The sequence below is a fragment of the Arthrobacter sp. M4 genome, from assembly GCF_020251205.1.
Classification (GTDB): domain Bacteria; phylum Actinomycetota; class Actinomycetes; order Actinomycetales; family Micrococcaceae; genus Arthrobacter.
Genome location: NZ_JAIWYX010000026.1, coordinates 1 through 40,847, shown reverse-complemented (window position 1 = coordinate 40,847; position 40,847 = coordinate 1). Strand labels below are relative to the sequence as shown.

Here is a 40,847-nt window from a genome sequence, read left to right as displayed (position 1 = left end):
ACAGCCCAGCCATTTCAACCAATCAAAAAATCGGTATCAACAAACATGGCACACTATTGAGTTCTCAAACAACAGGCACACCCGACACCACCCAGACAACCGTCCAGGATCGCTCCGGAGCAACTTTTCAAACTTACCAGACCCGCCAACCCCCCGCAAATCGGTCAAAACCAACCCGCGGCGATCAACACAAAAGATCAGGAACCCCAAAACCATCCGCACACCACAAAAGCGAACCACGAAGGCTTCCGTTTGAAAGGGGATTCGTCGCTATTTTTCCGCACCAGCGGCGGCGACTCAGAAAACAATACACGCCCCACCATCCCCGCACAAATCCACCACCAACCACCCCAAAAACCCCCAAAACACACGGAATCCCCGGCCAACCCAGCCCAACCAACAAGAAATACGCCACTATGAACCCCGTCACAGAGCACCAGATCCCAATGCAGGACCAAACGAGCTGCCGAAACAACGGCTGCATCAAGTCCAACTGTCCATCGGGAGGGGCAGCCGCCGTCAACACGAGGGTGGCAAGGACGGCAATGTCGCCTGAATACCCACCGAGGGGCGCCCACTCAAAACGTTCGGTTAAACGCCAAAGGGCCGACAACCATTGCGGTTGCCGGCCCTTTCGAAGGCTTCGGTATTACCAGGAAGACTTGGTGATGCCCGGAAGTTCGCCCTTGTGTGCCATGTCGCGGAAACGGACACGGGAGATGCCGAACTTCTGGAAGGTGCCGCGGGGACGGCCGTCGATCGCGTCGCGGTTACGCAGGCGGATCGGGGAGGCGTCGCGGGGCAGCTTCTGCAGGCCGAGGCGTGCGGCCTCGCGTGCTTCGTCGGTAGCGTTTTCGTCTACCAGGGTCTTCTTGAGCTCAGCACGCTTGGCGGCGTAGCGCTCAACGATGACCTTGCGCTGCTCATTGCGAGCAATCTTGGACTTCTTAGCCATGTTTAGCGCTCCTCGCGGAATTCGACGTGCTGGCGGATCTTGGGGTCGTACTTCTTCAGGACCAGGCGGTCCGGGTCGTTACGACGGTTCTTGCGGGTCACGTAGGTGTAGCCCGTACCAGCGGTGGACTTCAGCTTGATGATCGGACGTACGTCCTTGTCCTTTGCCATTAGAGCTTCACCCCACGAGCCAGAATGTCGGCGACGACTGCGTCGATGCCGCGCACGTCGATGGTCTTGATGCCGCGGGCCGAAACCGTCAGCGTGACGTTACGGCGCAGGGACGGAACCCAGTAGCGCTTCTTCTGGATGTTCGGGTCGAACCGACGCTTGGTGCGGCGGTGCGAGTGCGAAATGCTGTGTCCAAAGCCCGGCTCAGCTCCGGTCACCTGGCAGTGTGCTGCCATGACTCTCCTCCAAAGTGTGAATGAATACAGCGGTCAGATTGCTGACACACCGGCGATAAGCGACGTTCGCCGTCAGCCCCTCATTCAATGGATTGAAGTCGGCATTCCTCGAACAAAAACGGAAAACCGCATGGAGTCCGGGAGACTGGGCGAATACAGGATGCACGCAACTTGAGCCCCTAACTACCGGCCCCCGGGATAAAATTCCCAGCAACCGGAGCAATTGCACACGCTCCGCGCCACCTAGCGCCTAACTATTCTAGGGTCTGGGAGAAATTAAGACCAATTGACCCGGTTTGGCCCCAGGTTCTTGCCGAGCTTCCACCCCGTGGATCCGGCTCAAACTGCCAAGACCCTAGTCACAACCAGCCTCTAGCCCTTTCACAGCAGATCGAAAGGGACGGCTTCCACGCTGGATTCATGCACTCAGTACTGAAGCCCCCGTCACCAAAACTGGCGAACAAACCGGCCTCGACCACATCCTTCGAGGCGCAGGGCCGTCGCCGGATGTTCCGGGCCGATCTGCTGGCCGTCGGGCTATGGTCGTCGCTGGCCATCTCGGTGGCTTTATGGCTGGCCGACGGCGGTGCCTCCTCTATCGGAACGGTCGGCGACGCGGTCACGGCTGCTGGGATCGTGGCCGGGTTGGTGGGCATGGACCTGGTGCTCGTGATGCTGCTGCTCGCCGCGAGGATTCCGTTGATCGACGCCACAGTTGGCCATGACCGGGCCTTGGAGTTCCACCGCCGGCTGGGCAAGCCGTCGCTGTACCTGCTTTTGGCACACGGCGTTCTTGTGGCAATCGGCTACGGCATGGCGGAAGGCCTTGATCCAGTGAGTGAGTCGATCGCACTCTGGACACTGGTGCCGGACATGTGGCTGGCGTTCGTATCGTTGGCGCTGTTCATCGGAATTGTGCTGACGTCGCTGGTGATCGTTCGGCGGCGCTTCCCGTATGAGTTTTGGTACTGCGTCCATCTCTTGACGTACCTTGCCGTGGCAACATCCATTCCGCATCAGTTCAGCGTCGGTGGGCTCTTCGCTGAGGGAACATGGCAGCGCTGGTACTGGATGGCCCTCTGCGTAGCAACCGGCGCCGCGCTCATCTGGTACCGAGTGGTCACGCCACTCCGGGCGACGTTCCGTCATCAGCTCACCGTCCACGGCGTGGTGCCCGAAGCGCCGGGTGTGGTCAGCATCGTGATGGACGGGCTACACGTGGACAGGCTCACGGGACACGGAGGCAGGTTCTTCATCTGGAGGTTCCTGGCTCCCGGCCTATGGTGGCACGCGCACCCTTTCAGTATGTCCGCTGAACCACGGCCCACCAGCCCGCCAGGCGTGGGGCAGATCCGCATCACAGTCCGAAATTTGGGCAAGGGTTCGGCCGCACTGGCCTCGCTCAAACCAGGGACAAAAGTGGCCGTCGAAGGACCGTACGGACTTTTCAGCAGCGCAGCCAGGACTCGTCGACGCCTGGTGCTCATCGGGGCCGGAATCGGGATCACGCCGCTGCGGGCGCTCCTGGAAAGTACGCCGTTCAGCCCCGGCGACGCCACCGTGATCCTTCGCGGCGGCAGCCCAGACGAACTGTATCTGGGGCGCGAAATCATGGCGCTCTGCGAGGCCCGCGGAGCAACCCTCTACCACCTCACCGGTCCTAGAAGCAGGAGACAGCAGGCCACCGCCGCGAAATCCCCGACGGCGGGAGGTCACCCCGGCGCGAACGGCACCGTTGCGCGCGACGCCGCCGGCTGGTTGCCGGCAGAAGCCGCGGATGCTGGCTACCGCCTCGTCGACTATGCCCCAGACCTGGCCGATGCCGACATCTACATTTGCGGTCCCTCGGCGTGGACGCGGCACGTAATTGCAGACGCCAAGTCATCCGGGGCAAAGGACGAACAGATCCACAACGAAAGGTTTGACTGGTGAGATTCCGAGCAGGTGTATCCGCGGCTATCGCCTCAACCGGCATCCTGATCGCGGGTTGGCAGTACGGCCTCCACGTCTCAGACAGCAACGCCTCGATCACCACAACGGCAGCGGGAACCAACGGAAATGCAAGCTCAAACGGAGCGGCCGCCGGCGGTGCGGGCAACGGCGGTGCGGGCAACGGCGGTTCAGGCAACAGCGGTTCGGGCAACAGCGGTGCGGGCAACAGCGGTTCAGGCAGCAGCGGTTCAGGCAGCACGTCCGGTTCCGCTTCCGCAGGAGCCTCCGCGAAGGCTGGCGGCACCTACCAAGGCTCCGTCGTAACTACAAGGTTCGGCTCGGTGCAGGTTCAAGTGACCGTGAAAGCAGGAACGATCACGGATGTCACCGCGCTCAAGCTGACGGACGACGACCGCAAGTCCGTACAGATCAGCAACCGTGCCGCTCCCCTGCTGCGTTCAGAGGTCCTGGCCGCGCAATCTGCCGACGTGCAAACCATCAGTGGCGCCACAGTCACCAGCGAGGCGTACCTCACATCCCTTCAGGCGGCCCTCGATGCAGCAAACTTCTAGCTCCCTGCGTGCCCGCACCTTCACTTCCATGGGCACAGTGGTCAGCCTCACTATCCCCCTGAAAGGCGATGCGCACACAACGGTCGACGAACTCGAAGCGGCCACCGCCGTCGTCGAACGTGTTTTCACCGAACTTGACTCGATCTTCAGCCTGTACCGTCCGGCGTCGGAGGCTAGCGCCATGGCGAGGGGCGAGCTGACGCTGGAGGAGGCGTCGGAGGTGATGCGCGACTGTTACGCGGACGCGGCCCGCTGGCGCATCCTGACCGGTGGGGCGTTTACGCCCGAGCGGCCAGACGGCGTGGTAGACCTCTCCGGCATCGTGAAAGCGCAGGCCATCCGCGAGGCGGGGACATCGCTGCTGGCCTTGGGACTCCGGGACTGGTGCCTCAATGCGGGCGGCGATGTCCTGGTGAACGGTTCCCCGGTCCCAGGAAGTGGCAGACCTTGGCTGGCTGGGGTGCTTGACCCGGCGGATCGCCGGACGCTGCTGACGGCTTTCCCGCTGGGCGGATCGCCGCCGGTTATGAATGCCTTGGCGACGTCGGGGACGTCCGAACGTGGACAGCACATCTGGTCGGCGGGCCTGTCGCCATCAGGTCTGGCAATGCGGCAGTTCCGGCAAGTGTCGGTGGCGGCTCGGGGCATCATTGCCGCGGATGTGCTGGCCACTGCAATTATGGTCGGCGGACAGCGGACGCTGGATCTGGCCGTCGAGGAGTGGGACGTGGCCGTTTTAGTGGTCAAGAACGACGGCGGACTGCTCGCCACGCCGGGGTTCAGGCTGGCCGCGGGGTGACTTGGGAGCCTAAAGCCGGATCGGCTCCGGGTAGCGGGGGTTGAGCCCATCGCCGGAGGACGTGCCGCGGACGCGGCGCATCACCCACGGAGCGGCGAAATCCCGTACCCAGAGGGCGTTGGCGCGAAGGGCCTCGGTGCGAGTCAGAACCTGTAGCGGCTCGAGCGGGGGAACCTCGATCTCGGCGTCGTGCTTCAGGACGGACAGGACCCGCCTCGCCATGTTGATGTGCCCGGCAGTGGACATGTGCATCCTGTCCTGGGCCCACATTCGCCAGTCGTAGTACTCGGAAAAGCGCCAGTAATCCACCAACAATGCTCCGTGGTCTCCGGCAATTCCGCGGACGAGTTCGTTGTAGATGGCCGTGCGGCCGCGCATTCTGCTGAAAACCTTGGACCCACGGGCGTCGAATCCCGTGAACAGGACCACCGTGGCGCCAGTGGCGCTGAGCTTCTCCACCGCGGCCTGGTAGTCCACCATGAGCGCATCGATGTCCACTTTGGGGCGGAGAATATCGTTGGCTCCCGCATAGAGCGTCACCAAAGTGGGTTTAAGCGCGACGGCGGCATCCACCTGTTCGGCGACGATGGACCTGAGCTTGCGGCCCCGGATAGCGAGGTTGGCGTAGCCGAGCCCGTCATCGGCCCTGCACAACTGTTCCGCCACCCGGTCCGCCCATCCGCGAACGCCGTTAGGCCGTGTTGGATCGACGTCCCCGACGCCTTCAGTGAACGAGTCCCCCAGTGCGACATAGACGGCGGAAAAATCCATAGCGTCAGTGTGCCACTGGGTGCCCGGAGCAACAAAAATAGCAGGTGTATTCCGGCTAGTTAGCCGGCCTAGCCCGGCTAGCCTGGCCTTCCCGCAGGATCCAGTGGTCGCCGTCGAGCCTGGCAACGATCTTCTCGCCAATGCGTGCAAGGTTGTTGACGTCGTCGGGGGTCATCGCGTCCATCATGAGGTCCCGAACGCTTTCCACGTGTCCGGGGGCCAGGCTGACGATCGTCTGCCAGCCAACTTCAGTGAGATGGGCCACGGTCACGCGGGCGTCGCGGGGGTGCGCCTGACGCTCCACCCAGCCACGCTTCTGGAGCTTGGTGACCACGTGGGAGAGCCGGGACAACGAGGCTGACGTCCGTGCGGCCAACTCACTCATCGGGAGGAACCGCCCCTCCGCTTCGGACAGCATGGCAAGCACGTTGTAGTCGAAAAGGGAAAGCTTGCCGGCGTTCTGCAACTGCGTATCCAATGCCGCTGGCAGGAGCGTGGTGATGCTCAGGAGCGCGAGCCAGGCTCGGCGTTCCTCGGGGTTTAGCCAGCGCGGTTCGGTCATGGATCCATCTTAGAAGAAAAATTCGATGGTTGATGCTTCAACTATCTAGTTCTAGGGTTGGAATAAAGGGAACAGAGGTAAACATCATGGCTGACATCACGATCGTCGGCACCGGGAACATGGCATCTGGAATCGCCGCCCGTGCCGCGAGGGCAGGAAAATCAATTCAGGTCCTGAGCCGCAGTGCAGACAGGGGAGCCGCACTTGCCGCCAAGGTCAATGGAACGTCCGGAATCACCGGAACCGACGCGGTCGAAAGCGGTCTGGTAGTTCCAGCCACCTTCTTCCCCGTGTCCAAGGAAATCCTCGAAACCTACGGCGAGTCATTAAACGGCAAGACAATCGTGGACATCTCCAATCCGGTGGACACAGGCACCTTCGATTCCCTCACCGTTCCGGCGGGTTCCTCCGCGGCGGAAGAGCTTCAGCGAATTGTGCCGAATGCCTCCGTGGTCAAGGCCTTTAATACTGTCTTTGCCGCCACTCTTGGCGAAGGCTCCGTCGCTGGCCAGGTGATTGACGTCCTGGTGGCGGGCGATTCCACGGAGGCGACTGCCGCCGTCGCGGATTTGGTGAGCGACGCCGGTCTCCGGCCGATCGTCGTCGGACCCCTCCGCCGGGCCCGCGAGCTGGAAGCCTTTATGCTGCTGGTGATGAACCTGCAGATCAGCGACGCCCACCCGGACTACAACTGGGACTCCGCGGTCAAGCTGCTGCCGTAGCCGATAGTCTGGGGCCATGTTCATTGTCTCCCTGACCTACAAGGTCCCGGACGATATTGTCGACTTCCACCGGCCCTCGCACATGCGTTGGGTGAAAGAGTCCTTCGACGCCGGCCTGTTCGTTGCGTCCGGACGCCGCGTTCCGGCGGTGGGTGGCGTACTGCTGTCCACCGCGGACCGCTCCGCCCTGGATGCGGCACTCGCCAAGGACCCCTTCTACATCAACGGTGTGGCCGAATTCGAGATCATAGAATTCACGGTCACCAGCGCTGCGGAGGGCTTCGAGAACCTGCTGGACAAGTAGGAACCGGACATTCACTCCCCCGCGGCCCGGGCCGCGGCCTGGCGTTCGGCCACCTTGCGCAGACCACCTTTGCGCGGCACCCTCACGGGCTCCGGCCAGCGCGGACTCAGCGAGTCTCCCAGGGTGATGCCTTGCAGCTTGCGCTGAAAGAGCGGGAGCACCCACTCGCGGATCCATTGGCGCTGGCGTTGGGCCCATTCGCGCAGTCCCAGCTTGGCCGGAGGTTCCCAGTCCTTGGGGGTGTAGGAGTGTTGGACGCCCAGGTGGTCAAGAACCTGTGCGGCCATGTATTTGTGGCCTGCCTTGGACATGTGCAGCCTGTCTGTGTCCCACATCCGCTTGTCGTGATACGCGTCCAGGCACCAGTAGTCCAGAAGCACTGCACCGTACCATCCAGCCAGTTCCCGAACGCGTGAGTTGTACATTGCGTTGCGTCGGCGAAGCGGCTCCAGCACGGCGGACACCTTCACGTCATATCCAGTGAACAGGACCAGCGTGGCGCCCGTCGCTGCCAATTGCGACACGAGCCACTCATAATCGGCCATGAGTTGTTCCATGTCCGTGCCGAAGTCCAGAATGTCGTTCCCGCCGGCGTAAAGCGTGATCAGCGTCGGTTTCATGGCCAGCGCCGGTTCCAACTGATCCTGGATGATCTGCCGGAGCCTTTTGCTGCGGATGGCGAGGTTGGCGTATTCCCACCCCGGCTCAGCTTTGGCGAGCTTTTCCGCAACGCGGTCCGCCCATCCGCGCACGCCGTTGGGCAGGTGCTTGTTCCGGTCCCCGACTCCTTCGGTGAAAGAGTCACCCATGGCCACAAACACCCGTCGCCCATCCGGTCCAGGACCAAGCAAAGAGCTGCCCACGCGGCCACTGTACTCACGACGCTCAACGTTGGGGGAAAGACACGGTTAATAAGGGCTGACCTCGCCAAGCTCCCTTGTCAAGGCCTCGGAACCGTTCCAAAGCGTAAACGGAGCGTAAATTTCCGGCCCGTGAGCATATTGATGACGTCAAGCAATCTGCCGTACGCGTCCTTGTGGTGGTGAGATTGATACCAGGACATAAGGGACCGGCCCTCATGTCCAAAGCCCAACTGGAGCTGAAGGGCAATGATTATTTCTCCGCAACCACAGCCGGCGACGCCCGGTCCGCAGGATCCCGCAGCCGTCCGCGATTTTGTGGCGGTCGATGATTCCGGCGCATTTTCCTATCATCGCTCCGAGGCAGACCTCATTGCAGCATTCGAATACGTCAATGAAGCTACCTGCATTATCGATCGGGGAGGGATGCAATACCTTCTGGCCCTCGATCCGCGACGGCAGCCAGTCCTTGGCCCCGCTGTACACAAAGTCGACTTCGATTGGCTGGACAAAGCCTGGACTGCGGACCACAAGTCCGGGGCCGGGCAGCACAAACTCCGCCGCTTCCACCCGGAAACCCATGCTGGGCTCCTGGCCGATCTCTTCGAAACCCTGGAACTGGAGGAAGGCGGCACCCCAGGTGGCGGCTGGGAACTCAACGACGGCGGCAACGTAGAGCAACTGGCGAGCCTTGCCGACGTCGACCGCCGGCTGGGCCACGGCTCGAGCCTCAACTACGTCACTGTCCGCGACCCCTACGGACACCTGTACCGGCCGGCAATGCACCACCGGGATTGGTCCAAGCCCTTCACCTCCGGTTACGTCTTCTATGTTGAGGTGCCGCGGAAGGCTTAGCCCCCCTCTCCGGACTCCCGGAGCGAAGTCACAGTTCGGCTTTGCCTTCTCGCCAGTACCCCATGAACGCCACCTGTTTCCGGTCGATGCCGACGTCGCATACCAGGTAGCGGCGCATCTCCTTGACCACGCCAGCCTCGCCCGCGATCCACGCGTAGAACGGCAGCGCTCCCGCAGGCTTGTCCGGGTTCTTCCCTGCCTCGATGGCCGCGGCATCCATGCGTGCGGGCGTCTCCCACAAGATGTCGCGGTCCACGTTGATTTCCTCGGGCTCGGGTCCGGCGGTCCTGTCCGCTTCCCTAATGCCCACCCAGCCGGGAGCGGGCACTGCCTTGCGGACGGCCTCCTTGAGGAGTTCGCCGTGGGGGCGTGAGCGTCCAATCGAGGCTCCCCGCACCAGCCAGGTGATTTCGACGTCGGCCTCGCAGCTGAGGTCCTGGATGTCGCCCGCCTCCGGCACCTCCATAAAGGCGTGTCCCGTCATGTCAGCGGGAAGGCTGGAGAGAATGGCGCTGATGGCCGGCACCGCCGTCTCGTCTCCGGCCAAGAGGATCCGCTGCGCTAACCCCGGGCGCCATTCAATGCCCGAATACACCTCAGCCGTGACGCAGTGGGCAGCGCGGTTGTTCGGTCCGATGATCGTGAGGGTGTCTCCGGGCTGCGCGGTGAGGGCCCAGTTGGCGGCCGGCCCTCCACTTTTGTGCCCTGCCGAGCGATCATCAAAATGCATCACAAAATCAACGTCGATTTCCGGGTACACGGAATCCAGGCGTTCATTCCGCACCGTGTACGTGCGCATTGCGCCACGCACGGCTGGATCCATCGCCAACCATTCCTGGTACCAGCCTGCTTGGTCCGTCCTGAATTCCGGCAGTGGCAACTGCCTGCCATCTGCGTCACGGGATGGAATCATGATCTTGATCCGAAGATCCAGCGTTTCTCCTGCGACTCCGAAATCACGCAGAGAATATCCGCCGAACGTCACCCTGCGGAAATTCGGGCTGAGTTTGTGCACCGCCGTGACGGTGACAGGGAACGCCAGCGTCATGGGCTCAACGGCGGACCCACGCCGCTGCAGTGACGTGGCGGGTGTTGATTCTGCACTCATGAGGCGATCTCCAGTTCCTTGGGTGTGGGCTGCTTGCCATCTGCCTGGCGCCCGCCAATGGGGACGTGCCTGCCGATGGGGACGTGCCTGCCAATGGGGATGATCAACGGTGTTCCGGATACCGGGTCCGGCACCACACGGCATTCCAGGCCAAAGACATCGCGGACCAGGTTCTCGGTCAGGACGTCATTTCCAGGTCCTTCGGCAACGATGCGGCCGGATTTCATGGCGATCATGTGGTCCGCGTACCTGGCCGCAAGGTTGAGGTCGTGCAGGACGATTGCCACCGTGATTCCGCGATTCCGGTTCAAATCCGTCACCACGTCCAGGACCTCTACCTGATGCGCCAGGTCAAGGTAGGTTGTTGGCTCATCGAGGAGCAGGACCTCCGTTTCCTGTGCCAAGGCCATGGCGATCCAGACGCGCTGGCGCTGGCCTCCGGAGAGCTCGTCCACGTTCCGCGCGGCGAGTTCAAGGGTTCCGGTGGTTTCCAACGCCCGGTGGATGGCCGCGTTGTCCTCGGCAGTGTGTCGGCGAAAGAGTCCCTGGTACGGATAACGACCCCGGCCAACCAGGTCCTGGACGCTGATTCCTTCAGGGGCGCTGGGGTGCTGCGGCAGGAGTCCGAGAGTTCGGGCCAGTTCACGGGCAGGCCGGAGGTGGATGTCCTTGCCATCAAGGGCAACTGAGCCACCGGCGGGCTTGAGCAGGCGGGAAAGCCCGCGCAGCAGCGTGGATTTGCCGCAAGCGTTGGCGCCTACAATCATGGTCACCTTGCCCTCCGGAATCCGGGTGGAGAGCCCCTCGATCACCCGTCGCTGCTGGTACTGCAGCGTGAGCTCCCGAGCCATCAGTTGGGCCATGTCAGCTTTCCTTTCGCTTGGACGTGACGAGCAGCCATAAGAGGAAGGGAGCACCCAGGGCTCCCGTAACGACACCGACAGGAAGGACAGTGCCGCCGAGAACGATGGGGGCAATGTTGGCGGCAAAGTAGTCGGCCGCCAGGACAATCGCAGCCCCGGTCAATGCCGCTGCCGGGAGACTCGGTGATCCGACGATTCGTCGACCGATGGGAGCGGCGAGGAAGGCGACGAATGAGACCGGTCCGGCTGCCGCCGTCGCACTTGCCGCAAGGCCAACGGCAACAAGGACTATTCCGAGCCGGACGGCGTTGACGCGGACCCCCAGCCCGGAAGCGGCGTCGTCGCCCAATTCCAGGATCCGCAGGGCCGGCGCCAGGGCTGCCGCGGCGGGGAGCAGGACTGCAAGGCCCGCGAACAGCAGCCCAACACGTTCCCAGGTTGCGGGATTCAGCGAACCGTTGAGCCACACGAGCGTGTCCGCTGCGGTTCGGATGTCCGCCCGGGTCAGGAGGAAATTCACGACGGCGGTGAGGGCCGCCGCGGTGCCGACGCCGGCCAGGATGAGCCTGTTGCCAGCCGCTTGGCCTCGCGGACTGCCAGCCGAACCGCCGCGGGACATCGCGTAGATCAGGGCGGCGACCACGGCTGCCCCGCCCAGGGCCGCGAACGATACTGCCGCGCCGGTGGCACCGAACACCACAATCGCCGTCACGGCCGCGGCGCTCGCTCCATAACTGACACCGATAACGTCGGGACTGGCCAGGGGATTGCGCAGCATGGTTTGGAACAAGCCACCGGCAAGCCCAAAAGCCACACCGACAAACAGGCCAGCAACAGCCCTGGGCAGCTTGTGCTCCATCACAATGAAGCTCGCACTCGGTATTCTTTCTCCGCCTGTGAGATGGGCGATGACAATGGTGAAGAAATCCGGGATGGTGACGGTGTAGCTGCCGAGCAGCACGTACGCACCGAAAAGCAGCACCACGGCTGCTGCAAGGACGACAGTGCGCCCGTTCACCGCGCGAGTTGGCAGAAGATGCCAATGTTTGCGCGGAACATTGGCTTTAAATGCCATCTCGCGTGGGGGTTCGACGGCGGTCTTCACAGTCCTGCTCCCTTCCCGCGCCGGACGAGCCACACAAACACGGGAGCGCCAAGCATCGCAGTCATAATGCCGGCGGGGACTTCGCCCGGTAGCAGCACAACGCGGCCAACCACGTCTGCGGCGATGAGCAGCGCGGGAGCAACCACCAGGGAGAACGGCAGTATCCAGCGATAGTCGGGACCGGTGAAGTACCGCACCGCGTGTGGCACAACCAGTCCCACAAAACCGATGGGTCCGGCCAGTGCCGTGGCCGAGCCGCACAACAAGACCACTCCGACGGCGGTAACCACCCGCGCGAGTGCCACGTTCTGTCCCAGTCCGCGGGCGACGTCGTCGCCCAGTGCCAGCGCGTTGAGGATCCTCCCGGAAGCCAGCACGATCAGCGCCCCCAGCCCCAGGAACGGAATGCCCGGGAGAACCACGGACCATTCCCGGCCGGCAATTCCGCCCACTTGCCAGAACCGGAACCGGTCCAAGGTGTCCTGGCTCGAAACGAGGATGCTGCTCATGAGGGAAAACAGTCCTGCGCTCAGCGCCGCACCTGACAGCGCAAGCTTCACTGGCGTGGCGCCGTCGCGTCCCATCGCGGCGATGGCGTAAACAACGACGGCGGCCGCCGCAGCTCCGATGAAAGCGAACCAGATGTACCCGGTCAGGGCGGTGACGCCGAAAACGTAAATGCCCGTGACCACAGCGAGCGCGGCCCCGGCGTTGACTCCGAGAATGCCCGGGTCGGCCAAGGGGTTGCGGGCGATTCCCTGCATGGCCGCTCCTGCCAGGCCAAGCGCGGCACCGGCGAGGAGACCCAAAGTGGTCCGCGGGATGCGGGCAAGGACCACTGCGTGGTCGCCATTGGCCGGGTCGAATTCGGTCAGTGCCTGGATAACCGTTTGGAAGGATGTGGCCCGGGCGCCAACGGCCAGGGACACCATACAGATGGCAAGGAGCACAACGACGGCGGCCAGCAACGCCGCTGCTTGGATGGAGGGCCGACGGCGTGCCATGGGTGAGCCGCCAGTGGCAGCCGAGTCGCGCGGAACGGTCAGGTCTCCCTGGGGCGCGGCCGCCGTCGTTGTGCTTTTTGTCATGGTTGCTTTGGATTCCCTCTGCGTTCCCGGCTACTTGCCGGCGGCGTCGGCTGCCTTGGCGAGCAGCGGAAGGAACTTGTCCACGGACCAGGGCAGGCTGAGCGGCGAGGACGCTGAGATGGAGAGCGTGAGCGTGTTGTCCGAGTCGGCCACCATGGCGCCCTTCTTGATAGCCGGGATCTGGCCGAGGAGCGGGTCGGCTTTGATGGCGTCGATGGTCTTGGCTTCCGGCACCCACGTCACAAAGATGTCGGACTGCAGTTCATTGGCCTTTTCCGCGGACCACGGGATGAAGAATTCCTTGCTGCCCTTGCTGTTCTGCTCCACGACAGGAGCGAGTTTCATGCCAATCGCGGAGAGGAAGCGCGGCCGGTTGTCGTTGGCTGTGTAGACGTTGACTCCGTCGCTCTTGGCCGGCTCGAGGTTGCCGTAGATGAAGGACTTGTCCGCGATCTGCGGATACTTGGACATCTTCTCCTTGATGGTGGCCTCGGTATCGGAGACAAGCCTGGATGCTTCAGTTTCCTTGCCGAGGGCCTTGCCGATGATCTTGGTGCTGTCCTGCCAGGACGTGCCATAAGCGAGCTCCGGCTGCGCTACCACGGGGGCGATTTCGCTGAGCTTCTTGTACTCGTCTTCCTTGAGTCCGGAGTAGGCGGCCAGGATGACATCAGGGTTGAGCTTGGCGATCTCCGTGAAGTTGACGCCGTCGGCTTCGGAGAATTGGACCGGCGCCTTGCCTGTGCCGAATCCTGCGCCGAGCTTCTCCAGCGCAGCGTCCTTCCACGGCGTTGAGCCCTTGCTGTTTCCGCCCCAATCATTCTTGGGGACGCCCACGGGCACAACACCCAGGGCGATCGCGACGTCGTCGTTGACCCAGGAGATGGTCACCACGCGCTTGGGCTGGGCCTTGATGGTGGTCTCGCCGAACACGTGCTTGATGGTGACGGGGAACTGGGCGCTCACGGATTGCGGCGCCTGCGCTTGGCTGGACTGGGCAGGACCGGTGGAGCAAGCGGTCAGGGACAGCGCGACGGCGGCAAGGGCGGCGGTGGCTGCGCCTGCTGACTTGAGCAGGGCGCGGCGTGGACGAACGGAAGCCACGGGACTCCTTAGGTGGGTGAAGTAAACCTAAGTAAGGCTAGCCTACCCTCACCATAATTAAGAAACGTTTTTGTCCCATAATTGCCCGACGTGACTAATCCTACGTGCCCGACAAAGGTGGTTTTGCTGAGTTCCTAGGACAGGATTCTGTTGGCCTCGTCCGGAGAAACGAACTGGCAGGGTCCGGGATGGCGGGCCGGGAGGGTGCAGATACGGCCCGTAGCGAGGTGGACATTGCCGCAGCGACCGGTGAGCGCCACATCCTCGCGGACGTTGAGATTCTGGAGGTCGTGCCGTGGTTCGCCGTGTTCCTGAACGGGCATGATGATGCCGCTCCCCTTCGAGTTATTGGGCCTCCTCAGGCGGCAGACTACCACCCGTTATGCAAGCCTCCAATGGCTGTGTTAAGGGTGCATTAATGCAGTGTTAGCGGCGGATAAAACACTTCGTCGGATTAAGGGGCCTAACGGGCCGGTACGGCAGGGTTCGGTTCCGCAAGGGAAGGGTTCAGCGCAGCACGATGTCCACGGGGTTGGCCTCCGACCTCCAGTGTCCGGGAACGGCAGAATCAGGCCTGATCACGGGTGCGCTCAGGACGCCGGAGCGGTTGGTTCGCTTGTCGCGGAGGATTTCCGTGACAGATCCCAAATGGCGTGAGAGGTCAATAACGTTCTCAGGAGCGGCCAGCAGGAGCTGGAAGCCGAACTCGTGCAGCGCCTTGATGCCGGCACCTGCAAACTCCTCCGACGCCAGGACGAACGCCTCGTCCATCATCACCGTGCCATATGTTGTGAACCCCTGCTCGGCGATGCCCAACTGGTAGCTCAGTGCGGCGGCCATGATGAAAGCTGTGAAGCGCTGCCGCTCACCACCGGACATCGAACCCGTGTCTGCGTGCATAAACACCTCGGTCTTCGGCTTGCCACCGAGCTTGCCACCGAGTTTGCCGCCCGTGCCGGGCACCTCGCGGTGCTCTTTGCACTGGATAAAGAGGTGACCACGCACGTCCAGCACCTCCGCACGCCAGCGGCGGTCCTCAGGGGTTTGGGAACCAAGGCGCTTGACCAGCGTTTCCAGCGACTTGTAGCGCGAGGTGAGCTCGGCGTCGTCGTCGGCTACAGCGGCGCCGGTGCCCGCCGCGCGCCGGGTGTGCCGCGCCTTCAGGGCGTTTTGGATGGCGTCCTTGAATTGCTTGGCAGTTGCCGGGAGAGTCTGCTTGATGTCCAATTCCAAGTAACTTCCCTCGTGGAAGTTCACTTGGGAGAGGATGCCGTTCAGCGGCAGGATGCGGCTGGTAATCGCCCGGCGTTCCTCATCGAGGAGGTGCAGGAGCGTGCTGAACGATTCGTGGGTGCGCTGGTTGAAGAATTCCCGGAACTCGGCCTCCTGGGCAGGCAGTCCCTCGCTGACGATTTGGTGGTAGCGCGACTCGAATTCGCCCGCTGCGCCGATCGCGGTGCCGTGGTCCGCGGAAATCGCCGCACCCCATTCACGCACGAAGCCGTCGAAGATGCGGGTCAGGCGTTCTGCGGTGGCCTGGCCCCGGGACTCTGCGGCGTGCAGTTCGGCGACCAGTTTTGACCGGACGCTGTTAGCGAGGTTTTCCAGTTCGTGGAACTCCGAAACCTCGCCAAACTCGGCAAAGTAGGGCTCCAGCGCCGTAACGGTGCCGGCCGCAGGGGGTGCCTGCTGCAGTCGGTTGCGGGCTGCTTCGAGCAGCGAGTCAGCCGAAGTGAGTTGCTGGTCCAGCGCCCTGTACTCACTCTGCAGCACGGCCGCGGACCCGGTAGCCGCCTGATGCTTCTCGCGAACTTCCTCGATGTTGGCACGCAACGGCTCCAGGTCCGCTTGCGCGGCCAGGGCATCTTTGAGTCGCTGCTCCATGCGGGCCAGTTCCTCAGCGGCAACATCGGCGGACACCTCTTCCCAGGCGCGCTCATCGTCGGCAACCCTGCGGAGAGCCTCCAATTGCCGCGCCATTCCTTGGTGGGAATCCTCCCGGCTTTGCGCCAGCTCTGCGGCCTTGGCCAGCTCATTCTCCAACTCGCCCACCTTGGCGGCGACGAGTTCCAGTTTTGCCGCATTGTCGAAGCCCAGCACGTAGTCCTGGCGACCCACAAAGCGGTCGTCTTTCTCCACGGTGTGCCGGTTGCGCTTCACCACGCCGCCCAGGCTCAGGCCCCTCTCAAGGCCAGAAAGCTCGTCCGGGTCCTCGACGCACGGATACGCGTAATCCAGGGCGATCCGCTCCCGGACCCATTCGCCGGCGTCGGCGCTGTGCCTAATGGCGAGGATGTCCAACTTGGTGAGCAGATCGCCGTCGGACACGTCCTCCACAGCCAGCGCGCCGCCCGCGAGCGGCTTTGAAATGTCGACGGCGCGCAGCGCGCCACGGACAGAATGGTCGTTCAGGTAGCGGGTCACCGCAGCGAAGTGCTCGCCAGGTACCAGCAACGTCGTCGCCAGGCTCCTCAAGGCGCGCTCCGCCGCGGGACGCCACCGTTCCTCGCCTTCCAACAGGTCGATCAGCTCGCCAGCGAACGGCAGTCGTTCCGTTGGAACACCCGTAGCCGCGGCAATTGCCGCACGGTTTTCAAGGCTCGACGGCGGCATGAGGGACTTGCTCCCCTGGAGCGACATGAGCTCCTGCCGGGCGGCCTCCAATTCACGTTTCAGCGTGGCATGGGTGTCGAAAGCCTCAAAGCGCAGTTCCTTGAGGGCTTCGGAATCGTCCTTGAGTTCCACCGACCTGTCCGCCGCCTGCTCGTGCGCCTGCGCCCAGCCCTCCTCAGACCACTCAATGGCCAGCCCCGCGTCATCAAGGGCTTTCTGTGCGGCGTCCTGGACCTGGCGGCGCAGCCGCAGGCTCTCCCGGGCGTTGTCCACCGATTGCTCAATCGCGGAAATCGCGTTGCCGCCGCGGTTGTTGTAGTCAGACTCCAGCTGCCGCAGCTCCTTCGCCAGCCCGTCGCGGACCTGCCGCTCGGCTGCAAGGTCCTTGGCTTTCGCCTGGGCAAGTTCCTTGATGCGCGCCAGGGTACGCGCGTGGACGGTGACGGCCAGCTGCTGTTGAAACGCGTCGAACTCCCCGCCCAACAATTCCCGCAGCCGGTTGGCTTCCAGCAGGGCATCGGCGTATTCCTTGTTGAGTCCCGGAACCGGGGCGAGCTGGTCACGCTGCTGTCGCACATCCTCCAGCCGCTGCCGGATGGACATCAGATTGGAGAACTCCTCCACCACGTCATCCGCGGCCGCCAGAGTGGCCGGGGCATCCAGCACCTGGTCGCGGAAAAACGTGTTCACGCTGCCGCCCAGGCCTTTGCCCGCCTGGATGACCCGCAGCAGTGGCAGCGCCTGGTCCGAATTGATGCCCAGCAAGCGCCGGAAACGCTCCGCGAACGCCTTGTGCACATCAAAAACCTGCGCCTCCGGGAACGTCGCCTCCAAGGAAGAGCGCGTGAAACGCTTGTCCGCGATACCTTCGATCGCGGCGAGGTCCAGCGGCTTGCTGTCGATCACATAAAAGCGGCCGACGTTGGACTCCGTGCCGTTCTTGGGAAGATCAAACAACGCGGAAACCGTCACCGTGGTGCCAGCCGCGTTGTCGAACGTCAGCCCAACGGCGGACCAGGTGGCCCCAGGCCGCTGATAGGCGCTCGCTGAACCCTCCCCAACGGCCTTGTCGCCCACTTTGCCGCGCATGTACGTGAACGTGGTTCTCTTGTCCTCCACAGCACCGCCCGCACGCTGTGCCGCGGCCTCGTTCGAGCGGGGACGGGCGTCGAACACACGCAGGATCGCATCAAACAACGTCGACTTGCCCACGCCCGAGTTGCCCGTGAGCAGAGTGCCATTACGGTCCACGCGGATAACATGCGCCCCGTGGAAGGTGCCCCAGTTGACCACCTGCACCAAGGCGAGACGCATCTGGCCAGGGTTGATCTGCTCACCCAACGGGAGCATGGTCGCGATGGTCACTTGGCGGCCTCCTTGTGTGTGTCCGTGGTTGCGTCCGCCGCCGCGGTGGATGCCAGCCCTTCGTCTCCGTCTCCCTCATCCTCTGAATTCGTGAGCTCGAGCAGAGGTTCAGTGCCGGATTCATCCGATGCAACCGCTACCAGCGCTTCGATTTGGGCCGGGATATCCCCGATGTTTTCGAAAGGGAGCGCCAGCGGGAGGGCATTGGAGATGGTGTAGACGTCCTCCAGGTCCGTGGGGAGGAGGAGTTGGCGGGCCTGGAGCTTGCTGATGGTGCGGGTGACAACATCGGCGTCCCTGAGGGCGTCTTGCTGCCCTGCCGGTTGGTAGTGCGCAACGAGGTCCGAGATTTCTTCGCGGGTGATCGTCGGATCCGTCTGGGCCGTGATGTGGCGGTCCAACAGGAGGCGGAGGCGCAGGAGGACTATGGTCTCGACCCGGCTCAGGGCGCGCTGCTGGCGGAGGATGCTGGACCGGGCGCCGCCGCCGATCGCTTCAGGGTCCACCGGACGCAGGACCGCGATCTTGCGTTCGTGGTCCAACTGCAGGGACAGGAACAGCTCCGACAGGCGGCTCCGGAGGATCTCCTGGTTATCCAGCAGCGTGGTCCACAGCTTCTCGTCGCGGCCGCCGTCGACGTAAGGGCCCTTGAGCAGCCGGACGAGGGCGGTACGTACCTTCATCGGAAGGACGCCGGTATCACCGGGGAACAGCGCGGCCCCGTCAACAAACGTATCGCGGGGCGTCACGCGGAAAGGATCGGTTCTGGGCTCTGCAGCCGGCGTCACGGGAGCTTCATCCGACTCGGCGGCGCGGACGTCTTCGGAAGCTTCAGTCATCGGAATCCTTTGTGAGCGTGACCAGCGGCAGGTAAGCCGTGCGGGTAGAGCCGTCGATTTGTTCGAAGTCAATACGTTCCCAGGAGGCGTCATCGAACGAGGCCCCGCCGTGCAGGGCCTCGGACAGGAGGCTCCGCACCGAATTAATGTGGCGTTCTTCATCCGGCAGGTTGTTCCACGCCTCGCCCAAAGTGCCGGTTCCCGCCATAGCCGCCCTGACGACGTCGGGCCTTGCTTTTGCGGTGCGCGGCGACCGGACACGGTCCGAGTCGCTGAACGCAATCGGGTCAGCCAGCCGCGGCGGCGCCACAAACTCGTCCGGGTCGAACAACTTGACCATGGAAAGCGACTCGAATGCCGCGTTGTACAGGACAGGCCCCCGGACCAGCGCGGGCCGGTCACGCTCGTATGGCATCGAACGGATAGCCTGCTCGGCCTCCCGCAGCACTTTCCGGAGCCGCACGGACTGGCGGTAGTCATCGCTCTGGACGTAGGTGTTGAGGCTCTCGGACAGCTTGCCGTAAATCCGCTGGATCTGGCTATGCTGCGTCCGGAGCTCCGCCACGAGGTTCTTGAGGGTTTCGCGGTCCTCTTGGCTGAGCTCGTCCGCGAACTGCCTGCTCAGGACCTCGCCGATGGCCGAGCGGAAGCGCAACTGCTGCTGCGGGTCCTCAAGAAACGCCGTGAACGAACGGAAGGTCCTGCCCTCGGGGCTTTGCCGCAGGCGACGGTCGGCGTCGAGCACCTGCGCCATGGTGGCGCCCTTGCTTAGCGACTCCTCGATGATGTGGTTGCGGAGCTCGCCTACCAGTTCCTCGATGCGGTCGCGCATCTTTTTGTAGTCCGCGGGCAGGCTCGCGGCGAGGTCCAGGATGTTGCCTGCGGCTTCCACGGCCTCATCGTCGCCCAGCAAACCATCAAAATCACCAGAGCTGATGTCCTCGATGAGCTGTTGGCGTTCCTGGATCTCGTCTTCCAGGGTTTCGAGCCGGGCGCTTTGGTCCGGGTTGGTTTCATTGGCCAGCTTCTCGACGTCGCTCAGCAGCGTACCCAGCCGCGAGCCGTTGAGCGTGGAGCGATCGCTGGACAGACTGTCCAGGAACGCGAGCACACGCGCCGCAGCTTCGGTCACTTCGTAGACAATCTGGCCGGACTGGACCCGCCTGGTCAGGAACTGCTTCCGGGTCCACTCGTCCGCGTATTTGCGGCCGGTCAGCTGGCCGCCCGGCTGCTGTTCGACATCGGAGCCGTCCTGCCGGCGCAAGTGCGCGGCCTGCTTCCGCAGCTGCTCCAGGAAGGCGTCGACGTCGGCATGGAACTCTTCGAGCGGAAGCTGCGGCCGGGAGCGGGTAAAGGATGCCTGGAGAACCGCGATCACCCACGGCGCCGAGCGGGTAAGCGCCCACGCCGGGCCCTTGGTGAGGGATTCAAGGTCGCGCAACCGCGACAGCATGGCGTCCGCGGAGGACATCGCCGAACGGGACAAGAGCTCTCTCCTTCAGCAACCGCGGATTCTGTGCAAGCAATTCAGGGGATCTCCAGCTCCCCCGACGCGGCGGTCCCATGGAAAACCGCCACCTACAAGGTTAACGCAGAGCCACTCCGCCAACGGGATCCGGTGAATTGGCGGTGAAGCTGCCGCCATGTAGCCGCGACCGTTTCGTGACCGTCGCGATCATTCCGTGATCTACGCTCAGGTAGCGTTTCGATCCCGTATCAACGCCGCGTCGAGCGTGTCCGGATGCTGGCTGCGCGGCCCGGGCAACCATACTCTCATCTCAACAACTTCCACCCGGCGTTCCGGGCCGTCGCAAAGGTGCACAGGGGACAACATGGAACTCGATTTCACGGCGCTTGAAACAGGCACGTACGTCTTTATCGGCACTCTCTTCTTCGCCCTGGTCCTGGCGTTGTTCCTGACCGTGGCGGCGTTTGTGGCCATGGTCCTCATTAGCGCCCTGGGCGGAGCCTGGTACGTGCTCAAGACCGTGGTTGTTGGGCTTGTCCACAGCATCAACGCGGGCTGGGACCGGCTGGTGCACCACGTGGGGCAGGTTGAACTTCCGGTGGATTTTCAGCCCGAACCGGCACCTACCACCGCAAGCTACCCGCGGGTAGCATTGAGAGATAGCTGAAGGGTTCCCAACCCGAGGCGGACCCTGGCTCTCAACCGGCCCAACCGGCCAGAGGAGATTCACCATGAGCTCCGCCACCGACAATCTGGCAGACAGCACCACCCAGGATTCAGCCGCCAAGGGTTCCGTCAACGCCACAGCCGCAGAGGCGCGGGCTGTCGCCGAGGAAGCCAGGGAAACTGCGTGGGAGCGCCCCAGCTTCGCAAAAGGCCTCTACCTGGGCAATTTTGACCTGTCCCTGGTGCATCCCTGGCCGCAGGCCCGCCCCGACGACGTGGAACGCGGGGAAGCGTTTATGGCCCGGCTCCAGGCCTACTGCGAAACGCTTGACGGCCGGGTGATAGAGCGCGAGTCGCGAATTCCCAACGACTACATTGCCGGCTTGGCGAAGCTCGGTGTGTTCGGAATGAAGATTCCCAGCGAGTACGGCGGGCTGGGGTTATCCCTGGTTTACTACGGGCGGGCGTTGGCGCTGTTGGGTTCGGTTCATCCAAGCATCGGCGCCCTCATCTCGGCCCACCAATCCATCGGCGTTCCGGAGCCAGTGAAGGTGTTCGGCACCGAAGAACAAAAACGCGAATATCTCCCCCGCTGCGCTGCAGGAGCCATCACGGCCTTCCTTCTCACCGAGCCGGACGTAGGCAGCGACCCCGCCAGGATGGGCAGCCGGGCCGTCCCCACGGACGACGGCCGGGACTACATCCTGGACGGCGTCAAGCTTTGGACAACCAACGGCGTAATAGCCGAGCTCGTGGTGGTGATGGCCGTTGTCCCGCCGTACACCGACTCCCACGGCATTGCCCACAAGGGCGGCATCACGGCGTTCGTGGTTGAGATGGACTCGCCCGGCATCACGGTGGAGAACCGCAACGCGTTCATGGGCCTGCACGGCATAGAGAACGGGGTAACGCGCTTCCACCAGGTACGCGTGCCCGCCGCCAACCGGTTGGGGCGCGAAGGCCAAGGCCTCAAGATCGCCCTCACCACCCTCAACACCGGGCGTTTGTCCATCCCTGCGCTGTGTGTCGCCGCCGGCCGCTGGTCACTGAAGATCGCCCGTGAGTGGTCCAACGCCCGCACCCAGTGGGGACGTCCCATCGGCAAACATGAGGCCGTTGGCAAGAAGATCGCGTTCATCGCCGCAACGACATTCGCATTGGACGCGGTGTTCGAGCTCTGCGCCGAAATGGCCGACGCAGGGCAAAAGGACGTCCGCATCGAAGCGGCCTTGGCGAAGCTGTGGTCCACCGAACTGAGCTGCCAGATCGCCGACGAACTCGTCCAGATACGGGGTGGCCGTGGCTTCGAGACAGCCGACTCCCTCGAGGCACGCGGCGAACGGGCCGTAGCCGCGGAGCAGCTTCTTCGCGACCTGCGCATCAACAGGATCTTCGAGGGCTCCTCCGAGATCATGAAACTCCTGATCGCACGCGAGGCCGTGGACGCGCACTTGACGGCCGCAGGCGACCTGGCCTCCGCCGAGGCGAGCCTCCAGGACAAGGCCCGCGCCGCCGTCGGGGCCTCAGGCTTCTACGCGCGGTGGCTGCCCAAGCTGGTGGCTGGCGCGGGCATGGACCCGCGGTCCTACGCCGGTTTCGGCAGGCTGGCCAAGCAGCTCAGGTACGTCGAACGCGCGTCCCGGCGGTTGGCGCGGCAGACCTTCTACGGCATGGGCCGCTGGCAGGCCGGGCTGGAGCACAAGCAGGCGTTCCTGGGCAGGATTGTTGACATCGGCGCCGAACTGTTCGCGATGGCGGCATGCTGCTCGCGCGCGGAGATGCTGCTGCGCACCGCCCCGGAGCGCGGTGCTGCGGCCTTCGAGCTGGCTGAGGCGTACTGTGAACAGGCGCGGTTGAGGGTGGACGAATACTTTGGGCAGCTGTGGCGGAACACCGACGACGACGACCGCCACCTGGCTGCCAAAGTTCTGTCCGGTTCCTACCGCTGGCTGGAAGAAGGCGTCCTTGACCAGTCCGAGGGAACCGGGCCGTGGATCGCCAGCACCGACCTTGGACCGTCGATGAAGGAAAGCCTGCACCGGCGGTATCGCTGAACCACCCCTCCGGGAGGGGCGCCTAAGCGAGCGAGAGCGCGTCGACGTAGTACCAGCGGCCGCCCTCACGGACAAACCGGCTGGTTTCGCGCTGAACGCCGCGGTCGCCGTCGTGCCTGAAGTGCGCCGCGAACTTAACCACGCCTTCAGCATCCAGCGGCCCGCCACGCTGGGTGGACACAATGTCCAGGCGCCGCCATTCAATGCCGCCATCCAGGTCCAGCGACGAGGGCTGTGTGGTGTGATGCCACGTGCGCAGGAGGTATTCGGCGTCCAGCACCACGAAAGCGGAGTATCGCGACCGCATTAGCTGCTCCGCCGTTGGAGCGTCCGCATCGCCGCGGTGGAATCGTCCGCAGCAATCGTCGTACTGCTCGCCGGAGAGGCACGGGCAGCGGCCGTCGCGGAGTCTGGAGAGGTCTCGGTTTGAGGAAGGGTTGTGGGGCACGGGTGAGATCGTACCGCCGTGGCCATGAGATGCAGCTAACAGGCCTTGTCACAGGAGATAACAGCTTTGAAACAACCACACTCACGGAGGGGTTTGGCGCCTATGAGTGTGCTCGGGGGCCAGTAGTCTAGTAAGGTGCCGGCGAAGGCTTGGCCAGACATTCGAGGGTCAGCGCCTTTCGACGGCAGCAGCATTCGACTGTCACCGCGGCATGCAGGAGGGGTAAGTGGACGATCCGACAACAATCGCCCTCAACCTGACCTTTCTGGGCACATTGGGACTCGCATTCGTGATGTTTGTTGGCCTTGCCGTTGTTGTCATGATTACCCTGGTTCTTGCCGGAATTGGCCGGCTGATCAGCGTGATACTCCTCGCCTTGGTTGGCATCTTCCCCAGGCGGGAAAGCACCCTGGACATTGTGCAACTGCCGGAACAGCCTCACCACCGTCCGCGCATCACTGAAGGCATCGCGGCCACGTCCGGCACCGGTGTCGACGCTGCCGAACGCCAGCCGATTTCGGCACGCGTCAACGGGGCAATGGTCTTGGTCAGCGCGTGGTTCGAGTCCACATGGTCTTCCCTCCGCGAATTCCAGTGGAACTCCGTTTTTGTTCGGCGGAAGGCTCCGCAGGGTCCAGCCAGCCCAGCCGGAGTACGGGCTGCAGCAGAGGCCGGCAGTGCACAGCACCTGCCGCTGGCGGTGACCACCAAGCACCACACGCAAGCGATGTCCCCCAAGTGGGCCGCCGCTGTCGCCGAAGCCGATGCCCGGGCCGAGGAGAGGGCAAAGGCGGCGGCACCGCCGGAAATCGTGGTCACCGTCCGCGACCTGCCGCCGTCGGAGGCTCCCGCGGAGGCCGTGGAGAAGGTGGCGCCACTGGTTGAGTCGGTGGTGGACCCGCACGGACCACGCAAGAAGCGGCCCGCCTCGTCAACGCCGTCAAACGCCATGGCGGGATCGGCTGAACGTAAGGGAGCCTAGCCCTTCAGTGACTGCAGGTGGTGCCCCTACGCCGCCAGGCTGCGAAATCCCGCGCCGTGGTAGATCAGCGGCTCGGCAGCGCTGTTGATGCCCGTGGACTTCACTTCCAGGACCACTATCGCGTGGTCTCCCGCCGGGATTTCGGATACGACCTCGCACTCAAGCGACAGGACTGCACCGTCGATCAGCACCGCGCCGGAATCGGTCACGGATGTTGACAGGCCGGCGAAGCGGTCGCGGGTCTTTGATGACAACTGCAGGCAGGCTTCTTCCTGGCCGCGGGCGAGCACCGACACTCCGATGCGGCTGGCCTGCCTCAGCTTGGGCCAGGTGGTGGACGAGTTCTGCACAGCGAAAGTCACCAGGGGCGGCTCCAGCGACACACCGACGGTGAAAGACGAAGCCACCAATACCTCCGGCGCAAAGTCGACCATCGCGCTGAACGCCGCCACCCCCGTGGGGAATTGTGCGAATGCGGCCTTGATGGATGACTGTCCTTCGACGGCTGTCTGTGACATTGCTGGTTCCTGCCTTCCCTACCCTGATGATGCGTGGCTCATTCAGTGATTGCTCTAGGTCACTAAATCCACTAAGTCACGGGCAACGTCGGCAAGCAATATTTATGTATTCGCAAGTCGATTGTGTACGTGCGTGTCAACTTTTGGGCAATTAACAATTCGTTATGAGCCGCCAACATGACCGGGTAATACGAAAAAAGACGAATTCCTACGTTGTCCGTACGGTAGCCAGCCGCTGATGTGTAGCCTCGACTCATTCCCATAAACACACCTAGGTCAGCGTCGGGAGGCGTGAGATGAGCCTGAGCGAACTACGCACCCTGGGACGCACGGGTGTTCCCATCAGCCCGCTGACCCTGGGCACGCTCAACTTCGGGACTGGGACGGCGGCGGCCAGTTCCGAGGAAAGTATTCGGATAATTCATGCCGCTCTGGACGCGGGGATTACCAGCATTGATACTGCGGATATTTATTCGCAGGGTGAGGCGGAAACCATTGTGGGCCAGGCGTTACTTGGCCGCCGCGACGAGGTGTTCCTGGCCACAAAATTCCACGGACAAATGGGTTCGAATCCCGCCCACTCCGGGAATTCCCGCCGCTGGATCACTAAGGCCGTGGAGGGCAGCCTCCGCAGGCTCCAGACTGACCACATCGACCTGTACCAAGCCCATCGTCCGGATTACAACACGGACCTGTTGGAAACCATCACGGCCCTCAATGACCTGATCCGGCAAGGCAAGATCCTTTATTACGGAACGTCAGTCTTCGCCCCCGCCCAGCTCGTGGAAGCGCAATGGCTGGCCACGACCAACCATTTGATTGCGCCGGTGGTTGACCAGGTGCCTTACTCGCTCCTGGTGAGGGCAAACGAACGCGACGTCTTCGCGATCACCCAGCAGTACGGCGTCGGGGTTTTGAGTTATGGGCCGCTCGACGGCGGCTGGCTCTCCGGCGCGTACCGTTTAGGCTGGCCGCAGCCACTTAGCTCGAGGGCGGCAGCCGTGCCCGGCCGCTTCGATGTCACTGCCCACTTCAACCAGCAGAAGCTGCATGCCGCGGATGCCCTGGCTCGTTTGGCGGAAGCGAACGGACTTTCCCTGGTCCAGCTTTCCGTGGCCTTCGCCCTCAACCACCCCGCCGTGAGCAGCGTGATCATCGGTCCCCGCACGGAAGAGCACCTCAAGGACTACCTCAAGGCTGCGGATGTTGTCCTGGGCGACACTGTGCTGGATGCCATCGACCAAATTGTGCAGCCCGGAACAAACTTCCTGGAACGCGACGCGGGCACAGTAGTCCCGCACCTGGAATTCGCGGAACTTCGGCGCCGCTCGTAGTTGCGTGGCAGAAATCCACAGTTTGAAATACACGGCTCCGGGTACGTATGGGACTAAGGTGTCAGGACGACACCACCAATCCTCAAGGAGTACCCATGGGATTTGACGCGGCGATGAAGCAGTCAGCCACCGCTTCGGCGGCCACTTCCACAGAGGACAACAGCCCTGGATCCGCGGAAGCGCCGTTCGACGAGGAGATCGTCGATGCGGAACTGGGCTGGATGAACGACGTTCGATACCTCGACGCCTACTGAGGGTGGAACCGCTAGCAACCCTCGTATTCGTTGAGGACCTTGACCTTGGCAGCTGATGCCGAGGAAGGGTCGAACACATAGCCAAGCCATTCCTTCGCGAGCCGCCGTGCCAACTCCAGCCCGACGACACGCTGCCCCATGGTCAGGACCTGGCAGTCGTTGGACAGGATGGACCGTTCGACGGAGAACGAGTCGTGCGCCGTGGCCGCCCTGATTCCCTCCACCTTGTTGGCGGCGATCGCCACGCCGATGCCCGTGCCGCAGAACAGCAACGCCCGGTCCGCCTTGCCCTCGCGGATCAATTGGCCCGCTGCAAGGCCCACGTACGGGTACGGCTTGGTGAATTCCTCGGCTGAGTCCGTGCGGTTCACTCCGATGTCAATGACCTCGGTGACTCTGGCGTCGGCCCGGAGGTCGGCCAGGATCTGGTTCTTGTAGTCAACGCCTGCTTCGTCGGCGCCCACGATGATGCGCATGGAAATCCTTTCTTGTTGGCCCGGGACCAGGCCCGGGACCAGGCCCGGGACCAGTAGCTGGCGGTTTCAGGAGTCGGCGGAGTCCGCTGTGGCCAGTTGCTTGGAGGGTTCTGCGGTGAGGTAAGGCCCGACGACGGCAAAGACCATAGCCAGGGACGTCGCCCCGGGATCGGGCGTACCGACGCTCTTCTCGGCGAGAGGACGGGCCCGCCCCTTCTGCGGCCTTAGCGACGCTGTGGCCTTGGCAGCAGCTGCCGCGTCGGCGGCCGCGGTGGACCAGGCTTCGGGAGCATCCACACCGGAGGCGATAGCCGAAGTGAGGGAGGAGGTAAACGGGAGCAGCGAGTCAACCATGGTCTTGTCTCCCAACTCGGCCTTGCCGAGCCCGGTGATCCGCCCGGTAAAGGCACGGACCGCGTCCGCCAGCACGTCCGACGTCGGGAATTCAGCGTCATCGATCCGCTCGCCAAAGGAGCGCAAACCGGCTCCCCACAGGACGCCCGAGGTGCCGCCGGCTTTGTCCGCCCAGGCATCTCCGGCGGCCATCAGGACTGAGCCGGCCCCCGCACCGCTTTCAAATGCCTGGACTGCTGCAGCGACTGCAGCCGACGACCCGCGGACCATGCCGCGCCCATGGTCACCGTCCCCGGCAATGGCGTCCATGGCACCGAGTTCCGCCTCCGCTTCCTGGAGTTCGCGGGCTGCGGTGCTGAGCGCTTCGACAGCTAGCCGGGCATAGTCGCGGGAGGCCTCGGTGGCTTCGTAGCCCGCTTGGGTGACGGCATCGTGGTCGACGGCGGTGTCCCCGCCATCCGCAATGACGAATCCTGCGACTGAACCGCGACGGTAGGCCGGCGTGAGCGCCGGAGCTGTCCAGTACTCCTCGAGCTCCTCATCCAACCACGTCAGTGTCAAAGACACACCAGCCATGTCCAGGCTGGTGACCAGCTCGCCAACCTCGGGCATTACCAGCGTGTAGCCCGCTTCGCGCAACAAGGGGGCCACGGTCCGCCACAGGACGAACAGCTCCTCGAGCTTGGTGGAACCGAGGCCATTGAGAATCACCGCGATTCGCCCTCCCGCGGTCCCGGACGGCGCCTCCTCAAGGACGCGCCGCACCAGTTCCGTGCCGAGTTCGACGGCGGAGGGCAGCTCGGTGTCGAACAGCCCCGGTTCTCCGTGGATACCCAGCCCCAGGCCCATCTGGCCGTCCGACAGGGTGAACAGCGGCTTGTCCGCGCCGGGGAAAGTGCACCCGCCGAAAGCAGTACCGATGGTCCGGGTCAGCGCGTTCGCTTTGCGGCCCACCCGGACCACCTCGGACAACTCCAAGCCAGCCTCAGCGGCGGCGCCCATAACCTTGAACACCACAAAGTCCCCCGCGATGCCGCGCCGCTTGTCGATTTCGTGCGGCGGCGCGCTGGCCACGTCGTCAGTGACCAGGACGTTCTCCACCGCGATGCCCTCGGCGGCCAACCTCTCGCTGGCCATGCCAAAGTTCAGCACGTCACCGGCATAGTTGCCGTAGGTGAAGACGACGCCGGCACCGCAGTGTGCGGCCTTGGCCACGGAGTAGGCCTGCTGCGTGGACGGCGAGGTGAAGATATTGCCCACCACGGCACCGTCGGCGAAACCCGGGCCGATGATGCCCGCGAAGGCCGGGTAGTGTCCCGAACCACCGCCGGTGATAACGGCAACCTTGGGCGCGGCGGGGCGCGTGCGGCGAACGGCACCGCCGTCGACCTGGCGGACCAGGTCGGAGTGGGCGTCGCAGAAGCCGGCCAGCGCTTCGTCGGCGAAGTCGGCGGGATCGTTGAAGATTCTGGTCATGCTGGATTCCTAAGGTGCCGGAGGCGGAGTGGGAAGTGTCGGAGCCCGTTTAGTGCATGTGGCTTCCGCCGTTGATGTCCAGGGTGGTTCCGGTCAGGTAGGCGGAGTCCTCGGAGGACAGGAAGGTGATGGCGGCGGCCACTTCCTCGGCGGTGGCGTTGCGGCCCATCGGGATGCCGGCGTTGATGGCGGCCTCCTGCTCCTCGGTGCTTCCCACGCGAATGTTGGTGTCAACGGCGCCCGGGGTGATGGCGTTGACCGTGACGCCGGTGGTGGCGATTTCTCGGGCCAGCGCCTTGGTGAGGCCGAGGATGGCAGCCTTGGCAGCGGAGTAGGGCACCTTGCCGAAGACGCCGCCACCGCGCTGGGCGGACACGGAGGACATGTTCACGATGCGGCCCCAGCCATTGGCGATCATGTCCGGCAGGAACGCCTTGGTAACCAGGTAGGTGCCCGTGGCGTTGACGTCCATGACCTTGTGCCACAGCTCGACAGTGGTCTCAAGGAACGGAATCGGGGACGTGATCCCGGCGATGTTGGCGAGCGCGCCCACTGGGGGAAGGTTGCCCGCGGCGACTTCGGCGGCAACAGCGGCCTGGGCAGCCTGGACCGACTGCTCGTTGGCGACGTCAATCTCGTAGCCGAACGCGGGGACGTTGAACTCGTTGCCGATCTCGGCGGCAACCTTGGCCGACTTCTCACCGTCGAGGTCGAGGATGACGACGCCCCAGCCCTGGCGGGCGTAACGGCGGGCGGTGGTGATGCCGATACCGCGCTCCGAGGTGGCCCCGGTGAGGACGGCAGTGCGCTGGATGGTGCTGGACATGTAGTGCTCCTGTTGTGGTTAAGGTCGACGGCGGCAGGCAATGGCGGCTGCCACCGGCGGTTGAAAGGTGGTTCGGAAAAGGCTCAGATGAGGTCGGTGATGAAGCTTGCGGCTTTTGCGGCGGCTGCCGGCCGTTCGTCATGGCTTACGTCGCGGGTTTCCAGTTCCAGCGAGAAGTGGCCCTGGTAGCCGGCATTCCGTAGCGCCGAGAGCCCGGCGCCGAAATTGGCCTTGCCGTTGCCGACGCTCAGGTTGATGTTCCCGGACGCCTGCTCCGTGGCGGGGATGGCGTCGCGGAGGTGAACATGGGTGATCCAGCCTCCGAAGCGGTCCACGAATTCCACAGGGTCGCCACCGGAGGCGACGATATGGCTGAAGTCCATCACAATCCCGACGTCGGACCCCGCCAGCCGGTCGGCCAGCAGTTGGGCGCGCTCCAAGTTCCAGCAGAGCCGGAAATAGTGCAGCGATTCAGTCCAGAGCTCGACGCCGTGACGCATCGCGGCCTGGGACGCTGCGATGAGTTCGGCGGCGACAGCGTCGATGTCTTCTTCAAGGCTGCCGCGGAGCGGTTCGTGGTTGATCGCGCCGCATGGGAGGACCAGCGCCTTGGCGCCTGTCTTGGCTGCCAGGGTCAGGAGCATCTCAAGGTGACGCTCGCGCTCGTGGCGCTGTCCGGCGTCGAGCACTGCGTTGAGGTCCCCAACGTCACCGTTCACGGAACGGACACGCAGCCCGGAGGCCGCCACGTCGGCGGCTACGGCGTCTACCGCAGCCGCATCCAAAACGTATGGCACGTGGTCGCAGACGCCGGGCAATGCGCCTAGGTCGATTTCCTCGAAGCCGAGCCTAGCCATCGTGCTGAGGGCCTCAGGCAGGACTTGGTGGCGGAAGCTGATCGAGGAGCAGCCCAGTCTGGTGTGGAACATCGTTGGACCTTCTGCTGGAGCAATGGGTTGAGCCGTTTGTGCGGACCACAGGTGGACTTGTGCGGACCACGGGTGGACCTCACCGGCGAAACGTGATGGAAACCACTTTAGATGCGTTAACTGTCAACAGTCAACCTGCACCGTTGACTGTTGACATTGCTGGTGGTGTCGGTCACACTGGCATATCATGTTGACTGTCGACAGTGCTGGTGCGCAGCCGCACCGGTCACTACTCGAAAGGGAAAATCCAAATGAGCAATGAAGCTCTGACCATGCGTGGTCCTATTCACGGAACCAAGGAAGCCAAGCGCGTGGCCGTCGGCTCCGGCGTTGGCGCTGTCATCGAAACCTATGACTTCATCGGTTTCGGCACCGCTGCAGCCCTCTACTTCGGCACCGCCTTCTTCCCGGGTGCAGACCCTGTCACGGGAACGCTGGCCTCCTTCGCCACGCTCGGCGTCGGCTTCGCGGCCCGCCCCCTGGGCGGTATCATCGGCGGACACCTCGGCGACAAGCTGGGCCGCAAGCCGGTGCTGGTTGCCTCGCTAATCCTCATGGGCCTGGCGACTTTCGCCATCGGCTTGCTCCCCACCTACAGCCAGGTGGGCCTCCTCGCTCCTGCTCTTCTGGTGATCGTCCGCATCATCCAGGGCTTGGCCTTCGGTGCCGAATGGGGCGGCGCCATCCTCATGAGTTACGAGCACGCTCCGTGGAAGAAAAAGGGCCAATTCACCGGCATCGTCCAGGCTGGCTTCCCAGTGGGCCTCCTGCTCGCCAACCTCGTGTTCCTGGGAAGCGTACAACTCGGCAGCGAATGGGCCTGGCGCATTCCGTTCCTTGCAAGCATCCTGCTGGTGGCCGTGGGCCTGATCATCCGCTCCAAGGTGCCGGAATCCCCGGTGTTTGAGGACGTCAAGAACAAGGGCGACATCGTGAAGTCCCCCATCGTCGAGGTTATCCGCGACGACTGGCGGAACATCGTGCGCGGCATCGGCCTGCGCATTGCGGAGACCGCTGGCTACGCCGTTTCCGTCACGTACATGATTTCCTACCTCAACAGCGCCAAGCTGGCTGACAAGACGCAAACCCTGATCGCACTGTGCATCGCGGCAGCAATCGGCATCTTCGCCACCTACGCCTGGGGCAAGCTCACGGACAAGGTTGGACGCCGCCCGGTCTACGTCTGGTCCACCTTGTTCGCCGTGGCCTTTGGCATCCCGATGTTCCTCCTGGTCAACACCGGATTGTTCCTGTTCATCATCGCCACGATCGTGATCTCCTACGCCGTGTGCCAGAACTCCCTGGCCGGCGCCCAAGGCCCGTGGTTCCCGGAGCTGTTCCAGGCCAAGACCCGCTCGTCCGGCGCTTCGTTGGCCTACCAAATCTCCGCAATGGTTTCCGGCTTCACACCGTTCATCACCACCCTGCTGTTCGTCAGCTTCGGTTGGGTAGGCCCTGCCGCGCTGTTCAGCCTCTACGCAGCGATCGGGCTCTGGGCAGCACTGGTCACCCGTGAGACCTGGGGCAAGCGCGAGCGCCAGCTCGCCGAAGAAGCCGCCCGGAAAACACCCTCGACCATCTCGGCCTAAGAGTCACTAGCCAGCCTCTTGGCACACGGGCGCGCGGCCGCCGTCGTACTGGTACTCCTAGGTGCCTCATCCGGCGGCCGCCCACCATCTTTGGAAGGATTCTCCTTTGACTACCACCTCCACAGAGTCGACCCCATCGCATCAGGCGACTAACGCCGTCGAGCGCGTTGCTGATCGACACCTCGCAGTGTCCTCGGCCGCCTACCGAATCCGCAATCACGCCCTCAACATGGGTGAGGTCCAGGGCCAGGGCTATGTGGGCCAGGCCCTGGGTGCCGCGGACATCCTGGCAACCGTCTACACCGACCAGCTCCGCTACCGTGCTGAGGACCCGCATTGGGAGGTCCGCGACCGCTTCCTGCTGTCAACCGGCCACTATGCGATCGGGCACTACGCCGCGGTGGCAGAAGCTGGCATCATTCCGGTGTCCGAACTTGAGACCTATGGCTCTGACGACTCCCGGCTCCCCATGTCCGGAATGTCCACGTACACGCCCGGTATGGAGATCTCCGGCGGCTCGCTCGGCCACGGCTTGACCATCGCTGTTGGAATGGCCCTGGGACTCCGGCACCAGGGAACTGAATACGAGGGCCGCGGCGCCCGCGTCTTCAACTTCCTCTCCGACGGCGAACTCGACGAGGGCTCCACGTGGGAAGCAGCTATGGGCGCGCACCACCACCGCCTGGGCAACCTCACCGCCATGGTGGACATCAATGCCCTCCAGGCCGACGGCGCCACCAACACGGTGTTGCGCACGGAACCCGTGTTGGAAAAATGGGAAGCCTTTGGCTGGTACGCCCAGCGGGTGGACGGGAACGACGTCGGCGCCTTGCTTGAGGCGTTCGACAACGCCGCCGCTGTGGCCGCCCCGGAGGGCAGGCCGTCCGTGATCCTCTGCGACACCAGGGTTGGCCGCGGAGTACCACTGTTGGAAACCCGCGAAAAGGCGCACTTCATGCGCATCGAAGAACACGAATGGCAGATTTGCCGCGAGCAGCTGGCTGCCGGATTTGAAGGGACGGCTTCCGCATGAGCACCACCGTTGCGAGCACAAAACCGAAGCTGAAGACGTCAGCGATGATCGCGTCGTTCGCGGACCCGGGCCAAAAGACCACGTCCGCTCCCTTTGGCCATGCCCTGGTCAAGGCCGCCGAGGCAGACCAGCGGATTGTTGGCCTTACAGCTGACCTTGGCAAATACACGGACATGCACATCTTCGCCAAGGCGGTCCCGGAGCGCTTCTTCCAGATGGGCATGGCCGAGCAGTTGCTCTTCGGCGCGGCGGCCGGACTTGCCGAAACCGGGCTGGTGCCGTTCGCTTCGACGTACTCGGTGTTCGCTGCGCGCCGGGCCTACGACTTCCTGTGCCTGGACATAGCGGAACCGAACCTCAACGTTAACATTGTTGGTGGCCTGCCGGGCCTCACCACAGGGTACGGTCCCAGCCACCAGGCAACTGAGGACATGGCCATCTTCCGCGGCATGCCGAACCTGACCATTGTGGATCCCTGCGACTCGGTGGATATCGAACAGGCGGTTCCCCAGCTGGCTGCTTCCGAGGGGCCTACGTACCTGCGCCTTTTGCGGGGCAACGTGCCCACCGTGCTGGACGAGTACGACTACAAGTTTGAGCTCGGCAAGGCCAAAGTGCTGCGCGGCGGCAACGACGTGGTGTTTGTCTCGAGCGGCCTCATGACAATGCGCGCGCTCCAGGCCGCGGAGGCGCTGGCCGCTCACAATGTTGACGTCGCCGTCGTCCATACGCCCACCATCAAGCCCTTTGACGCGTCCACTGTCCTCCGCGAGATCAATACGGACCGCTTGGCGGTCACTCTGGAGAACCACACCGTGGTGGGCGGCCTGTTCGAGACGGTGGCGTCCGCCGTCGTCGCGGCCGGGCTGGGCAAGCGGGTGGTTCCGGTGGCCCTGCCGGACGCGTTCCTCGACGCCGGTGCGCTGCCCACGCTGCACGAACGGTACGGTCTGTCGGTGGACCGGATTGTGGCGAAGGTGCTGGAGGAATTGGGCTAACCACAGCCCGCCACACCTTTTCTGGGAGCGCGGGGCCGGCGGAACTGCCGGTCTCGCGCTCCTGCCCGTAAGATCAACAGTTAACACAGCGACTGTCAGCAGTCGAAACCTGACATTGAGGATCCATCATGGCCGCACCAGCTTCCCTGCTAGGACTGGAAAAGAAGAGCCTGCGCGAACAGGCGCTCATTGCCCTGCGCCGGGCCATAACCAGTGGAGAACTGGAGCCTGGACGGCACCTGGTGGAGACCGAGCTGTCCGAGATGCTGCAGATCAGCCGCGGCACCCTCCGCGAAGCCCTGCGCCAATTGGAACAAGAGGGCCTGGTGTCGGCGGGTCCCCGGGGCCGGCTTTCCGTGCGCCATTTGGATGCCAAGGAAATACGTGACATTTTCGCGGTCCGGGCTGTCCTCGAGTCCCTTGCGGCCCGGACGTTGTGCGAGCGGCACAACAAGGACGCAGCAGTGGCCCAACTGCGTGCCGCCGTCGAGAGCATGGACGATGCGGCCAAGTCCTCCCTTGAGGACCGCATTGAAGCGGACCTGGAATTCCACCGGACACTCTGCCGGCTGTCCGACAACGAGACTTTGTTGCACTCCTGGGAATCGCTGGAGGGCTCGATTCGCATGTCCATCATGTACGCGGGGCTGGAGCGCGCCGTAAAGAACATGAGTGTTGGCCGCCACCACGACATTGTGGCCGCCATCGAAACAGGCAACGCGGCGCAGGCCCGCGAGACGATCATCGAACACATGGACGGCGCTGCAGAGAACCTAGTGGCGTAGGACTTGCTCCGGCGGCCGCCGTCGAGGTCGCCGGAAACGTGCGGGCCAGCGGCAAGGGTGCCCACTCGCCCGAAGCGACGGGCGACTTTGAGAGGTTCCAGCGACCACGGGGATTCTGGCGAACCCAAGGCCAGGTCCGGCGAACCCAAGGTCAGGTGGAAAACCCTTTCCCGGACACCATGCCCTGGGCTAGCGTGAAGGCCATGGAATTCAGATACCTTGGCAACTCAGGCTTCAAGATCTCGGAAATCACGTTTGGCAACTGGCTCACCCATGCTTCCCAAGTGGAGAACGACGTCGCCACCCAGTGCGTCCGTGCTGCACTCGACTCCGGTATCACCACCTTCGACACCGCGGACGTCTACGCAAACACCGGCGCAGAATCGGTCCTCGGCGAGGCGCTGAAGGGCGAGCGCCGGGAATCCCTGGAAATCTTCACCAAGGTCTTTGGCCCCACAGGTCCCAAGGGCCACAACGACGTAGGGCTGTCCCGCAAGCACATCATGGAGTCCATCAACGGCTCGCTCCGCCGGCTCCAGACCGACTATGTGGACCTCTACCAGGCCCATCGCTACGACTTCGAAACACCGCTCGAAGAAACGATGCAGGCTTTCGCCGATATTGTCCGCCAAGGCAAAGCCCTGTACATCGGCGTCAGCGAATGGACCGCCGAGCAGCTCCGCGCCGGCCACGCCCTGGCGCAGGAACTCGGCATCCACTTAATCTCCAACCAGCCCCAGTACTCCATGCTCTGGCGCGTGATCGAAGCCGAAGTGGTACCGGCATCCGAAGAATTGGGCATCTCCCAAATCGTCTGGTCCCCCATGGCGCAGGGCGTGCTCAGCGGCAAGTACGTTCCTGGCCAGGCCGTCCCAGAAGGCAGCCGAGCTACCGATGACAAGGGTGGCGCCCGGATGATCAAGCGCTGGATGCGCGACGACATCCTGGAAGGTGTGCAGCAACTCAAGCCGATCGCCCAAGAGGCAGGTTTGTCCATGCCGCAGCTCGCGGTGGCCTGGGTCCTGCAGAACAAGAACGTTGCCTCCGCGATCATTGGTGCCTCGCGTCCCGAACAGATCGCAGACAGCGTCGCGGCGTCCGGCGTCGTCCTTGACTCGGTGCTGATGGACAAGATCGACGGCGCGATCGGTCACCTCGCCGAGCGGGACCCGGCCCAGACGAAGTCGCCCGAAACACGGGAAGCCTGAGCCCAGGCCCGAGGCCGGCTGGCTCGGCGGCGGCTGGCTGGCTCGGCCCGGCGGCTGGCTGGCCCGGCCCGGCTGGCTCGGCGGCGGCTGGCTGGCTCGGCCCGGTGGCTGGCCCGGCCCGGTGGCTGCCGGTCCAACCTTCACGAGATTTAGCGCTGAATAGTTACGGCCCCCAATTTCTGGGTACGTACCCTGCGGAACGGAAGTCGACGCCCCCGGAACCATAAGGCGGTGATCACGATTCGCCAATCGTCAGCGCGCTGGGCACCAGCGCACAACCACCCGAAAGCTGATGTGGACGTCCTGTTGCCCACCTGCAACAGGCCCGGCGAATTGGCCGTGACGTTGGCTGGCCTGGCGGCCCAGGACGGCCCAGCCTTCCGACTGGTACTGAGCGACCAGTCGGAAGGGTTGGCCGGCTGGGAACATGGCCCCGTAGCAGCGATACTGCGCGTCCTCCGTGTCCAGGGAACGTCTGTCGACCTGCTGAGGCACCTTCCCCGACGTGGGCTGGCTGAACATCGACAGTTCCTGCTGGATCACTCCAGCGCCGACCAAGTGCTGTTCCTGGACGACGACGTGTGGCTGGAGCCCGGCTCCTTGGCCCGAATGACTAAAGCGCTTGAACAACTCGGCTGCGGCTTTGTGGGAATGGCGCCGCAGGGCTTGTCCTACGTCGACGACCGGCGGCCGTCTGACACGTGTCACTTTGAACCGTGGCAGGGACCAGTGACGCCGGAAAGGATCCGACCCAATCAGGCTGGCTTTGAGCGTTGGCCGCTTCACAGCGCCGCCAACCTAGTCCATCTCAGCGAAGAATTGCAGCTCCAGGAAGGCCAGTGGATTCCCTACAAAGTGGCTTGGATCGGCGGCTGCACCATGTACCGGCGAACGGCCCTCGAATCCGTGGGGGGCTTCAAATTCTGGAATGAGCTGCCTCCCGAACACAGCGGCGAGGATGTGGCCGTGCAGTGGCGCGTCATGGAGTGCTACGGCGGCGCCGGAATCCTGCCCTCCGGGGCAGTCCATCTTGAATCCCCCACCACAATTCCCAACAGGCCGGTGGAGGCTTTTGATGTGGTTTTCAAAGAGGCCCAGGCGAACCGCCTGCGGTCTAAGTAGAAAGGAATGAAAATGGCCGAAACGCCAAACCCTATTCAGGTCCAGAAATTCCTAGGCGGCATCGATTATCCCGCCAGCAAGGACGCCCTGGTCTCGAGGGCAAAGGACGAAGGCGCGGACCAAAACATCCTTGATGCCTTGGAAAACCTTCCGGACAAGGAGTATGGCGCCCCGACTGAGGTTACGTCGGCGTTGTCTGGCTAGTAGTCGACAATTGCACCAGCCGAAATGTTGATGGTGGCGTCGGTTATGGCCCCGGCCCGATCCGATGCCGCAAACACCGCCGCGTGGCCCACGTCATCCAGGGTGGCCGTCCTATTCAGGTGGGCGGCCGCCTGGATGTCGCGCTCGATCTCCTCGCGGCCTTCTGTCTGCCAAGGAATGGTTTCCAGGATGCCACCCGTCACCAAGGTGACTACACGCACGCCGTTTCGTCCCAACTCGGTGGCCCACTGACGCCGGAGGCCCTCCATCGCGTCGAGCGCCACTTTGAAGCCGCCCAGTCCCGGCAACGTCTGCGGTCCTGAACCGCCAAAGGTCAGTACGACGCCGGACCGCGCCTTGATCATGTGGCGCGCGGCGGCGCGCGTGGTCAGGAATTGGCTTCGTAGGGCCACCGCCACTGGCTGCAGGAAGTGGTCCGCGCTGATCTCCATAAGCGGTTGCTGAACATCGCCGAACGAAATCACGTTGAAAGAAATGTCGATGCGTCCAGCCCGCTTGGCCACACCGTCCACGAAGGCGTCTACCTGCTGTTCGTCGAGGGCGTCTACGAGCGCGGTCCTGGCCGTCCCGCCGTTCGCTTGGATGTCCCGCGCCACCCGGTCCAGCCTCTCCTGGGTCCTTCCCGCGAGATAGACTGTGGCGCCCTCGGCCGCGAATGCTCTGGCGACGGCGCCGCCAATCGCTCCGCCAGCCCCATAAATCACGGCTGTTTTGTTCTCGAGAAGCATCACTTTGTCCTTCCGAATGCCGGAAAGCGTCAGGCCCGCATTTGTCAGGCCAGGGACCGGGCGCAGTTTTGCGTTTTCCCGAATGTCCACCTGCCGGATGCGGCTGTCAAGAGTATCGGGACCTTCCCGGCCCGACGGCCCCCAGCCCGACGGCCCCGGCACCGGCCCTGCCCCGCCCGGCACCGGCCCTGCCCCCGCGCGGCCCGACGGCCTCCGGCCCCGCCCCGCCCAGCCCGACGCCCCCACCCCGCCCGGCGCGACGGCGTCGAGCGTTCACCGGCTATACTCTTGCGCAACCATGACAAGCCTTCCTTCCGCCCCTGCGACTGTCCGCGTCGATGCCTGGCTGTGGGCGGTCCGCGCCTACAAGACCCGGTCTGCTGCCACGGCCGCGTGCCGAGCAGGGCATGTGCGGCTCAACGGGAATCCGGTCAAGGCCTCGCAAACCATTGTTCCGGGCGACACGGTCCGCGTCCGGGAATCGGGATTTGAGCGGATCCTCGAAGTCAGGCGCCTCATCGCCAAACGAGTTGGCGCGGAGGCGGCGTCGCACTGCTTCACGGACCACACGCCGCCGCGGCCTGTTGCGCCGATGCTCGGCCTGCCGCAGCGGGACCGCGGCGCGGGACGTCCCACCAAGAAAGATCGCCGCGACATGGAGAAATTGCGCGGTCACTAAGCTGTGGCCAATGCGGGGACACCAAATCGCCGGAAGAAACGGAATTTGCGCGAATCTTGAGTCATTGCCCGCTGACATTCTGTGCGTGGCGGATTACTGTGGCCGTGGGTTGATCCATTCGTTGTAGGACCAGCCCTCAAGGAATTAACGGAATTAACCGGTCTCAACTCGCCCTTCGGAGGGAACCATGTCCCAAAGTGTCCCCGGCTCGGCCCCCGGCGGCCAGCCCAATTTCCAACCGACACCTTACGAGTATCCCCGACCCACCACTGCCACTGTGCCCGGGAAGACGCTCGGAATTGTCGGTTTTGTCCTGTCGCTGCTGGGTCCGCTGACAACAATCGGTCTGATCCTGAGCATTGTGGCATTGGTGCAGTCCCGCAAGGCCCGTGCCAACAACGGATTCGCAATTGCCGGAATTATCATCGGTGCGCTTGGCACAATTGCTGGCGCGCTTATCCTTATTACCACGATCGCTGGATTAGGGTTCATAGCACAGCAGTGTGCGGAACTCGGGCCTGGCGTGCACTACGTCAACAACGTCACCATCACCTGCAGCTAACGACGCAGCACGACCGGTGGTCTAACTGGGGGATCACCGGCCGAAGCCAAGGAGCCGTCCCGCCGGCCAGGATGCACTTGATCCGGGTCGGCAGGGCGGCTCCTCACTGCGTCCCCTAAAGGGTAGTCAGCAACTTCTTCATCTCTTCGATCTCAGCCTCCTGGGCCTTGATGATGTCCTTGGCCAGGGCAATGGCCGCGGCGTTCTTGCCGTCGCTTTGCTGGGTCTTGGCCATGGTGATGGCGCCCTCGTGGTGCGCGATCATCTGCGACATAAACAGCTTGGCGGCTTCCGCTCCCTGGGATGCCTTGAGCTTGGCCAGTTCGTCGTCGCCCAACATGCCGGCCATGCTGTGGCTGCTGTGCGACGAGGACGCTGTGGGCTCATTCCAGGACTTCAGCCAGCCCGTCATGGTCTCGATCTCAGGACCTTGTGCGGCCTTGATCCTCTTGGCGAGGTCCGTCGCGGGCACTGGCAGGCCCTGCTTGGCCAGCATGATGTCGCTCATGGTCACGGCCTGGGAGTGGTGCGGAATCATCATCTGGGCGAACATCGCGTCCGCCATGTTGTGGTCCGCGGAATTGGCCGACGCCGAGGCCGAGGCAGACGCCGTGTCGTGCATCGAGTGGTCCATTCCGGTTGAGCTCGAGCCGGAGCCGGATGACGCACAGCCGGCCAGGGCGATGGCGAGGGCAACTGCCGTGGCCGGGATTGTGAGCAGCTTCTTGTTCATTGGGTTGCGTCCTTCTGGGAGTTTTACGCGCAGGAGCGCTTTGTGAATTGGTCAGGCGGAGGCCTCCACGGCATCCGCCGCTTGGCCCCCTTGGGGAGGCCTTGGAGGGAGTTTTCCTCCCGAAAGCCATTCACGTCCTGCTGATACTCAGCTCACCCGGCGAAGGACTGCCGGGTCTGTAGCAGTACGACGGCGGCAGGCCGTCGCGCGCGAGCGGCAGACCGCCGTCGAGCGTTACCAAGGAAGGGGGCTGCACCGCCAGCGGCGCGCTTCCCGGAGCGGGCACGCAGACAACATGCATTCCGGACATCGCCGGGCAGGAGCCCTGCGGCCCTGCGCAGGAATGGTCCTTCACCGACACGGGAAGAGGCGGCTCGGCCTGCTGGATGGACCGGGATACTGCCCCGGCGTGGCCGGCAACTTGTCCGGCGTGCTCATCGTGGTCGGCAACTTGTCTGGCGTGCTCGTCGTGGCCGGCAACTTGTCTGGCGTGCTCGTCGTGGCCGGCAACGTGTCCGCCGCGCTCATCCTGGCCGGCAACGTGTCCGCCGCGCTCATCCTGGCCGGCAACGTGTCC

At 63.8% G+C, this 40,847-nt stretch carries 43 protein-coding genes; 20 read left to right on the top strand and 23 right to left on the bottom strand.

Annotated features, from left to right (window positions below; translation table 11 throughout):
• Window positions 1–649 precede the first annotated feature (649 nt).
• Genes rpsN through rpmB form a run of 3 tightly spaced genes read right to left on the bottom strand, consistent with a single transcriptional unit; the run spans window position 650 to window position 1,361 of the window.
• Window positions 650–955: a 30S ribosomal protein S14 gene (gene rpsN, locus LD110_RS22370; RefSeq protein ID WP_225502142.1), complete on the bottom strand. Its 306-nt coding sequence runs from the start codon at window positions 953–955 to the stop codon at window positions 650–652.
• 2 nt (window positions 956–957) lie between these two features.
• The gene (rpmG, locus tag LD110_RS22365) at window positions 958–1,125 is read right to left on the bottom strand and encodes a 50S ribosomal protein L33 (protein ID WP_003798558.1); all 168 of its coding nucleotides are present in this window, start codon (window positions 1,123–1,125) and stop codon (window positions 958–960) included.
• Window positions 1,125–1,361 (bottom strand): 50S ribosomal protein L28, encoded by a 237-nt coding sequence (rpmB, locus tag LD110_RS22360; RefSeq protein WP_225502141.1) that lies wholly within the window; start codon window positions 1,359–1,361, stop codon window positions 1,125–1,127. Before rpmB ends, rpmG begins: the two co-directional genes overlap by 1 nt.
• A gap of 420 nt (window positions 1,362–1,781) precedes the next feature.
• Here rpmB and LD110_RS22355 point away from each other — a divergent pair, with 420 nt between their 5' ends.
• Genes LD110_RS22355 through LD110_RS22345 form a run of 3 tightly spaced genes read left to right on the top strand, consistent with a single transcriptional unit; the run spans window position 1,782 to window position 4,664 of the window.
• Window positions 1,782–3,293, top strand: a complete 1,512-nt coding sequence (locus tag LD110_RS22355) for a ferric reductase-like transmembrane domain-containing protein (RefSeq protein WP_225502140.1) — start codon at window positions 1,782–1,784, stop codon at window positions 3,291–3,293.
• Entirely contained in the window at window positions 3,290–3,865 is a 576-nt protein-coding gene (locus LD110_RS22350; RefSeq protein WP_225502139.1) for an FMN-binding protein, read from the top strand. The genes LD110_RS22355 and LD110_RS22350 overlap by 4 nt, the downstream gene beginning before the upstream one ends.
• Window positions 3,849–4,664, top strand: a complete 816-nt coding sequence (locus LD110_RS22345; protein WP_225502138.1) for an FAD:protein FMN transferase — start codon at window positions 3,849–3,851, stop codon at window positions 4,662–4,664. Before LD110_RS22350 ends, LD110_RS22345 begins: the two co-directional genes overlap by 17 nt.
• Window positions 4,665–4,673: 9 nt before the next feature.
• Here the strand turns inward: LD110_RS22345 and LD110_RS22340 are convergent, their stop codons facing one another.
• Entirely contained in the window at window positions 4,674–5,435 is a 762-nt protein-coding gene (locus LD110_RS22340; protein WP_225502137.1) for an SGNH/GDSL hydrolase family protein, read from the bottom strand.
• 55 nt (window positions 5,436–5,490) lie between these two features.
• Entirely contained in the window at window positions 5,491–5,997 is a 507-nt protein-coding gene (locus LD110_RS22335; protein WP_225502136.1) for a MarR family winged helix-turn-helix transcriptional regulator, read from the bottom strand.
• An 86-nt stretch (window positions 5,998–6,083) separates the two neighbouring features.
• On the opposite strand from LD110_RS22335, the gene LD110_RS22330 reads away from it, so the two are divergent.
• Both LD110_RS22330 and LD110_RS22325 read left to right on the top strand, forming a co-directional pair.
• Entirely contained in the window at window positions 6,084–6,719 is a 636-nt protein-coding gene (locus LD110_RS22330) for an NADPH-dependent F420 reductase (protein ID WP_225502135.1), read from the top strand.
• A 16-nt stretch (window positions 6,720–6,735) separates the two neighbouring features.
• On the top strand, window positions 6,736–7,023 hold the full coding sequence (locus tag LD110_RS22325) for a YciI family protein (RefSeq protein WP_225502134.1): 288 nt from the start codon (window positions 6,736–6,738) through the stop codon (window positions 7,021–7,023).
• Window positions 7,024–7,034: 11 nt separating this feature from the next.
• Here LD110_RS22325 and LD110_RS22320 read toward each other — a convergent pair whose 3' ends face one another.
• Entirely contained in the window at window positions 7,035–7,832 is a 798-nt protein-coding gene (locus LD110_RS22320; protein ID WP_225502145.1) for an SGNH/GDSL hydrolase family protein, read from the bottom strand.
• A gap of 300 nt (window positions 7,833–8,132) precedes the next feature.
• Between LD110_RS22320 and LD110_RS22315 the strand changes: the two genes are divergently transcribed.
• A complete protein-coding gene (locus LD110_RS22315) occupies window positions 8,133–8,738 on the top strand; it encodes a hypothetical protein (protein WP_225502133.1) in 606 nt (201 codons plus the stop codon).
• A 28-nt stretch (window positions 8,739–8,766) separates the two neighbouring features.
• Here the strand turns inward: LD110_RS22315 and LD110_RS22310 are convergent, their stop codons facing one another.
• The 9 genes from LD110_RS22310 to LD110_RS22270 all read right to left on the bottom strand — a co-directional run bounded on the left by LD110_RS22310 (window position 8,767) and on the right by LD110_RS22270 (window position 20,309).
• Complete coding sequence (locus tag LD110_RS22310) at window positions 8,767–9,846, bottom strand: siderophore-interacting protein (RefSeq protein ID WP_225502132.1); 1,080 nt, start codon at window positions 9,844–9,846, stop codon at window positions 8,767–8,769.
• Window positions 9,843–10,709 carry an ABC transporter ATP-binding protein gene (locus tag LD110_RS22305; protein ID WP_225502131.1) on the bottom strand — a complete coding sequence of 289 codons (867 nt, stop codon included), beginning with the start codon at window positions 10,707–10,709 and terminating at the stop codon, window positions 9,843–9,845. The genes LD110_RS22310 and LD110_RS22305 overlap by 4 nt, the downstream gene beginning before the upstream one ends.
• A 1-nt stretch (window position 10,710) precedes the next feature.
• Window positions 10,711–11,784 carry an iron chelate uptake ABC transporter family permease subunit gene (locus LD110_RS22300; protein WP_263855456.1) on the bottom strand — a complete coding sequence of 358 codons (1,074 nt, stop codon included), beginning with the start codon at window positions 11,782–11,784 and terminating at the stop codon, window positions 10,711–10,713.
• A 26-nt stretch (window positions 11,785–11,810) separates the two neighbouring features.
• Window positions 11,811–12,902 (bottom strand): iron ABC transporter permease, encoded by a 1,092-nt coding sequence (locus tag LD110_RS22295; RefSeq protein ID WP_225502129.1) that lies wholly within the window; start codon window positions 12,900–12,902, stop codon window positions 11,811–11,813.
• Window positions 12,903–12,932: 30 nt separating this feature from the next.
• Entirely contained in the window at window positions 12,933–14,006 is a 1,074-nt protein-coding gene (locus LD110_RS22290) for an iron-siderophore ABC transporter substrate-binding protein (protein WP_225502128.1), read from the bottom strand.
• Between the two features lie 134 nt (window positions 14,007–14,140).
• Window positions 14,141–14,329 (bottom strand): hypothetical protein, encoded by a 189-nt coding sequence (locus LD110_RS22285; RefSeq protein ID WP_225502127.1) that lies wholly within the window; start codon window positions 14,327–14,329, stop codon window positions 14,141–14,143.
• 184 nt (window positions 14,330–14,513) lie between these two features.
• Window positions 14,514–17,984, bottom strand: coding sequence for an ATP-binding protein (locus tag LD110_RS22280; protein ID WP_225502126.1), 3,471 nt, complete (start codon window positions 17,982–17,984; stop codon window positions 14,514–14,516).
• Window positions 17,981–18,823: a DUF4194 domain-containing protein gene (locus LD110_RS22275; protein ID WP_225502125.1), complete on the bottom strand. Its 843-nt coding sequence runs from the start codon at window positions 18,821–18,823 to the stop codon at window positions 17,981–17,983. The genes LD110_RS22280 and LD110_RS22275 overlap by 4 nt, the downstream gene beginning before the upstream one ends.
• The gene (locus LD110_RS22270; protein ID WP_225502124.1) at window positions 18,816–20,309 is read right to left on the bottom strand and encodes a DUF3375 family protein; all 1,494 of its coding nucleotides are present in this window, start codon (window positions 20,307–20,309) and stop codon (window positions 18,816–18,818) included. The genes LD110_RS22275 and LD110_RS22270 overlap by 8 nt, the downstream gene beginning before the upstream one ends.
• 346 nt (window positions 20,310–20,655) lie before the next feature.
• On the opposite strand from LD110_RS22270, the gene LD110_RS22265 reads away from it, so the two are divergent.
• The gene (locus tag LD110_RS22265) at window positions 20,656–20,958 is read left to right on the top strand and encodes a hypothetical protein (RefSeq protein WP_225502123.1); all 303 of its coding nucleotides are present in this window, start codon (window positions 20,656–20,658) and stop codon (window positions 20,956–20,958) included.
• A 64-nt stretch (window positions 20,959–21,022) separates the two neighbouring features.
• Window positions 21,023–23,011: an acyl-CoA dehydrogenase family protein gene (locus LD110_RS22260; RefSeq protein WP_225502122.1), complete on the top strand. Its 1,989-nt coding sequence runs from the start codon at window positions 21,023–21,025 to the stop codon at window positions 23,009–23,011.
• 22 nt (window positions 23,012–23,033) lie between these two features.
• Here LD110_RS22260 and LD110_RS22255 read toward each other — a convergent pair whose 3' ends face one another.
• On the bottom strand, window positions 23,034–23,459 hold the full coding sequence (locus LD110_RS22255; RefSeq protein ID WP_225502121.1) for a YchJ family protein: 426 nt from the start codon (window positions 23,457–23,459) through the stop codon (window positions 23,034–23,036).
• A gap of 226 nt (window positions 23,460–23,685) precedes the next feature.
• Here LD110_RS22255 and LD110_RS22250 point away from each other — a divergent pair, with 226 nt between their 5' ends.
• A complete protein-coding gene (locus LD110_RS22250) occupies window positions 23,686–24,441 on the top strand; it encodes a hypothetical protein (protein ID WP_225502120.1) in 756 nt (251 codons plus the stop codon).
• A gap of 26 nt (window positions 24,442–24,467) precedes the next feature.
• Here LD110_RS22250 and LD110_RS22245 read toward each other — a convergent pair whose 3' ends face one another.
• Window positions 24,468–24,959 (bottom strand): flavin reductase family protein, encoded by a 492-nt coding sequence (locus tag LD110_RS22245; protein ID WP_225502119.1) that lies wholly within the window; start codon window positions 24,957–24,959, stop codon window positions 24,468–24,470.
• Window positions 24,960–25,255: 296 nt separating this feature from the next.
• On the opposite strand from LD110_RS22245, the gene LD110_RS22240 reads away from it, so the two are divergent.
• Together LD110_RS22240 and LD110_RS22235 are read left to right on the top strand one after the other, a co-directional pair.
• On the top strand, window positions 25,256–26,293 hold the full coding sequence (locus LD110_RS22240) for an aldo/keto reductase (RefSeq protein WP_225502118.1): 1,038 nt from the start codon (window positions 25,256–25,258) through the stop codon (window positions 26,291–26,293).
• 95 nt (window positions 26,294–26,388) lie between these two features.
• The gene (locus LD110_RS22235; RefSeq protein ID WP_225502117.1) at window positions 26,389–26,547 is read left to right on the top strand and encodes a hypothetical protein; all 159 of its coding nucleotides are present in this window, start codon (window positions 26,389–26,391) and stop codon (window positions 26,545–26,547) included.
• An 11-nt stretch (window positions 26,548–26,558) separates the two neighbouring features.
• Here LD110_RS22235 and LD110_RS22230 read toward each other — a convergent pair whose 3' ends face one another.
• From LD110_RS22230 to LD110_RS22215, 4 genes are all read right to left on the bottom strand, one after another.
• Window positions 26,559–27,023, bottom strand: coding sequence for a ribose-5-phosphate isomerase (locus tag LD110_RS22230; RefSeq protein ID WP_263855451.1), 465 nt, complete (start codon window positions 27,021–27,023; stop codon window positions 26,559–26,561).
• A gap of 66 nt (window positions 27,024–27,089) precedes the next feature.
• The gene (locus tag LD110_RS22225; RefSeq protein ID WP_225502116.1) at window positions 27,090–28,853 is read right to left on the bottom strand and encodes a dihydroxyacetone kinase family protein; all 1,764 of its coding nucleotides are present in this window, start codon (window positions 28,851–28,853) and stop codon (window positions 27,090–27,092) included.
• Window positions 28,854–28,902: 49 nt separating this feature from the next.
• The gene (locus LD110_RS22220; RefSeq protein ID WP_225502115.1) at window positions 28,903–29,679 is read right to left on the bottom strand and encodes an SDR family NAD(P)-dependent oxidoreductase; all 777 of its coding nucleotides are present in this window, start codon (window positions 29,677–29,679) and stop codon (window positions 28,903–28,905) included.
• 83 nt (window positions 29,680–29,762) lie between these two features.
• Window positions 29,763–30,608: a sugar phosphate isomerase/epimerase gene (locus LD110_RS22215; RefSeq protein WP_225502114.1), complete on the bottom strand. Its 846-nt coding sequence runs from the start codon at window positions 30,606–30,608 to the stop codon at window positions 29,763–29,765.
• A 251-nt stretch (window positions 30,609–30,859) separates the two neighbouring features.
• Here LD110_RS22215 and LD110_RS22210 point away from each other — a divergent pair, with 251 nt between their 5' ends.
• The 7 genes from LD110_RS22210 (at window position 30,860) to LD110_RS22180 (ending at window position 37,547) form a co-directional block, all read left to right on the top strand.
• The gene (locus LD110_RS22210; protein WP_225502113.1) at window positions 30,860–32,197 is read left to right on the top strand and encodes an MFS transporter; all 1,338 of its coding nucleotides are present in this window, start codon (window positions 30,860–30,862) and stop codon (window positions 32,195–32,197) included.
• A 187-nt stretch (window positions 32,198–32,384) separates the two neighbouring features.
• A complete protein-coding gene (locus tag LD110_RS22205; RefSeq protein WP_225502143.1) occupies window positions 32,385–33,230 on the top strand; it encodes a transketolase in 846 nt (281 codons plus the stop codon).
• Window positions 33,227–34,228, top strand: a complete 1,002-nt coding sequence (locus LD110_RS22200; RefSeq protein ID WP_225502112.1) for a transketolase family protein — start codon at window positions 33,227–33,229, stop codon at window positions 34,226–34,228. Before LD110_RS22205 ends, LD110_RS22200 begins: the two co-directional genes overlap by 4 nt.
• A 128-nt stretch (window positions 34,229–34,356) precedes the next feature.
• Window positions 34,357–35,013 (top strand): GntR family transcriptional regulator, encoded by a 657-nt coding sequence (locus LD110_RS22195; RefSeq protein ID WP_225502111.1) that lies wholly within the window; start codon window positions 34,357–34,359, stop codon window positions 35,011–35,013.
• A 203-nt stretch (window positions 35,014–35,216) separates the two neighbouring features.
• Window positions 35,217–36,221 (top strand): aldo/keto reductase family protein, encoded by a 1,005-nt coding sequence (locus LD110_RS22190; protein WP_225502110.1) that lies wholly within the window; start codon window positions 35,217–35,219, stop codon window positions 36,219–36,221.
• A gap of 231 nt (window positions 36,222–36,452) precedes the next feature.
• Window positions 36,453–37,343: a glycosyltransferase family 2 protein gene (locus LD110_RS22185; protein ID WP_225502109.1), complete on the top strand. Its 891-nt coding sequence runs from the start codon at window positions 36,453–36,455 to the stop codon at window positions 37,341–37,343.
• A 12-nt stretch (window positions 37,344–37,355) separates the two neighbouring features.
• Window positions 37,356–37,547 carry a DUF2795 domain-containing protein gene (locus tag LD110_RS22180; protein ID WP_225502108.1) on the top strand — a complete coding sequence of 64 codons (192 nt, stop codon included), beginning with the start codon at window positions 37,356–37,358 and terminating at the stop codon, window positions 37,545–37,547.
• Here LD110_RS22180 and LD110_RS22175 read toward each other — a convergent pair.
• Window positions 37,544–38,296: an SDR family NAD(P)-dependent oxidoreductase gene (locus LD110_RS22175; RefSeq protein WP_225502107.1), complete on the bottom strand. Its 753-nt coding sequence runs from the start codon at window positions 38,294–38,296 to the stop codon at window positions 37,544–37,546. The two genes, LD110_RS22180 and LD110_RS22175, sit on opposite strands and share 4 nt — an antisense overlap.
• A 298-nt stretch (window positions 38,297–38,594) precedes the next feature.
• Here LD110_RS22175 and LD110_RS22170 point away from each other — a divergent pair, with 298 nt between their 5' ends.
• Both LD110_RS22170 and LD110_RS22165 read left to right on the top strand, forming a co-directional pair.
• On the top strand, window positions 38,595–38,975 hold the full coding sequence (locus LD110_RS22170) for an RNA-binding S4 domain-containing protein (RefSeq protein WP_225502106.1): 381 nt from the start codon (window positions 38,595–38,597) through the stop codon (window positions 38,973–38,975).
• Between the two features lie 187 nt (window positions 38,976–39,162).
• The gene (locus LD110_RS22165; RefSeq protein ID WP_225502105.1) at window positions 39,163–39,537 is read left to right on the top strand and encodes a DUF4190 domain-containing protein; all 375 of its coding nucleotides are present in this window, start codon (window positions 39,163–39,165) and stop codon (window positions 39,535–39,537) included.
• Window positions 39,538–39,652: 115 nt separating this feature from the next.
• Here the strand turns inward: LD110_RS22165 and LD110_RS22160 are convergent, their stop codons facing one another.
• Window positions 39,653–40,270, bottom strand: coding sequence for a DUF305 domain-containing protein (locus LD110_RS22160; protein WP_225502104.1), 618 nt, complete (start codon window positions 40,268–40,270; stop codon window positions 39,653–39,655).
• Window positions 40,271–40,847 lie beyond the last annotated feature (577 nt).

Excerpts from the sequence above, each read along its gene's own strand:
- rpsN (WP_225502142.1), bottom strand. The coding sequence starts at position 955 with ATGGCTAAGAAGTCCAAGATTGCTCGCAATGAGCAGCGCAAGGTCATC.
- rpmG (WP_003798558.1), bottom strand. The coding sequence starts at position 1,125 with ATGGCAAAGGACAAGGACGTACGTCCGATCATCAAGCTGAAGTCCACC.
- rpmB (WP_225502141.1), bottom strand. The coding sequence starts at position 1,361 with ATGGCAGCACACTGCCAGGTGACCGGAGCTGAGCCGGGCTTTGGACAC.
- LD110_RS22355 (WP_225502140.1), top strand. The coding sequence starts at position 1,782 with ATGCACTCAGTACTGAAGCCCCCGTCACCAAAACTGGCGAACAAACCG.
- LD110_RS22345 (WP_225502138.1), top strand. The coding sequence starts at position 3,849 with ATGCAGCAAACTTCTAGCTCCCTGCGTGCCCGCACCTTCACTTCCATG.
- LD110_RS22340 (WP_225502137.1), bottom strand. The coding sequence starts at position 5,435 with ATGGATTTTTCCGCCGTCTATGTCGCACTGGGGGACTCGTTCACTGAA.
- LD110_RS22335 (WP_225502136.1), bottom strand. The coding sequence starts at position 5,997 with ATGACCGAACCGCGCTGGCTAAACCCCGAGGAACGCCGAGCCTGGCTC.
- LD110_RS22330 (WP_225502135.1), top strand. The coding sequence starts at position 6,084 with ATGGCTGACATCACGATCGTCGGCACCGGGAACATGGCATCTGGAATC.
- LD110_RS22325 (WP_225502134.1), top strand. The coding sequence starts at position 6,736 with ATGTTCATTGTCTCCCTGACCTACAAGGTCCCGGACGATATTGTCGAC.
- LD110_RS22320 (WP_225502145.1), bottom strand. The coding sequence starts at position 7,832 with ATGGGTGACTCTTTCACCGAAGGAGTCGGGGACCGGAACAAGCACCTG.
- LD110_RS22315 (WP_225502133.1), top strand. The coding sequence starts at position 8,133 with ATGATTATTTCTCCGCAACCACAGCCGGCGACGCCCGGTCCGCAGGAT.
- LD110_RS22310 (WP_225502132.1), bottom strand. The coding sequence starts at position 9,846 with ATGAGTGCAGAATCAACACCCGCCACGTCACTGCAGCGGCGTGGGTCC.
- LD110_RS22305 (WP_225502131.1), bottom strand. The coding sequence starts at position 10,709 with ATGGCCCAACTGATGGCTCGGGAGCTCACGCTGCAGTACCAGCAGCGA.
- LD110_RS22300 (WP_263855456.1), bottom strand. The coding sequence starts at position 11,784 with ATGGCATTTAAAGCCAATGTTCCGCGCAAACATTGGCATCTTCTGCCA.
- LD110_RS22295 (WP_225502129.1), bottom strand. The coding sequence starts at position 12,902 with ATGACAAAAAGCACAACGACGGCGGCCGCGCCCCAGGGAGACCTGACC.
- LD110_RS22285 (WP_225502127.1), bottom strand. The coding sequence starts at position 14,329 with ATGCCCGTTCAGGAACACGGCGAACCACGGCACGACCTCCAGAATCTC.
- LD110_RS22275 (WP_225502125.1), bottom strand. The coding sequence starts at position 18,823 with ATGACTGAAGCTTCCGAAGACGTCCGCGCCGCCGAGTCGGATGAAGCT.
- LD110_RS22265 (WP_225502123.1), top strand. The coding sequence starts at position 20,656 with ATGGAACTCGATTTCACGGCGCTTGAAACAGGCACGTACGTCTTTATC.
- LD110_RS22260 (WP_225502122.1), top strand. The coding sequence starts at position 21,023 with ATGAGCTCCGCCACCGACAATCTGGCAGACAGCACCACCCAGGATTCA.
- LD110_RS22245 (WP_225502119.1), bottom strand. The coding sequence starts at position 24,959 with ATGTCACAGACAGCCGTCGAAGGACAGTCATCCATCAAGGCCGCATTC.
- LD110_RS22240 (WP_225502118.1), top strand. The coding sequence starts at position 25,256 with ATGAGCCTGAGCGAACTACGCACCCTGGGACGCACGGGTGTTCCCATC.
- LD110_RS22235 (WP_225502117.1), top strand. The coding sequence starts at position 26,389 with ATGGGATTTGACGCGGCGATGAAGCAGTCAGCCACCGCTTCGGCGGCC.
- LD110_RS22230 (WP_263855451.1), bottom strand. The coding sequence starts at position 27,023 with ATGCGCATCATCGTGGGCGCCGACGAAGCAGGCGTTGACTACAAGAAC.
- LD110_RS22225 (WP_225502116.1), bottom strand. The coding sequence starts at position 28,853 with ATGACCAGAATCTTCAACGATCCCGCCGACTTCGCCGACGAAGCGCTG.
- LD110_RS22220 (WP_225502115.1), bottom strand. The coding sequence starts at position 29,679 with ATGTCCAGCACCATCCAGCGCACTGCCGTCCTCACCGGGGCCACCTCG.
- LD110_RS22215 (WP_225502114.1), bottom strand. The coding sequence starts at position 30,608 with ATGTTCCACACCAGACTGGGCTGCTCCTCGATCAGCTTCCGCCACCAA.
- LD110_RS22210 (WP_225502113.1), top strand. The coding sequence starts at position 30,860 with ATGAGCAATGAAGCTCTGACCATGCGTGGTCCTATTCACGGAACCAAG.
- LD110_RS22200 (WP_225502112.1), top strand. The coding sequence starts at position 33,227 with ATGAGCACCACCGTTGCGAGCACAAAACCGAAGCTGAAGACGTCAGCG.
- LD110_RS22195 (WP_225502111.1), top strand. The coding sequence starts at position 34,357 with ATGGCCGCACCAGCTTCCCTGCTAGGACTGGAAAAGAAGAGCCTGCGC.
- LD110_RS22190 (WP_225502110.1), top strand. The coding sequence starts at position 35,217 with ATGGAATTCAGATACCTTGGCAACTCAGGCTTCAAGATCTCGGAAATC.
- LD110_RS22180 (WP_225502108.1), top strand. The coding sequence starts at position 37,356 with ATGGCCGAAACGCCAAACCCTATTCAGGTCCAGAAATTCCTAGGCGGC.
- LD110_RS22175 (WP_225502107.1), bottom strand. The coding sequence starts at position 38,296 with ATGCTTCTCGAGAACAAAACAGCCGTGATTTATGGGGCTGGCGGAGCG.
- LD110_RS22170 (WP_225502106.1), top strand. The coding sequence starts at position 38,595 with ATGACAAGCCTTCCTTCCGCCCCTGCGACTGTCCGCGTCGATGCCTGG.
- LD110_RS22165 (WP_225502105.1), top strand. The coding sequence starts at position 39,163 with ATGTCCCAAAGTGTCCCCGGCTCGGCCCCCGGCGGCCAGCCCAATTTC.
- LD110_RS22160 (WP_225502104.1), bottom strand. The coding sequence starts at position 40,270 with ATGAACAAGAAGCTGCTCACAATCCCGGCCACGGCAGTTGCCCTCGCC.